Source organism: Halosolutus sp. YCN4 (assembly GCF_059736495.1).
In genome coordinates, this window is sequence record NZ_JCASSM010000001.1 from 1 (window position 1) to 52,852 (window position 52,852).

At 67.8% G+C, this 52,852-nt stretch carries 61 protein-coding genes and 1 pseudogene; 21 read left to right on the forward strand and 41 right to left on the reverse strand.

All coding sequences use genetic code 11. From position 1 onward, the window contains the following. Positions 1 to 277: 277 nt before the first annotated feature. On the reverse strand, positions 278 to 1,057 hold the full coding sequence (locus tag AC6I6X_RS00005; RefSeq protein WP_497928465.1) for a hypothetical protein: 780 nt from the start codon (positions 1,055 to 1,057) through the stop codon (positions 278 to 280). Between the two features lie 174 nt (positions 1,058 to 1,231). Between AC6I6X_RS00005 and AC6I6X_RS00010 the strand changes: the two genes are divergently transcribed. Then, the gene (locus tag AC6I6X_RS00010) at positions 1,232 to 1,534 is read left to right on the forward strand and encodes a DUF7967 family protein (RefSeq protein WP_497928466.1); all 303 of its coding nucleotides are present in this window, start codon (positions 1,232 to 1,234) and stop codon (positions 1,532 to 1,534) included. Positions 1,535 to 1,721: 187 nt separating this feature from the next. On the opposite strand, the gene AC6I6X_RS00015 is transcribed toward AC6I6X_RS00010, so the two are convergent. The 4 genes from AC6I6X_RS00015 to AC6I6X_RS00030 form a co-directional block, all read right to left on the reverse strand. Further along, a complete protein-coding gene (locus tag AC6I6X_RS00015) occupies positions 1,722 to 2,141 on the reverse strand; it encodes a DUF7344 domain-containing protein (RefSeq protein ID WP_497928467.1) in 420 nt (139 codons plus the stop codon). Positions 2,142 to 2,555: 414 nt separating this feature from the next. After that, on the reverse strand, positions 2,556 to 3,749 hold the full coding sequence (locus AC6I6X_RS00020; protein WP_497928468.1) for a redox-regulated ATPase YchF: 1,194 nt from the start codon (positions 3,747 to 3,749) through the stop codon (positions 2,556 to 2,558). 137 nt (positions 3,750 to 3,886) lie between these two features. Then, complete coding sequence (locus tag AC6I6X_RS00025; protein ID WP_497928469.1) at positions 3,887 to 4,861, reverse strand: ArsA family ATPase; 975 nt, start codon at positions 4,859 to 4,861, stop codon at positions 3,887 to 3,889. Continuing rightward, positions 4,861 to 5,157, reverse strand: a complete 297-nt coding sequence (locus AC6I6X_RS00030; RefSeq protein ID WP_497928470.1) for a DUF7990 family protein — start codon at positions 5,155 to 5,157, stop codon at positions 4,861 to 4,863. The genes AC6I6X_RS00025 and AC6I6X_RS00030 overlap by 1 nt, the downstream gene beginning before the upstream one ends. Positions 5,158 to 5,232: 75 nt before the next feature. Here AC6I6X_RS00030 and AC6I6X_RS00035 point away from each other — a divergent pair, with 75 nt between their 5' ends. Beyond that, a complete protein-coding gene (locus AC6I6X_RS00035) occupies positions 5,233 to 6,495 on the forward strand; it encodes a CobW family GTP-binding protein (protein ID WP_497928471.1) in 1,263 nt (420 codons plus the stop codon). 6 nt (positions 6,496 to 6,501) lie between these two features. Here the strand turns inward: AC6I6X_RS00035 and AC6I6X_RS00040 are convergent, their stop codons facing one another. Together AC6I6X_RS00040 and AC6I6X_RS00045 are read right to left on the reverse strand one after the other, a co-directional pair. After that, the gene (locus AC6I6X_RS00040) at positions 6,502 to 6,729 is read right to left on the reverse strand and encodes a hypothetical protein (RefSeq protein WP_497928472.1); all 228 of its coding nucleotides are present in this window, start codon (positions 6,727 to 6,729) and stop codon (positions 6,502 to 6,504) included. 80 nt (positions 6,730 to 6,809) lie between these two features. After that, positions 6,810 to 7,133, reverse strand: coding sequence for a hypothetical protein (locus AC6I6X_RS00045; RefSeq protein WP_497928473.1), 324 nt, complete (start codon positions 7,131 to 7,133; stop codon positions 6,810 to 6,812). 58 nt (positions 7,134 to 7,191) lie between these two features. On the opposite strand from AC6I6X_RS00045, the gene AC6I6X_RS00050 reads away from it, so the two are divergent. After that, entirely contained in the window at positions 7,192 to 7,416 is a 225-nt protein-coding gene (locus AC6I6X_RS00050; RefSeq protein ID WP_497928474.1) for a DUF8107 family protein, read from the forward strand. A 38-nt stretch (positions 7,417 to 7,454) separates the two neighbouring features. Here AC6I6X_RS00050 and AC6I6X_RS00055 read toward each other — a convergent pair whose 3' ends face one another. Next, positions 7,455 to 7,679 (reverse strand): DUF8007 family protein, encoded by a 225-nt coding sequence (locus AC6I6X_RS00055; protein ID WP_497928475.1) that lies wholly within the window; start codon positions 7,677 to 7,679, stop codon positions 7,455 to 7,457. Between the two features lie 128 nt (positions 7,680 to 7,807). On the opposite strand from AC6I6X_RS00055, the gene AC6I6X_RS00060 reads away from it, so the two are divergent. Together AC6I6X_RS00060 and AC6I6X_RS00065 are read left to right on the forward strand one after the other, a co-directional pair. Next, positions 7,808 to 8,188: a cupin domain-containing protein gene (locus AC6I6X_RS00060; protein ID WP_497928476.1), complete on the forward strand. Its 381-nt coding sequence runs from the start codon at positions 7,808 to 7,810 to the stop codon at positions 8,186 to 8,188. Next, on the forward strand, positions 8,185 to 8,799 hold the full coding sequence (locus tag AC6I6X_RS00065) for a DUF8052 family protein (RefSeq protein WP_497928477.1): 615 nt from the start codon (positions 8,185 to 8,187) through the stop codon (positions 8,797 to 8,799). Before AC6I6X_RS00060 ends, AC6I6X_RS00065 begins: the two co-directional genes overlap by 4 nt. A gap of 75 nt (positions 8,800 to 8,874) precedes the next feature. Here the strand turns inward: AC6I6X_RS00065 and AC6I6X_RS00070 are convergent, their stop codons facing one another. The 5 genes from AC6I6X_RS00070 to AC6I6X_RS00090 form a co-directional block, all read right to left on the reverse strand. Continuing rightward, entirely contained in the window at positions 8,875 to 10,710 is a 1,836-nt protein-coding gene (locus AC6I6X_RS00070; protein ID WP_497928478.1) for a carbon starvation CstA family protein, read from the reverse strand. A gap of 162 nt (positions 10,711 to 10,872) precedes the next feature. After that, complete coding sequence (locus AC6I6X_RS00075) at positions 10,873 to 11,151, reverse strand: hypothetical protein (RefSeq protein ID WP_497928479.1); 279 nt, start codon at positions 11,149 to 11,151, stop codon at positions 10,873 to 10,875. Between the two features lie 84 nt (positions 11,152 to 11,235). Then, a complete protein-coding gene (locus AC6I6X_RS00080) occupies positions 11,236 to 12,330 on the reverse strand; it encodes a pyridoxal-phosphate-dependent aminotransferase family protein (RefSeq protein ID WP_497929622.1) in 1,095 nt (364 codons plus the stop codon). Positions 12,331 to 12,356: 26 nt separating this feature from the next. Continuing rightward, positions 12,357 to 13,073, reverse strand: coding sequence for a class I SAM-dependent methyltransferase (locus AC6I6X_RS00085; RefSeq protein WP_497928480.1), 717 nt, complete (start codon positions 13,071 to 13,073; stop codon positions 12,357 to 12,359). A 79-nt stretch (positions 13,074 to 13,152) separates the two neighbouring features. Continuing rightward, entirely contained in the window at positions 13,153 to 13,602 is a 450-nt protein-coding gene (locus AC6I6X_RS00090) for an NAD(P)H-hydrate dehydratase (protein WP_497928482.1), read from the reverse strand. Between the two features lie 109 nt (positions 13,603 to 13,711). Between AC6I6X_RS00090 and AC6I6X_RS00095 the strand changes: the two genes are divergently transcribed. After that, a complete protein-coding gene (locus AC6I6X_RS00095) occupies positions 13,712 to 14,338 on the forward strand; it encodes a phosphoribosyltransferase (RefSeq protein ID WP_497928483.1) in 627 nt (208 codons plus the stop codon). A 15-nt stretch (positions 14,339 to 14,353) separates the two neighbouring features. On the opposite strand, the gene gdhB is transcribed toward AC6I6X_RS00095, so the two are convergent. The 3 genes from gdhB to AC6I6X_RS00110 form a co-directional block, all read right to left on the reverse strand. Continuing rightward, entirely contained in the window at positions 14,354 to 15,655 is a 1,302-nt protein-coding gene (gene gdhB / locus AC6I6X_RS00100; RefSeq protein WP_497928484.1) for a glutamate dehydrogenase GdhB, read from the reverse strand. Positions 15,656 to 15,657: 2 nt separating this feature from the next. Then, entirely contained in the window at positions 15,658 to 15,798 is a 141-nt protein-coding gene (locus AC6I6X_RS00105) for a rubrerythrin-like domain-containing protein (protein ID WP_497928485.1), read from the reverse strand. 110 nt (positions 15,799 to 15,908) lie between these two features. Continuing rightward, the gene (locus AC6I6X_RS00110; protein WP_497928486.1) at positions 15,909 to 18,797 is read right to left on the reverse strand and encodes a bacterio-opsin activator domain-containing protein; all 2,889 of its coding nucleotides are present in this window, start codon (positions 18,795 to 18,797) and stop codon (positions 15,909 to 15,911) included. A gap of 205 nt (positions 18,798 to 19,002) precedes the next feature. On the opposite strand from AC6I6X_RS00110, the gene AC6I6X_RS00115 reads away from it, so the two are divergent. The 3 genes from AC6I6X_RS00115 (at position 19,003) to AC6I6X_RS00125 (ending at position 21,892) form a co-directional block, all read left to right on the forward strand. After that, positions 19,003 to 19,899 carry a winged helix-turn-helix domain-containing protein gene (locus tag AC6I6X_RS00115; protein WP_497928487.1) on the forward strand — a complete coding sequence of 299 codons (897 nt, stop codon included), beginning with the start codon at positions 19,003 to 19,005 and terminating at the stop codon, positions 19,897 to 19,899. Positions 19,900 to 20,105: 206 nt separating this feature from the next. Then, positions 20,106 to 21,026: an ABC transporter ATP-binding protein gene (locus AC6I6X_RS00120; protein WP_497928488.1), complete on the forward strand. Its 921-nt coding sequence runs from the start codon at positions 20,106 to 20,108 to the stop codon at positions 21,024 to 21,026. Next, positions 21,023 to 21,892: an ABC transporter permease gene (locus tag AC6I6X_RS00125; protein ID WP_497928489.1), complete on the forward strand. Its 870-nt coding sequence runs from the start codon at positions 21,023 to 21,025 to the stop codon at positions 21,890 to 21,892. The genes AC6I6X_RS00120 and AC6I6X_RS00125 overlap by 4 nt, the downstream gene beginning before the upstream one ends. A 39-nt stretch (positions 21,893 to 21,931) precedes the next feature. Here AC6I6X_RS00125 and AC6I6X_RS00130 read toward each other — a convergent pair. The 5 genes and pseudogenes from AC6I6X_RS00130 to AC6I6X_RS00150 all read right to left on the reverse strand — a co-directional run. Continuing rightward, positions 21,932 to 22,153, reverse strand: a pseudogene (locus tag AC6I6X_RS00130) (YhjD/YihY/BrkB family envelope integrity protein); the annotation flags it as partial. Positions 22,154 to 22,258: 105 nt separating this feature from the next. Next, complete coding sequence (locus tag AC6I6X_RS00135) at positions 22,259 to 22,477, reverse strand: DUF2196 domain-containing protein (RefSeq protein WP_497928490.1); 219 nt, start codon at positions 22,475 to 22,477, stop codon at positions 22,259 to 22,261. 142 nt (positions 22,478 to 22,619) lie between these two features. Then, the gene (locus AC6I6X_RS00140) at positions 22,620 to 22,781 is read right to left on the reverse strand and encodes a hypothetical protein (RefSeq protein WP_250140169.1); all 162 of its coding nucleotides are present in this window, start codon (positions 22,779 to 22,781) and stop codon (positions 22,620 to 22,622) included. Between the two features lie 196 nt (positions 22,782 to 22,977). Further along, positions 22,978 to 23,556 (reverse strand): HTH domain-containing protein, encoded by a 579-nt coding sequence (locus AC6I6X_RS00145; RefSeq protein ID WP_497928491.1) that lies wholly within the window; start codon positions 23,554 to 23,556, stop codon positions 22,978 to 22,980. Positions 23,557 to 23,782: 226 nt separating this feature from the next. Beyond that, a complete protein-coding gene (locus tag AC6I6X_RS00150) occupies positions 23,783 to 25,003 on the reverse strand; it encodes a PGF-CTERM sorting domain-containing protein (protein WP_497928492.1) in 1,221 nt (406 codons plus the stop codon). Positions 25,004 to 25,136: 133 nt separating this feature from the next. Between AC6I6X_RS00150 and AC6I6X_RS00155 the strand changes: the two genes are divergently transcribed. The 3 genes from AC6I6X_RS00155 (at position 25,137) to AC6I6X_RS00165 (ending at position 29,129) form a co-directional block, all read left to right on the forward strand. After that, on the forward strand, positions 25,137 to 26,366 hold the full coding sequence (locus AC6I6X_RS00155) for an ornithine cyclodeaminase, nickel-pincer nucleotide-dependent (RefSeq protein WP_497928493.1): 1,230 nt from the start codon (positions 25,137 to 25,139) through the stop codon (positions 26,364 to 26,366). 113 nt (positions 26,367 to 26,479) lie between these two features. Beyond that, positions 26,480 to 28,090, forward strand: coding sequence for a bacterio-opsin activator domain-containing protein (locus tag AC6I6X_RS00160; RefSeq protein ID WP_497928494.1), 1,611 nt, complete (start codon positions 26,480 to 26,482; stop codon positions 28,088 to 28,090). Positions 28,091 to 28,178: 88 nt separating this feature from the next. Beyond that, positions 28,179 to 29,129 (forward strand): phytoene/squalene synthase family protein, encoded by a 951-nt coding sequence (locus tag AC6I6X_RS00165; RefSeq protein WP_497928495.1) that lies wholly within the window; start codon positions 28,179 to 28,181, stop codon positions 29,127 to 29,129. Between the two features lie 299 nt (positions 29,130 to 29,428). Here the strand turns inward: AC6I6X_RS00165 and cruF are convergent, their stop codons facing one another. The 3 genes from cruF to crtID are packed head-to-tail and all read right to left on the reverse strand — an operon-like array spanning position 29,429 to position 32,758. Next, complete coding sequence (gene cruF, locus AC6I6X_RS00170; RefSeq protein WP_497928496.1) at positions 29,429 to 30,292, reverse strand: bisanhydrobacterioruberin hydratase; 864 nt, start codon at positions 30,290 to 30,292, stop codon at positions 29,429 to 29,431. Beyond that, a complete protein-coding gene (locus AC6I6X_RS00175) occupies positions 30,285 to 31,244 on the reverse strand; it encodes a prenyltransferase (RefSeq protein WP_497928497.1) in 960 nt (319 codons plus the stop codon). Before AC6I6X_RS00175 ends, cruF begins: the two co-directional genes overlap by 8 nt. 5 nt (positions 31,245 to 31,249) lie before the next feature. Next, entirely contained in the window at positions 31,250 to 32,758 is a 1,509-nt protein-coding gene (gene crtID / locus AC6I6X_RS00180) for a bifunctional phytoene desaturase/3,4-desaturase (RefSeq protein ID WP_497928498.1), read from the reverse strand. A gap of 268 nt (positions 32,759 to 33,026) precedes the next feature. Here crtID and AC6I6X_RS00185 point away from each other — a divergent pair, with 268 nt between their 5' ends. From AC6I6X_RS00185 to AC6I6X_RS00195, 3 genes are all read left to right on the forward strand, one after another. Further along, positions 33,027 to 34,892 carry a formate/nitrite transporter family protein gene (locus AC6I6X_RS00185; RefSeq protein ID WP_497928499.1) on the forward strand — a complete coding sequence of 622 codons (1,866 nt, stop codon included), beginning with the start codon at positions 33,027 to 33,029 and terminating at the stop codon, positions 34,890 to 34,892. Between the two features lie 125 nt (positions 34,893 to 35,017). Next, positions 35,018 to 35,722 (forward strand): SDR family NAD(P)-dependent oxidoreductase, encoded by a 705-nt coding sequence (locus AC6I6X_RS00190; protein WP_497928500.1) that lies wholly within the window; start codon positions 35,018 to 35,020, stop codon positions 35,720 to 35,722. A gap of 59 nt (positions 35,723 to 35,781) precedes the next feature. Continuing rightward, the gene (locus AC6I6X_RS00195) at positions 35,782 to 36,345 is read left to right on the forward strand and encodes a type 1 glutamine amidotransferase domain-containing protein (protein ID WP_497928501.1); all 564 of its coding nucleotides are present in this window, start codon (positions 35,782 to 35,784) and stop codon (positions 36,343 to 36,345) included. Between the two features lie 182 nt (positions 36,346 to 36,527). On the opposite strand, the gene AC6I6X_RS00200 is transcribed toward AC6I6X_RS00195, so the two are convergent. Together AC6I6X_RS00200 and AC6I6X_RS00205 are read right to left on the reverse strand one after the other, a co-directional pair. Next, positions 36,528 to 36,812, reverse strand: coding sequence for a translation initiation factor eIF-1A (locus AC6I6X_RS00200; protein ID WP_074929683.1), 285 nt, complete (start codon positions 36,810 to 36,812; stop codon positions 36,528 to 36,530). Positions 36,813 to 36,925: 113 nt separating this feature from the next. Next, positions 36,926 to 37,438, reverse strand: coding sequence for a YkgJ family cysteine cluster protein (locus tag AC6I6X_RS00205; RefSeq protein ID WP_497928502.1), 513 nt, complete (start codon positions 37,436 to 37,438; stop codon positions 36,926 to 36,928). Positions 37,439 to 37,600: 162 nt separating this feature from the next. Between AC6I6X_RS00205 and AC6I6X_RS00210 the strand changes: the two genes are divergently transcribed. Together AC6I6X_RS00210 and AC6I6X_RS00215 are read left to right on the forward strand one after the other, a co-directional pair. Then, on the forward strand, positions 37,601 to 37,975 hold the full coding sequence (locus tag AC6I6X_RS00210; RefSeq protein ID WP_497928503.1) for a cupin domain-containing protein: 375 nt from the start codon (positions 37,601 to 37,603) through the stop codon (positions 37,973 to 37,975). A 137-nt stretch (positions 37,976 to 38,112) separates the two neighbouring features. After that, positions 38,113 to 38,613: a molybdopterin-dependent oxidoreductase gene (locus tag AC6I6X_RS00215; protein WP_497928504.1), complete on the forward strand. Its 501-nt coding sequence runs from the start codon at positions 38,113 to 38,115 to the stop codon at positions 38,611 to 38,613. Between the two features lie 44 nt (positions 38,614 to 38,657). On the opposite strand, the gene AC6I6X_RS00220 is transcribed toward AC6I6X_RS00215, so the two are convergent. Continuing rightward, complete coding sequence (locus tag AC6I6X_RS00220; RefSeq protein ID WP_497928505.1) at positions 38,658 to 39,380, reverse strand: fumarylacetoacetate hydrolase family protein; 723 nt, start codon at positions 39,378 to 39,380, stop codon at positions 38,658 to 38,660. Between the two features lie 115 nt (positions 39,381 to 39,495). Then, positions 39,496 to 39,744 (reverse strand): amphi-Trp domain-containing protein, encoded by a 249-nt coding sequence (locus AC6I6X_RS00225; protein ID WP_497928506.1) that lies wholly within the window; start codon positions 39,742 to 39,744, stop codon positions 39,496 to 39,498. A 258-nt stretch (positions 39,745 to 40,002) separates the two neighbouring features. Between AC6I6X_RS00225 and dhaK the strand changes: the two genes are divergently transcribed. From dhaK to dhaM, 3 genes are read left to right on the forward strand one after another with little or no spacing between them, the layout of a single operon-like run. Next, the gene (gene dhaK / locus AC6I6X_RS00230; protein WP_497928507.1) at positions 40,003 to 41,001 is read left to right on the forward strand and encodes a dihydroxyacetone kinase subunit DhaK; all 999 of its coding nucleotides are present in this window, start codon (positions 40,003 to 40,005) and stop codon (positions 40,999 to 41,001) included. 17 nt (positions 41,002 to 41,018) lie between these two features. Further along, positions 41,019 to 41,750: a dihydroxyacetone kinase subunit DhaL gene (gene dhaL, locus AC6I6X_RS00235; RefSeq protein ID WP_497928508.1), complete on the forward strand. Its 732-nt coding sequence runs from the start codon at positions 41,019 to 41,021 to the stop codon at positions 41,748 to 41,750. Beyond that, complete coding sequence (gene dhaM, locus AC6I6X_RS00240) at positions 41,750 to 42,127, forward strand: dihydroxyacetone kinase phosphoryl donor subunit DhaM (RefSeq protein WP_497928509.1); 378 nt, start codon at positions 41,750 to 41,752, stop codon at positions 42,125 to 42,127. The genes dhaL and dhaM overlap by 1 nt, the downstream gene beginning before the upstream one ends. 21 nt (positions 42,128 to 42,148) lie before the next feature. Here the strand turns inward: dhaM and ptsP are convergent, their stop codons facing one another. From ptsP to AC6I6X_RS00295, 11 genes are all read right to left on the reverse strand, one after another. Beyond that, on the reverse strand, positions 42,149 to 43,891 hold the full coding sequence (gene ptsP / locus AC6I6X_RS00245) for a phosphoenolpyruvate--protein phosphotransferase (RefSeq protein ID WP_497928510.1): 1,743 nt from the start codon (positions 43,889 to 43,891) through the stop codon (positions 42,149 to 42,151). Then, positions 43,884 to 44,186, reverse strand: a complete 303-nt coding sequence (locus AC6I6X_RS00250) for an HPr family phosphocarrier protein (protein ID WP_497929623.1) — start codon at positions 44,184 to 44,186, stop codon at positions 43,884 to 43,886. The genes ptsP and AC6I6X_RS00250 overlap by 8 nt, the downstream gene beginning before the upstream one ends. A 97-nt stretch (positions 44,187 to 44,283) precedes the next feature. Beyond that, positions 44,284 to 44,499: a hypothetical protein gene (locus AC6I6X_RS00255; protein WP_497928512.1), complete on the reverse strand. Its 216-nt coding sequence runs from the start codon at positions 44,497 to 44,499 to the stop codon at positions 44,284 to 44,286. 120 nt (positions 44,500 to 44,619) lie between these two features. Continuing rightward, the gene (locus AC6I6X_RS00260) at positions 44,620 to 45,027 is read right to left on the reverse strand and encodes a DUF8009 family protein (protein ID WP_497928513.1); all 408 of its coding nucleotides are present in this window, start codon (positions 45,025 to 45,027) and stop codon (positions 44,620 to 44,622) included. 113 nt (positions 45,028 to 45,140) lie between these two features. Then, entirely contained in the window at positions 45,141 to 45,902 is a 762-nt protein-coding gene (locus AC6I6X_RS00265; RefSeq protein WP_497928514.1) for an adenosylcobinamide amidohydrolase, read from the reverse strand. Then, positions 45,895 to 46,923, reverse strand: coding sequence for a threonine-phosphate decarboxylase (locus AC6I6X_RS00270; protein ID WP_497928515.1), 1,029 nt, complete (start codon positions 46,921 to 46,923; stop codon positions 45,895 to 45,897). The genes AC6I6X_RS00265 and AC6I6X_RS00270 overlap by 8 nt, the downstream gene beginning before the upstream one ends. Beyond that, entirely contained in the window at positions 46,913 to 47,974 is a 1,062-nt protein-coding gene (gene cobT, locus AC6I6X_RS00275) for a nicotinate mononucleotide-dependent phosphoribosyltransferase CobT (RefSeq protein ID WP_497928516.1), read from the reverse strand. The genes AC6I6X_RS00270 and cobT overlap by 11 nt, the downstream gene beginning before the upstream one ends. Then, positions 47,965 to 48,561 carry an NTP transferase domain-containing protein gene (locus tag AC6I6X_RS00280; protein ID WP_497929624.1) on the reverse strand — a complete coding sequence of 199 codons (597 nt, stop codon included), beginning with the start codon at positions 48,559 to 48,561 and terminating at the stop codon, positions 47,965 to 47,967. The genes cobT and AC6I6X_RS00280 overlap by 10 nt, the downstream gene beginning before the upstream one ends. Continuing rightward, positions 48,561 to 49,322, reverse strand: coding sequence for an adenosylcobinamide-GDP ribazoletransferase (gene cobS / locus AC6I6X_RS00285; RefSeq protein ID WP_497928517.1), 762 nt, complete (start codon positions 49,320 to 49,322; stop codon positions 48,561 to 48,563). The genes AC6I6X_RS00280 and cobS overlap by 1 nt, the downstream gene beginning before the upstream one ends. Continuing rightward, entirely contained in the window at positions 49,319 to 50,299 is a 981-nt protein-coding gene (gene cbiB / locus AC6I6X_RS00290; RefSeq protein WP_497929625.1) for an adenosylcobinamide-phosphate synthase CbiB, read from the reverse strand. Before cbiB ends, cobS begins: the two co-directional genes overlap by 4 nt. Before the next feature lie 40 nt (positions 50,300 to 50,339). Further along, positions 50,340 to 50,975, reverse strand: coding sequence for an HAD family hydrolase (locus tag AC6I6X_RS00295; protein ID WP_497928518.1), 636 nt, complete (start codon positions 50,973 to 50,975; stop codon positions 50,340 to 50,342). 111 nt (positions 50,976 to 51,086) lie between these two features. On the opposite strand from AC6I6X_RS00295, the gene AC6I6X_RS00300 reads away from it, so the two are divergent. After that, positions 51,087 to 51,572 carry a helix-turn-helix transcriptional regulator gene (locus AC6I6X_RS00300; RefSeq protein WP_497928519.1) on the forward strand — a complete coding sequence of 162 codons (486 nt, stop codon included), beginning with the start codon at positions 51,087 to 51,089 and terminating at the stop codon, positions 51,570 to 51,572. 106 nt (positions 51,573 to 51,678) lie between these two features. On the opposite strand, the gene AC6I6X_RS00305 is transcribed toward AC6I6X_RS00300, so the two are convergent. Both AC6I6X_RS00305 and AC6I6X_RS00310 read right to left on the reverse strand, forming a co-directional pair. Beyond that, the gene (locus AC6I6X_RS00305; protein WP_497928520.1) at positions 51,679 to 52,290 is read right to left on the reverse strand and encodes a translation initiation factor IF-2 subunit beta; all 612 of its coding nucleotides are present in this window, start codon (positions 52,288 to 52,290) and stop codon (positions 51,679 to 51,681) included. Positions 52,291 to 52,434: 144 nt separating this feature from the next. Beyond that, the gene (locus AC6I6X_RS00310) at positions 52,435 to 52,821 is read right to left on the reverse strand and encodes a DUF5789 family protein (RefSeq protein ID WP_497928521.1); all 387 of its coding nucleotides are present in this window, start codon (positions 52,819 to 52,821) and stop codon (positions 52,435 to 52,437) included. Between the last annotated feature and the right edge of the window lie 31 nt (positions 52,822 to 52,852).

Genomic DNA, 52,852 nt, shown 5'->3' on the forward strand with positions numbered 1-52,852 from the left:
TTTTCCAAGAAGTAAAACGGCGAACCTATCAATTTGGAAATTGTTTTAGAAACGCCGATCCAGAAACGGCCGAAACGTGGCTGCAGAGCTTCGCGTATTGCTGGAACAGGCTAATCTGAACAATGCCGACCGGGGATCACGATTCGTCGAGTCGGTTCCGGATCGATCGTACCCGGGGGCAGTATATCCGTCGCCGCGACACGAAATCCCGTCCTCGTCGGGCGAGCGATGCGGGAGTGAATCCGCGACAGCCGACGAAAGCCGCCGTATCGGGGCCTCAGTCGCCGATCGAGACGACCCCTTCGGTCGAGTCGAAGTGAACGCGGTGGTCCGGCGTGACGGTGAGGCTCACGCTGGCGACCGACGGGTCGGCCGCGGGGCGTTCGACTTCGAGGACGGACAGCCGCGGGCTCACGTCGGCGAGCCGTTCGTACGGCTTCCGGTAGTAGCCGTGGAGGTGGACGCCGTCGTCGACGTCCTCGACGCGCGCCCAGCGGTGGACGATCGAACTGGAGCCGTACCCGGATTCGACGACGATCAGCACGGCATCGTCGAAGTCGACCGCCTGGAGCGGATCGCGAGTCTCCTCGTCGACGGTCTCCATCTCGAGGACGTCGTCGCGCTCCGCAGCGGACGCCAGCAGCCTGACCCGGAACTCGCCGTCCGGGTCCGTCTCGGGGTCTGCCTCGTCCGGCACCGTGATCTCGTGTGGCGGTTCGTCGACGCGGTGATCCGTGTCGACGCGGTCGTCGGTTGTGTCGTCGGTCGTCCCGTCCTCGCTTTCCAGTGGAACGTCCGCCAGTTGCGCGCCCGGGATCGGACTGAACTCGAGCGACGGCGTCGTCGCCATGCCTTCGCCGAGGTAGTCGTCGTTCCACTCGTCGCTGTCGCCGTTTCCGCCGTCGTTCTGCCCGACGGTTCCGGAATCGCCGTCTCCCCCATCGTCGCTGGAGTCGTCGTCCGGTCCCGTCCCGGTACCGTTGGAGTCGGTTAGACAGCCCGCAAGCGCGAACGCGAACGTCCCGCACGCCGTCGTGAGTGCCGTTCGTCGGTGCATACGAGCATCACCGATCGAGACCGGCAAAGGCCTTCTCCAAGCTAAAAGAGCGCTTTCGGTGGGGATTCCCGACGGTCGATCGGACGAGCGTCGCCGACCCAGATTGCCCACGCACGGCCTCGAGCCCGATCGACGAGGCTCACATTCTTCCGTTCGGCCACCGGATTCACTCCCATGTCGAACACAGCGGACTCGTCCGACACCCCGGACGACAGCGTGCGCGTGTGGCTGGTCGAGCGGACCTACTCCGACGACGAACAGAACCTGATCATTCTCACCTACGCCACGCCCGACGGCGATCGGTACTTCCGGAAGGAACGCGCGCTCACGTCGTTTACCGACGTCCGCGACACGACCGCCGCCGTCGACGCCGATCCCGACAACCTCGGCGCGACCGACGATCCGGCCCTGCGAGAGCAGTACGCGGCCGAGGCGACGCGGATGGCGGAGACCCACGATCCCGACGACGTCATCTGACCCGGAGGCGTGCGGCGGTGGCCCGAGTCGCGACCCGCTGGCGACGCCGATCGGGTCAGATCGACGCCGTCCCGAGCGCGAACAGCGCCGTGACGATCGCCCCGACCGTCGGCCCAAGAAGCTCGAGGTCCGCTGCGGTCGCGACCGGGAGACACGCGGCCGCGGCGATCGCCGTGAGAAAATACTGTCAGCCGACGTCGTCGTTCGTGCCGCCCCCTCGGTCGGACGCCGACGCCGCCTCGAGGTACGGCCGGAACGTTTCGAGCCGATCGGTCGATCGGACGATCCCGCGGGGCTTGTCGTACTCGATGACGTCCGCCCGATCGAGTTCCGGCAGGTGTAACTGGTACAGCGGAACGTAGACGTACTGGCGCTGTGTCGGCGTCAGTTCGGCTACGGTCGTCTCGTGTTCGCGCGCGGCGACGTGGTCGGCGAGATCGCCCATCTTGACTGCGTCGTCTGCATCCAGCAGGTAGTGAATCGTCTCCCGCCGCCGGAACGGCTGGAGGATGCGGAACGCTTCGTCGGGAGACAGCGAGGGCGCTTCGGTTCCCGATTCCGTGGACGGGGCATCCGGGTCGCGGAAGGGGCGGTCTGTGGTTGTCATCCTCCTCGACCGAGTTCGGGGACCGCCGCTACCTAAACCTTTTTGTATAATTTAGTAGCATTGTATTTAAAGAAGTCACTAACGAACGTACCGTGGCGACGATCGATCCCCCGCCGACGCACCGAGTCGACCGAACCCGGATGCCGCTAGGAGATACCGCTCTTCCACGCGCCGTCTCGCGGCCGGTCGATGTTTCGCAGTCTCGCGGCCCTGTAATCATAGTTTTCCCAAATCACAATGGTATGCCTTCCAATTCCGAACTGCGTCGCGGAATAAATCGTACGGACGGGGCGTGGACTGAAACGATCGCAGTCCCTGTGAGCCGATACGACGCCGGTGACCGATCCGACGGTCCCGAGCGTAACGGGACGAGTCGATAAAAAGAGGGTGCGGTGTTCCGGGGCGATCGTCCCGTCAGTTGGTCGTGATGACTTCGATCACGTCGCGGGCCTCGACCGCGTAGTCCTTGCCGAGCTGGCGGTTCGATCGGCAGTCGATCGCGTGGAGGAACCCGTCGCCGATGTCCGAGTGGAGGCTGTAGGCGAAGTCCTCGGCGGTCGCGTTCGGCGGAATCAGGTAGCAGTCGGGAAGCACCTCGCCGCGTTCGTTCCCGAGGCCGTTCGCGCCGCCGGGGAAGACCGGCGTCACGCCCAGGACGTCGAACAGGGCTGTCTCGAGGGCCGCCTGGACGCCGGTCGCGCCGTATTCGTCGAGGAAGTCGCGGATTTGTTCGAGGCCCTGCTCCTGTTCGCCAGAGACGTCGCCCGTGATCTCGAAGTCGTCGTCGCCGGGACGGTACTCGACGACCCCGGCCTTGTCGGCCGACTTCAGCGCCTTCTCGGCGTGGGCGCTACAGGGGACGATCGTCAGGTGGTCGTACGCCGGATCGGTCGTGATCTCCTCGTAGTTCGCCTGGGCCTCGGGAGTGTCCATCTTGTTCGCCGCGATCACCATCGGCTTGGTCTCTTTGCGGATCTCGCGGGCGAGGGTTAGTTGATCCTCGTCCTCCCACGCCGCGGGTTCGAAGCCGACGTCGACCCGCCGGATGAGGCGCTTGATCTCGTCCTCGTTCGTCTTGAACGCGCTCATCTGCTCGGCGAGTTCCGCCTCGATCGCGTCGTCCTCGGTGGTGTAGCCCGACTCGTAGCGTTCGATCCCCTTCTCCAAGATCCCGAGGTACCACTGGTCGAGTTCCTGCTCGAGGAAGGCGATGTCCTCCCGCGGGTCGTGGCCCTCGGTCGGTTCGCCCTCCGCGTCCGTCTCGCCGGAGAAGTCGACGACGTGGACGAGGACGTCCGTCTCGTTCAGGTCCGTGAGGAACTGGTTGCCGAGGCCGGCCCCCTCGTGTGCGCCGGGAATGAGGCCGGCGACGTCGACGAGTTTCGTCGGGACGAACCGCATCCCGTCGTCGCAGTAGCCCACGTTCGGGGTACACTCCTCGTCGAACTCCGGCGCGGCGCACTCGACGCGGACGTAGGCCTCACCGACGCTGGGATCGATCGTCGTGAACGGGTAGGCCCCCTCGGGCACGTCGTTCATCGTTGCGGCGTTGAAGAAGGAGGACTTGCCGACGGAGGGTTTGCCGACGAGTCCGATGCGGTAACTCATTGGTCGGTCTGGGCGGGCACCGCCTAAACTGGTTTCTCTTCGAGAGTGCCGTGGGACGAACCAACGTGGCACGCGCTTACCGACCCGCAGTACGTCCCCCGCTGGCCGATCGAATCGGACGTCGCGTCGGATCGCCCTCAGACGTGCGTCGGCGCTTCGACGGTCGTCTCGATGTCGAGTTCGCTCGCGACGTCGTCGAGGAGGTCACCCTTGACTTCGGCGACCCGCCACCCGATCTCGGCGACCAGCGGCGGGTCGAACTCGTCGCGGATCGTCTCGAGGTGCGATCGCTCCGTCTCGACGCGTTCGCGGAGGTAGCGTGCGCCGCGGCCGTTCTCGTCGGGGTCGGGCGAGGGAGTGAGTTTGTTCGCGACGAGGCCGCGAACCGCGAACTCCTTCTCGCGGAGGTCGGCGATCGATCGCTCGGTCTCGTTCAGCGAGAGTTCGTCCGGGTTCAGGACGAGGAAGAAGGCGGCGTCGTCGCTCAGCGCGTTGCCGGCGAACTCGAAGAACTCCTTGCGGTCCTGCAGTCGGGCCAGGACGGGGTCGCCCTCCATGACGCGACGCGGTTCGTTGCTCCCGACCGCCGCCTTCTCGAAGAGGTCGATGCTCTGCCGGCGTTTGTACATGAGCCGATCGATCCACCCCTCGAGCAGGTCCGGCAGGCCGAGCAGGCGGAGCGTGCTCCCCGACGGCGCGGTGTCGAAGACGACCCGATCGTAGGCGTCGGCGTTGCGCATCACGTCGACGAACCGATCGAACAGCGCGGACTCGTACGCGCCGGGGGTGCCGTGGGCCATCTCCAGTTGGCGGTTGATCTCGTTGACCATCGCGGCCGAGACCTGTTCGGAGAGGTCCTGGCGGATCTCGTCTAGGTGCCGCGTGACCTCGTCCTCGGGATCGAGTTGCATCGCGTCGAGTCCGTCGATCCCCTCGACGGACTTCGGCGAATCGTCGAACGGCTGGTCGAACACGTCGGTGACGGAGTGGGCCGGGTCGGTCGAGACGACGAGCGTCCGGTGGCCGTCGCGGGCACAGCGAAGCCCGTAGGCGCACGAGACGGTCGTCTTGCCGACGCCGCCCTTGCCGCCGAAGAAGACGAACGGTTCCATCAGAAGTGGTACTGCTGGCCCTTTCGTTCGAGGAGCGTGCCGCGGTCCCAGAGCCGTCGCTCCCAGGACTCGAACTCGTCTTCGAGGAACGGGAGCAGTTCGGCGGTGTAGTACGAGACGGGCGAGGGGATCCCGAACGCGTCGGGGAAACACGCGAGCAGGAACGCGTCCTCGGCGTCTTCGGCCTCCTTTTCGATCTTCTCGTAGGACGGGTGCGAGATCATCCCGTGATAGAGCCCGCGGAGCCACTCCTCGAGCGTCGCCCGGAACGATTCGATCCGATCGGCCAGGTCCATGCCCGTACGTGCGGTTCCGGCGAGTAAAATCTGTCGAGGGACGCTTTCAAGGCGTCCGACTCCCAGTGTCCGGATATGGACGCCGACGAGACGATTCCGGTGACGATTCTCTCTGGAAGTCTGGGCGCTGGCAAGACGACGCTGCTCAACCACCTGCTGTCGACCGCCGGCGATCGGACGCTCGCGGTGCTGGTCAACGACATGGGCGAGGTGAACGTCGACGCGGAACTCGTCGCCGAGGGCTCCGAACTGGAACTCGACGACGGCGTCGCGGAACTCTCGAACGGCTGTATCTGCTGTGAGTTGCAGGACGACCTCGAGACGGCCGTCGTCAGGCTGGCCCGCGATCGATCCTTCGACCACCTCGTCGTCGAGTCGTCGGGCATCTCCGAACCCGCGCCCGTCGCGCGGCTGTTCACGACGGAGTCCCGCGTCGCCGCGCGCTACACGGTCGACACGCTCGTGACCGTCCTCGACACGCCCGCCTTCCTCGACGCCTTCGCCGGCGAGGCGGTTCCCGAACGCCGCGGCGAGGAGGCCGATCGGCCCCTCTCGGACCTGCTCGTCGATCAGGTCGAGGTTTCGAACGTCGTGTTGCTCAACAAGGCCGACCGGTGCAGCGAGGACGACCTCGCGGCGGCAGAGGAACTCGTCCACGCGCTCCAGCCGGACGCCGAGACGATTGGGACGGAGTTCTCGGCGGTCGATCCCGATCGCGTACTCGGTCGCGGGCTGTTCGACCCCGATCGGCTCTCGGAGTTGCCCGGCTGGAAACGCGCGCTCGAGGACGATCACGAGGATCACGTCGACGACCACGAGGACCACGGTGGCGGGGGCGAGCACGCCGACGAACACGACCCCGACGCCGAGCACACACACCACCATCCCGACGAGGTCTACGGCGTCTCCTCGTTCGTCTTCCGGCGTCGGCGGCCGTTCCACCCGGATCGGTTCGCGTCGTTCCTGCGCGATCTCCCGTCCGAAATCGTCCGCGCCAAGGGAACGGCGTGGCTCGCGGGCAACGAGATGCGGGTCGCGATCGCTCAGGCCGGGCCGTCGATCAGGGCCACCGCGCAGGGACCGTGGATCGCGAGCCTCCCCGAGATCGAACGCGACATGTACCGATCGAACCGACCGGACCTCGCGTGGGACGACGAGCACGGCGATCGGCGGACCGAACTCGTCTTCATCGGCACCGACTACGACGAATCGGCGCTCCGCGCGGCGCTCTCGGAGGCGCTCGTGACCGACGACGAGTGGGCGAGCGACGACTCCCTCGCGACCGACGACTCGTTCCCCGACGAGCAGGGCGCGGAGACGGTCGTCCGCGAACCCTGAGTTGCGTCAGCAGGCGCAACTCCGGCCGGTCGAGCGCTCGAAGCGCATCTCGTCGCCGCAGTCGGGACACGTCGGCGTCTCCTCCTGCGAATCGGCTCGCTCGTCCTCGAGATCGACGTCCCTGATCCGCACGCCGCAGTCGTCGCACCAGTAGGCCCCCTTGGAACCGTCCGTGGGGCGGTCCGTGGGTCCGGTCGAGTCGAACACCGCTTTCATCGAGTCGATGAATCCCATAGTCGATCGTTCGGCGCCGACCCTAACAATTCTTTGCAAGTGTGTCTCACACGTGCACGATCGATCGGGCGTGATCGACCCTACCCGCGAACGAGCAACGGGATCGCGAGCGCGACGATGAGCGCCACGAGGACGGGGATGAGGTAGAACAGCCGCTCGGCGCGGATCCCGGCCGGGACGAGATCGACAGCCTCCGGTCGGGCGGTCCACACCTGCCTGTAGTACGCACCGACGGTCACGAGGACGAAGAGCGCGGCGGACGCGGCGATCGATCGGTCGAGCGACGCGCCGAGTGCCTGTCCGTACAGGGGGCCGAACGACAGCAGAATCATGAACGCGAGGCCGGCGACGACGACGAACGGAACGGGATCGACCGGACTTCCCTGACGGTTCCGAGGGCGCATACTCCAGGGACGCCGTCGAACGGCAAAGAGCTAAGTGTTGCAGGCACAGTTGTCCCCTATGAGCGATCGGGATCAGGAAGCGGAGGGATTCAGCGAAGGCGTCGCGACCTCCCGGGGGGATCCCCGCGTCCTGTTTCTCATGAACGCGATCCTGTCGATCCTGTTCGGCTGGACGATCGTCTGGGGGCTCTCCTTCGTGGGAATCGTCGAGTTCGGATTCGTCAACGTCGCGACCGCGGCGATACTGCTGTTCGCGATGACCTACGCCGTGACGATGGCCTGATCCGGTCCCGAGAAACTGGGGCGTATCGAACGAGGTGACTACCGTCCGTAGATCAGTCGCTGTGCGGCGTCGTCGATCCGGGCGGTCACCCGTCCTGCCCATGCAGCGGGCGATACCCGCCTGAGCGTCTCGTCGTCGATCTCGATCGCGCCGTCGGCGAACGGATCGCGATCGGCGGTCTCGGCGTCCTCTTCGGATTCCACGACGTCGACCACCGACGACATCGCACACCGGCCGCAGGATTCGGTTTGCTTTCCTCCCATGGGACTCTCTTGCACGATAGTACGTCTCCAGGGGCTAAAACGTACCGCCCCGACGGCCCGGGCGGGCCAGTTCGCCGCCGCGTTCGGTCACCGACGAATATTTGCGATCCCGGTCGTTACGGGGTGGTATGGGATACCGAATCGTCGATCCGGACGCGATCGACCCGGCGCCCGATCGGCCCAGCGAGTGCCGGAAGCTGTCGGATCCGGCCGGACTCGAGACGATGGCGATCAATCGGTTCCGCGCGAAACCGGGCGAGGAACTTCCGCTTGCCTACCACTACCACGACACGCAACAGGAGGCGTTCTACGTCCTCTCGGGGACACTGGCGATCGAGACGCCCGACGAGACGTACGAGGTGCCGAGCGACCGCCTGTTCGTCGTCGATCCGGAACACCCCCAGCGCGCGTACAACCCGGCCGACGCCGACGATCCGGTGACCGTGCTGGCGATCGGCGCACCGCAAGCCGACGACGACGTACACGCCTACGACCCGGCCGACGCATGAGCGAGGGGGAATCGCCGACGGCCGACGACCTGCCCGCGGAGATCCGTGAGGCCGCACCGGAGTGGGCGGACGAGTACCTCGATCGGGTCGCCCACCGGCTGGTGTACAGTTACGATCTGGAGAAGAATTACCGCTACGGCGGCGAGCGGTGGGACCTCTACGGCGAGATGCGCGTGGTCAACCAGAAGCAGTTCTTCCACCCCGCGCTCTCCTACGCCGACCACGAGGCCGAGGAGTACGTCTTCGCCCGCCGGGAGTCCCGGCCGACCGTCGCGGAACTCGATCGACTCGTCGACCTGGGCCACGAGATCGCCGACGAGCGGATCGTCGCCGACGAGGAGCACTTCGGGACGGACGTGAGCTTCGTGCTCGTGGCCGACGAACTTCCCGACGACGTCCGCGGGTACGTGTCGGGCTTTCGCGATCGAACCCTGCTGAAGTTCGGCTACTACGGGCACTACGACGTGAACCTGGTCGTCGTCGTTCCCGACGACGAGGAGTGCGTCGCCAGCGAGGCCGCCGACGTCGCCGAGGCGTTCACGCTCTGGGACGACGTGAGCGAACCCGAGGTCGGCGTGCTGTCGCGATTCGCGAAGCGGTTCTGGCGATAGCGATCGGTGTCTCTCGGGCGCATCCGCACGCGTAGCTACGGTCGGCAAAAAACGGAAAATCGTGTTTGCTCGTTCTCAGTCGTCGCCCGGTGCGGCGGGCGCTTCCGGTTCGCGACGGACGTCCTGAATGTTCCTGTACCCGAGCCTGACCAGCGCGAGCGCCAGTCCGATCAGGACGAGGCCGATCGCCATCTGCACGATCGCCGAGATCGTCGCCTCGGTGGTTCCCGCCCCGCCCTGAATCAGGTTCAGGTAGAGGTTCTCGTAGAACACCAGGATCGAGAGGCCGAGGACGGTGATCGTCACCATGATCGCCATCGGGACGCCGGTCGAGATGAGCTGCTTGCTGTCGTCCCAGTTGGCCAGCCAGACGGTCGCGGTCAGCAGCGCCAGCGCGGCGAGCAGCTGGTTCGCGCCCCCGAACAGCTGCCAGAGGACGACCCACTGGCCGGAGACGACGAGCAGGTACGCCGGAACGGTCTGGACGATCGGGTTCGTGTACCGTCCGCGAGCGAACGACGCTGGATTGGCGTTCAGTCCGGTGTCGGTCCGGCCCGCAGGCGTGCCGACGATCTCTTCCATCATGTACCGGCCGAGGCGGACGGCCGTGTCGGTCGACGTGAGCAGGAAGCTACACAGCACCAGCGCCATGAACACGGCACCGACGTTCTCGGGAACGCCGAGGCTGGTGAGGATGAGCCCACCACCGGACGCGAAGTTCGGCAGTGCGGCACCGATTCCACCGGCGGGATCCGCGAAGCCCCACACCGCGAGCGTCGAGAGCGCGACCGCGGCGAGCAGCCCCTCGCCGAGCATCCCACCGTAGCCGATCAGGCGGGCGTCGGTCTCCTTGTCGAGTTGCTTCGCGGTCGTCCCCGAGGAGACCAGCGAGTGGAACCCGCTGATCGTCCCGCAGGCGATCGTGATGAACAGCAGCGGGAACAGCGGCGCGTACCCGGCCGCTTCGACGCCCCAGAACCCTTCGAACGCGCCGATCGAGCTGTCGATGACGAGCGGTTCGGACGAGGTTCCGAGGAACGTCCCGACGATGATCGCGACGATCGCCCCGCCGACGCCAGTGTACAGCAGGAACGACGACAGGTAGTCACGCGGCTGGAGCAGGACCCACACCGGGAGCGCGCTCGCGATGGCGGCGTACAGCATCACGATCGGGATCCAGGCTGCGGTGTTCCCGCCGAGATCGGCCGCACCAGGTACCCACTCGCCGGAACCGCCGATCAACACGATCGTTCCGGCCGGGTAGTCACCGGCGAACAGCGCCAACGGGTACTGGATCCCGACCCAGACGGCCGCGAACACGCCCACGACGAACACGATCGTTCCGGGAATGAACGGGCCGTTGAACTGGTACAGGTAGACCCCGAACACGAGCGCCAGAGCGATATAAATGAACGACGCTGTCACGACCTGTGGGAACGCGTTGAACACGATCCCCACGACGAGCGCGAACACGGCCACGACCAGGATGATCGTCAGGAACGCGAACCACAGCAACATGTTCTTGCCGCTCTTGCCGACGTACTCGCCGATCATGTAGCCGATCGACTTCCCCTCGTGGCGCAGACTGCCCGACAGCGAGACGAAGTCGTGAACCGCGCCCATCAGCGGGTTACCGATCGCGATCCACAGCAGGGCGGGAACCCAGCCCCAGATTGCCCCGGCCGTGATCGGGCCGACGATCGGAGCGCCCCCCGCAATACTCGAATAGTGATGCCCCAGTAAGACCGGTTTCTTCGACGGGATGTACTCCTGCCCGTCCTCGTACTTGTGTGCCGGTGTCTCTCGATCCTCGTCGAGTTCGACGAACTGTGTGAGATACCGCGAGTACCCCACGTACCCCACTGTGAACGTTACCAGTACCGCGGCAACGATCCAAATCACCTGTGTCATGCTAGTTCCAAACAAATCCAGTGAGTGCGAGAACCTTAATAGTTGTTTATTTTTCTCGCCGGAGCTCGACGAATATTTTCTAACTGAGGCGTTAGCCTCCGTATAGAAGAATAATTGTCGATTTGACTGGTTGTCTATGTCGATCGCTCGTCGGCCGATCGCTCACCCGGCGATGGCACTCCATCCCCATCCGGCCAGCGCGAGTACGACGAGTGCCAGGACGGCGAACACGCCCCACTGCTGGGCCCCGGTATCCGCGACCGGTGCGAGGAGGTCGACGAGCCCCGTCGCCTGCATCATCCCGAGTGCGAGCAACAGCAAGCCGAAGATCGAGACGACGGCGACGCCGACCCAGTTTCGGAGCATCCACTGGTCCTCTTCTTTCGCCTCACGTTTGGTGTTCGTGGGCTTCTCGGTCGGCTCCCGATCGGGTTCGGACATACGCCGGGCTAGCAGCGAGGCAGGGGAAACGGTTCTACCTGCAGGTTCCGGCCGTACCGTGGGGGGCCGTCCCCACGGTCGGCGTCAGTCGAGGACGGCTTCCAGCGCGTCCATCGTCCGGTCGACCCGATCGACGCGGGCGTTGTGACCCATGTGTCCGATCCGGAGGATGTCGTCCTCGAGGTCGCCGAGACCGGTCGCGAGGACGATGTCGTGGTCCTCGCGCATCGCCCGCTGCAACTCGCCGGCCCGGCCGTCGACCGAGAGCGCGGTCACGGTCGGCGACGAATCGCGTTCCTCGGCCGGGTATCGCTCCAGGCCGAGGTCGGCGGCGCGCTCGCGACACCGCCGCGCCGCCGTCTCGTGGCGATCGAAGACGGCGTCGAGCCCCTCGTCGAGAAGCAAGTCGACCGCCGCGTCGAGGCCGTACAGGTTCGCCGTGAGGTGAGTGTAGGGGAACCACTCGTCCTCGGCCGCCGTCCGCCACGGTTCGAGGTCGGCGTAGTAGGTCTCGTTCTCGACCGTCTCGATGCGCTCCCAGGCCCGATCGCTGATCGCACACGTCGTCAGGCCCGGCGGCGCGCTGAAACACTTCTGGCTCGCCCCGAGACAGACGTCGATCTTCCCCGTCGGAACCGGCGTCCCGCCCAGCGAGGAGACGGCGTCGACGACGCTGATGATGCCCCGATCGGCGAGCAGGTCGAGGATCGGGTCGAGGTCGTTCAGCGTCCCCGTCGGCGTCTCGCAGTGGACCATCGTCGCCACGTCGAACGCCTCGTCGGCGTCGTCGAGACGCGCCTCGATCGTCCCGCGATCGAGCGTCCCCTCCCAGGGCACGTCGCAGACGACGGCCTCCCCGCCGTACTGCTCGACGAAGTCGGCGAACCCCTCGCCGTACAGGCCGTTCGAGAGGCACAGCACTCGATCGCCGCGATCGACCAGCGAGGCGACGGCGGCCTCGAGGCCGAGGATCCCCTCACCCCCGAGGACGACGACGTCCCGTCGTTCGGTCGCTTCCCTCGAAGACCCGCCGCTCCGGTCCGCGTGGTAGATCCTCGCCAGTTTGTCCGTCAACTCGCGGTAAAACGCGACGAACTCGGGTTCGACGTCCGGGTTCGGGGTCGGTTCGGCCATCCGCTGGCGGATCGCCGCCGGGACCTCGGTCGGGCCCGGCGTCATCCGCAACGTCTCCGTCGATCGGTCTGTCACGTCTCGACAGGCACCACCCTGTCAAATAAACCCCTATCGTCTCGCTCGCCGCGCCGGCGTCGCAGCCGCCCGCGGACGATCGGCGTCGCCGGAAATATCCCGATCGAGAGTCGGTCGATCTCCTCGACGTCGAAGGCGCCGTGGCAGACGAACCGGTCGACGGTGTCGCGGTTCAACTGGCAGCCGCCGGCCGCTCGCTCCCAGAGCGGGTTCAGGACGTCTTGCCCGGCGGCGCGCCAGCCGTCGGCCCTGACGTGCTCTATGAAGCGCAACTCGCCGCCGGGTTTCAGCACTCGCGCGACCTCGTCCAGCGCCGCGTCGGGGTCCGCGATCGTACAGAAGACCAGGCCGGCGAGGACGACGTCGAAGGCGTCGTCGGGATAGGGTAACGACTCGGCGCGAGCGTCCCGGAGGTCGACGGGGCAGCCGACCTCGCGCGCTTTCCGCGCCGCCCGCCGGCGCATGTGGGGATCGGGTTCGATCGCGTGGAACTCGACCTCGTGGTCGCTCGCCGCGACGTGCGGGACGTTCGCCCCCGTTCCCGCGCCGACGTCCAGCACTCGCCCGGAGAGGTCGGCCGTCAGGTACCGTCTGTGCGGGGCGAACAGGGCCCGCTCGGGGACGACCCAGTCGTACACCGCGGCCACCAGCGGGTGTGAAACCTCGTCGGTCGACTCGCTACAGGTCGTTCGGGTCCCGTCGTGAGTGGACATCGCGTACGCCGACCGACGGGGGACAGCGGGAAACCGGTTGTGCTCCCGAACTGGTGGCCCGTCGGCCGCGTGCCCGCGCTCACCGAATCGTATCCGGAATCCGATCGATCACGTCGGTCGCGACGACGCCGGGGCCGAACTCGGCCGTCGCCAGTTCGCCGGCCTTGCCGAGCACCCACGTCCCGAGTTCGGCCGCCGCGGCGCGATCCATTCCCCGGCCGAGCAGGGACCCGACGATGCCGGCCAGCGTGTCGCCGGAACCGGCGACGGTGGGCGCCGACGTCTCCGTCTCGTTCCGACTGCGCTCCCCGTCGGCGACGATCTCGTCGACGTCGCCCGTCAGCGCGACGACCTCGTAGATCGGATCGGCGACGAACGCGCGGACGTGGTCGGACCCGGTCCGGAGTGCCGCTCGCCCGACGAGCGCGGGCTGGTTGGGGTACTCGATCGCCCCGCCGCCGACGCCGACGCGACCATTGTCGTTCCCGCCCTCGGAGACGTTCGAGAGCGTTCGTTGCAGGCGTCCCATAACAGGATTCCCGCCGGTCGACTGGTAGGCGTTCGGCAGGCGTGTTCCGGTCGCCCGCCCCGACGTATGCCACGTCAAAACATAGTGGGTGGGCCTCGTAGCGCCACCCATGTTCGACGATCGAACGGACGCCGGCGAACAGCTCGCAGCGGACCTCGAGCGGCGCGGCTTCGAGGCGGACGTCGTCCTCGGCATCCCGCGCGGGGCGTTGCCGGTCGCTCGACCCGTCGCGGACGCGCTCGACGCCGACCTGGACGTCGTCGTGGCCCGAAAGATGGGCGCGCCGGGGAACCCGGAACTGGCGATCGGCGCGGTCGCGAGCGACGGGAGCGCCTGGTACAACGACGACCTCATCGATCGGCTGGGCGTGGACGCCGCGTACCTCGACGAAATTCGCGAAGAAGAAGCCGAGAATGCGGCCGAAAAGGCCGATCGCTACCGGGACGCGCCGGGCCTGCCGGACCTCGCGGGCGAGCGCGTGGTGATCGTCGACGACGGCGTCGCCACGGGCGCGACCGCCATCGCCTGTCTCCGGCAGGTCCATGAGTCCGACGCCGAGTACGTCGCGCTCGCCGTCCCCGTCGGCTCGCCCCGATCGATCGCGGAGCTTGAGGACGAGGCCGACGAGGTGATCGCGCTTCAGACGCCCGAGAACTTCCAGGCGGTCGGCCAGTTCTACCGGACCTTCGGACAGGTAACCGACGAGGAGGCGATCGAGTACCTCGATCGGGAGTAGCGGGCCGGTTAAGGATCAGGGCCAGAGGCCGCGCATCTCGTGAGCCCCGTTGATCCGCGAGAGGGCGACGATGTAGGCGGCGTCGCGCCAGGTCACGTCCCGGGCCTCGACCTCCTCGCGGACGGCGTCCCAGGCCGCGACCATCTCGGCCTCGAGTTCTTCCTGGACCCGATCGAGGCTCCACGTGCGGCGGTTGATGTCCTGGAGCCACTCGAAGTAGCTCACGGTGACGCCGCCGGCGTTTGCGAGGATGTCGGGGAGGACGTGGACCCCGTTCTCGGCGAGGATCGCGTCGCCGGCGAACGTGGTCGGGCCGTTGGCCCCTTCGACGACGTACTCGGCCCGCACGTCGTCGGCGTTGTCCTCGGTGATGACGTTGCCGACGGCCGCCGGCACGAGCACGTCGACGTCGAGCGCGAGCAGTTCGTCGTTCGTGATGCGGGTTCCCGTGGCGTTGTCGGTGACCGCTTCAGGCTCCTCGTCGTGGGAGGGGATCCCGGCCACGTCGATCCCGGCCGGGTCGTATACGGCCCCGTTGACGTCGCTGATCGCGACGACCGTCGCGCCCCACTCGTCGAGCAGGCGGGCGGCGTTCGCGCCGACGCTCCCGAAGCCCTGGACGGCGACGGTCGTCTCCTCGATCGCGTCGTCGTAATAGTCGAGCGTTTCGCGGGTGACGATCGCGACGCTCCGGCCGGGCGCTTCCTCGCGACCGCGACTGCCGCCGACCGCGGGCGGTTTCCCGGTGACGACGCCGGGCGTGGTCTCGCCCTCCTGCATGCTGTAGGCGTCCATCAGCCAGGCCATGGTCGCCGGATCGGTCCCCATGTCGGGGGCGGGGATGTCCGTGTTCGGGCCGATCACGTCGCGGATCTCTTGGGTGAACCGGCGCGTGAGCCGTTCCTTCTCGTCGTCGCTCAGGGACTTGGGGTCGACGACGATCCCGCCTTTCGCGCCTCCGAAAGGGATGTCCATCACGGCGCACTTCCAGGTCATCCACATCGCCAGGCCGACGCACTCGTCGCGGGTCACGTCGGGATGATACCGGAGGCCGCCCTTGTACGGCCCGCGAACGCTGTCGTGCTGGGCACGGTAGCCGGTAAAGACGTCGACGCTCCCGTCGTCGCGCTCGAGCGGGACGGTCACCTCGTGGATCGCACACGGGTATCTGAGCCGCTCGAGGACGGTGTCGTCGATCTCGAGATAGTCAGCCGCGCGGGCGAGTTGCCGACGAGCGGTCTCGAGCGCCGTCTCGGGATTCTCGTCCGGCGATCGCTGTGGCTCCGGGTTCGGTGTCGAACGCTGGTGAGACGCCATCGCTACTCGATCGGTGTCCGTCGATTACGCATGTCGGCCCCACACTCCGGACACGTGCCCGGTGCCGACGCGCTGACGACGGTCCCGCAACTGAAACACTCGTAGGTCGATTCGTCCTCGGGATCGTAAGTGACGTCTTTCATGGTAGTCACGACGAACGGATCGGGGGCGATCGTCGCATTAGTATTCTACTAGGGATATTAGGATGAGTGTGTCCCTCAGATAACTAGCCCTCGTCGGAAATGGGGGTTCACTATTCAACGGCTGGTGCAGTATTTGCCGGGAGCCCCACCTCGTCGAACAGGACCTCGAAGAGTTTTCGCTGGACGGTCCGGGTATGACGGTAGAACGCGGCCGGGGAGATGTCGAGCGTCTCCGCGACCTCTTCGCCGGTTTTCGCCCGCGGCGACTCGAAGTAGCCGCCGTAGTACGCCAGCTGGACGACCTCGAGCTGGCGATCGGTCAGTCGATCGAGCAGCGTCGTCCGGAGGTCGCGGGCGGTGGTCCGGTCGACGGTCCGCTTCGATCGGAGTTCGATGTCGTCGAAGGCGTTCGAGACGACGGCCGCGCCACCCCGCTCGTCGACCGTACTCGGGACGTCGACGACGACGCGTGCCTCCTCCGGCGTCGCCTCGACGCTTCGCAACACGACGCCGTGATCAGCGAGCCGCAGCGCGAGAAACGGCCGCGACAGCTCCAGGAGGACGGCACCGCCGTCTCCGGTCCCGTTTCCATCGCTCGCGGCACCGTCGCCGGTGATCACCTGCGCGTCTTCGACGGCGACGAGCCCGGCGGCTGCGGTCGCGACGACCTCCGGGGACGCCCCCTCGACCGTCACGAAGACGGACGCCCCGTCTTCGTGCTGGCGGACGCCGCCGTCGAACGAAAGCCGGGCGTCGGCCTCCCGCGCGAGCCTGGCGAAGACGAACCCGTCGTCGTGGACGACGAACTCGAAGCGCGTCCGCGAGTCCGTCACCAGCGCGCGTTTGCGCTCGACCGCGGCGATCGCGGCCGCGATCGTCCCCCCGAGTTCCGCGAGGACGGCCCGCGTCGTCTCGTCGAACGCGTCCGGTCGATCGGCGTAGACGGTCAACACGCCGTAGGCGAACTCGTCGTACGCGAGGGGGACGCTCGCGACCGACTGGTAGTCCCGCGCGAGCGCGGCCTCGCGCCACGGGTCGTCGTGGAGCCGATCGACCACGTTCGAGACGACGGTGACCTCGCGTTCGGCGGCGGTCCTGATCGCGGGCTCGGTCCCGTGCCGGAGGTCGAGACGGACGCTGTCGAGGTAGTCTCGCCCCCGCTCCGTCCCGCTGTGGGCGATCGACTCGAGCCGTTCGTCCGCCGGGTCGGTCGTGCCGATCCAGGCGAACGAGAACCGATCGGCCGAGGTGAGCCGTTCGCAGACCGCCTCCTCGATCTCCCCGCGGGTTTCCGCCCCGACCAGCGCCTGGTCGATCTCCCTGATGATCTCGTTCAACCCGTCGAGCCGCGAGAGCGTCCGGTTCTGGCGCTTGAGTTCCCGATCGCGCTCCCGGAGCCGTCGCTCCCGCTCGACGCGATCGAGCGCCGCCTCCGCGGTCGCTGCGAGCAGGTCCGCCAGTTCCCGGGTGACCTCGTCGAAGGCGTCGACGTCGGCCGACCCCGCGACGAAGACGCCGTGATCGCCCAACGGGACGAATCCGGCGCTCCGGACGTCCGTCGTCGGATCCGAGAGGGTGGGTGACTCGTGGACGTCGGCGAAGAATCGCGACTCGCCCTCGACGAAGACCTGCCCGGAGATCGTGTCGGCGTTGGCCCGTCTGGGCGAGAACGGGCCGTGAAGCCGCTCCATCGCCGCCGAGGTGGCGGCCGGCCGCAACACGTTTTCGTCGGTGTCGAACAGGAACGCGGCGCTGGCCTCGAGGTCGAGCACGTCCGCCGCATCCGTGACGATCCGATCGGCGATCTCGCGATCGGTCTCGGCGTAGAGCAGTTCCCGGGCGGTCCCGTGCAGCGCCGTCAGCGCCTCCTCGCGGCGCTTGCGTTTCGTCACGTCACGACAGCTGTAGAGGAGCGTCCCGCCCTGGATCGAGACCTCGCGGACGTTGACCAGCAGGGTGTGTTCTCTCCCTGCCTTGTCGGTTGCCGTACACTCGAGGTTCGTCAGCACCCCTTCCTCGGCGAGGCGGTCGCGATCGAAGAGGTCCGGTTCGAGGAGGTCGTCGATCGTCCCCATCTCGTGGATCTCGTCGTCCGTGTAGCCGAAGATGAAGTGAACGTTCGGGCAGACGTAGGTGAACCCTCCCTCGTCGTTCGTGATGAGGACGGTGTCGGTCATCTCGTTCAGCGTCACGCGGTGGAGTTCCTCGGATTCGCGCAGTTCCGCCTCCAGTCGGACCCGCTCGGTGACGTCCGTCGCCTCGGCCAGCAGCGAGACGACCGTCCCCGACTCGTCCCGGACCGGTCGGATGGTCACCTCGTGGGTTCGCGGCCGCGACCCGCCGCCGTCGTCCGTCCCGGTCCGGGTCAGTTCCCGGTACGCGATCGTCCCGTCCGCGGCGCGCTCGACGGCAGTCCGGATCGTCGATCGCCCGTCCTCGGTTCGGTCCCACCAGGGGAGCGTCCAGAACCGTTCCCCGCGGACGTCCCGTTCGGTCGCGTCGATCGCCCCGAGGGCGGCGTCGCTGGCCCGTCGAACCCGGCCGTCGGGTTCGAGGACCCACGAGTACGCTCCGGGGTCCTCGAAGACCGTCTCGAACTGCCGCGCCCGCGCTCGCCGCTCCCGGCGGTCCCGTCCCCGATCGACGGCCCGGTCGACGGCCGCCGCGAGCGCGTCCGGCCCGTCCTCGCGCGGGACGTACTCGGTGACCCCGGCGGCGATCGCCTCGCTCGCGAGCGCCTCGTCGCCGTCGGCCGGCGCGAGCACGACCGGGAGCGCGGGGTCGCGCTCGCGGATCGACTCGAGCAGGTCGAGGCCGGTCCCGTCCGGGAGCGTCCCCGCGGTCAGGACGCAGTCGATCGTGACCGCGTTCACGGTCTCGACGGCCTCGGTCGCGGTCGATACCTCGCGGACGTCGTCGACGCCGTCGGTCGCGACGGCCGCCGCTTCCGCCTCGAACCCGACGACGAGGAGAGTGGTGTGGATCCCTGCGGTACCCATTCGTCGCCACTATGCACGTCACGGGATAGAAGGTATCGGTTATCGTGTCGATCGTGCACACGTATCTCTCGATCGAAGGGCGACGCTCCGCGACTCCGGTTCCAGCGTCGTGGGCCGATCCCTCCGACCGGGCCGGCCAGCCATCGGTATGCGGACAGCGTGAAGACGATGCGGGCCCTCGGGACGACCAGCGAAGGGCACTACGATGACGCGAGATCACGAGACGCGAATCGACGACGACGTCGTCGACGCGATCGCATCGCTCGGAAATCGACGGCGACTCGAGATACTGGTCGCACTGGCCGATCGGGCCCGAGAAGTGGGCGTCGACGGCCACCCGATGACGTTTACGGACCTGTACGACGCGGTCGACGTCGACAGCACGTCGCAGTTTTCCTACCACCTCGATCGGCTGGTCGGCGAGTTCGTCGTCGAGACGTCCGAAGGCTATCGACTCACCTACGGCGGCGACCGGATCGTTCGCGCGATCCGATCGGACCGCTACGCGAGCGCGACGTCGTTCGAGGATCGGGCCGTCGACGGGGCGTGCGTGCTCTGCGAGGGGGACGAACTGGCCGCGTCCCTCGTCGACGGCCGATTCGTCGTCCGCTGTCGCGCGTGTAACGCGACGCTCGTCACGGACTACTTCCCCCGGAGTCAGGCGCGCCACCGAACGGCCGCGGAGATCGTCGACAGCTTCGGCTACCGGATCTGGAGCACGGTGATCCTGATCCAGGGCGACGTCTGCCCCGAATGTTACGGGGTCGTCGACACGCGCGCCAACGATCCCGTGGGCGGGAGCCGATCGTTCCCCGTCCACGTCAGCACCTGCCGCGAATGCGGCCTCGTGATCACGCTCCCGGTCGAGGTAACGGCCGCGTTTCACCCGGCGGTCGTGGGATACTTCTGGAGCCACGGCATCTCGCTGTTTTCCCTGCCGCTCTGGGAGTTCTTCGAGTGCACCACCACCGGGGCCGTGCGGACCGACGTCGTCTCCGAGGATCCGTTCGCCGCGACGATCGAGTTCGCGTTCGACGACGGGACGCTGGCGATCGACGTCGACGAGCACGGCGTCGTCGACCCGGTCGATCCGGTATCGTAGCGCACCCCCCGGCCGTTCCGTGGCCGGTCGGTGATCGCCGATCGAACGGTGCGACCGCGTCGCCGTGCGCTCAAAGATATTTGAGTAGGGGCGCTGTCAATATGTAATCACAATAACAATACTTTTCCACGGGTACGGTCTTGGTCGTGCCATGAGTCGCGTTCCACCGGCCGCGAACGGCCGGACGGAGTACCGGGGTGGTGAGTATGGCCGCGATTGAACTCGACGGCCTCACGAAGCGGTTCGGCGACGTCGTGGCCGTCGACGACCTCGACCTGACCGTCAGGGAGGGCGAAATCTTCGGCTTTCTCGGCCCGAACGGCGCGGGGAAGTCGACGACGATCGACACCCTGCTCGACTTCATCCGCCCGACCGCGGGGAGCGTGACCGTACTCGGCCACGACGCGCAGAGGGAGGGCGAGGCGGTCCGGCGACGGACGGGCGTCCTACCCGACGGTTACCACGTCTACGATCGGCTCACGGGCCGCCAGCACGTCGAGTTCGCGATCGAGATGAAAGGTGCGGACGAGGACCCGATGGCACTGCTCGAACGGGTCCGGATCGCCGACGCCGCCGATCGGAAGGCGGGCGGCTACTCGAAGGGGATGCGCCAGCGCCTCGTGCTCGCGATGGCGCTGGTCGGTGATCCCGACCTGCTCGTCCTCGACGAACCCTCGACCGGCCTCGATCCGAACGGGGCCCGCGAGATGCGCGAGATCATTCGCGAGGAGAACGCCCGCGGGACGACCGTCTTCTTCTCGAGTCACGTCATGGAGCAGGTCGAGGCGGTCTGCGATCGCGTCGCGATCATCGACGACGGCCACCTCGTCGCCGTCGACACGATCGACGGGCTTCGCGACGCGACCGAAACCGGGGAGACGCTGTACGTCTACGCCTCGTCGCTCGACGAGGAGATCGTCGAGCAGACCGCGGCCCTCGACGGCGTCGGGAGCGCCTCGATCCAGGACGGCCGCCTCAGAGTGACGGTCGACGGCGTCTCGAAGTTCGCCGTCCTGCACGCGATCGACGCCGAGGTGGTCCCCATCCAGGACTTCTCGGTCGCCGAATCGTCGCTCGAGGACCTGTTCGTCCGCTACACGACCGAGGAACGGGAGGTGGAAGTATGACCTGGGGAACGATCGCGAAGAAGGACTTCCGGGACGCCATCCAGTCGCGAGCGCTGTGGGCGCTCGTCGCCATCTTCGTGGTGCTGTCGGTCGTCTCGACCTACGCCTACGTCGAGGCCCCCGCGTTGCTCGGCTCCTCGACGGAGGCCACCTTCGGCGGCCTGATCTTCTTCACGATCGGACTCGTCGGCCTGTTCGTGCCGCTGTCGGCGATCGTGGTCTGCTACAAGTCCCTCGCCGGCGAGCGGGAACTCGGGAGCATCAAACTGTTGCTCTCGCTCCCGACGAACCGGCGGTACGTGTTCGTCGGCAAACTTCTCGGCCGGGCCGGGGTGCTCGCGTTCGGCCTCGCCGTCGGGCTAGTGGTCGGCCTCGGGATCGGGGCCGCGCTCCTCGGTGAGATCGACCTCGCGGCGACCCTGCTCTTCGTACTCGCCACGCTGGCCTTCGCGGCCATCTACGCGGCTATCGTCGTGAGCCTCTCCGCGACGACCGGATCGACGTCGCGGGCGACGACGCTGGCGCTCGGGTTCTTCGTCGTCTTCGAACTGCTCTGGGACGTCGTTCCGATGGGGATCCTCTACGTCGTCGAGGGATTCACGCTCCCGGCACAGCCGCCCGACTGGGTGTTCTTCGTCATGCAGCTCTCGCCCTCGTCGGCGTACCTCTCGTCGGTCGTCGCGCTGTTACCTGCTCTCGCCGACGTCGCCGGGGCCGAACCCGACGCCGGTGTCGGCGTCGAAGCCGGCCCGGAGGCGGCGGAGCCGTTCTACGCCTCCCCCGAGGTCGGACTGCTCGTGCTCGCGCTCTGGCTCGTCGTGCCGTTCGTCGTCGGCTACTCCCGGTTCGACGCCGCCGACCTCTGAATCGAGCAGTCTCTCCTCCCCTGAAAACGGCCGGCAGGCGTATTTCGACCTGACGTCCCGCATGGGAATCCAGCCCGTCTCGGGCTCGACCCGATCGGCGAGGAAGGCGTTCAGGACGGCCCCGAGGAGCAGGCAGAGCCCGCCGAGATACACCCACGTGAGGGTCAGCAGGATCGCGCCGGCGATTCCGAACAACGCGACGCTCTCGGCGGTCGCGACGTAGACGCGAAAGCCGATCGCTAGCGCGGTCCACGAGAGCGCGACTGTCCCGGATTCTGCCATACCCTGACGACGTCGGCCCGACAAAAATCGATTCGACCGGAAATCTCTCGGATGCGGCCAGTGTGTCGACGACTTCGGACGCGATCAGCGCGTCGACGACTCGTCGTGGACGATCGACCGGACGTGACCGACGACGCCGCTTTTCAGTTCGACCTCCGGCCCCTCGGGTTCGTCCCCGTAGATCGTGCCGATTTCGCCGACGATCGGTTCCGTCTCCGTCGACTGGACGTCCCGGTCGCCCTGGACGATTTCGACGGTGAGTCCCTGTCGCAGTTCGTCTGCGGTCGGACGCTCTTCGGACATGGGTAGCGGTGTGGCGGGTCCGGCGAAAAGGGTGCTGCCTGCAATCGCGTCGGTGGCCGGCAATAGGGCGCCGACGATCGGTCGACGTAGGTGTCTCTCCGGGCGTCCCGATCGAGACGCTCCCCGTGCCGGATCGCGATGGTTACCGTTTCGTGATGATATCCGTACTCTCGCAGTCGGGACACTGGGTCATTCGGCCGAGTTTCGGGACGTCGATTCGGAGCCACTCGTCGGCACCGCCGGGTGCCTCGAACCCACAGTTCCGACACCGCGAGTGATCGAGCGTCGCAGATTCACCTGCCATACACCGTCATATGTGATAGAGTAGCATATATGTTGGTCCCCGTTTCACGGGGCCGGTACCGACCGCCGGCGACGCGTGCTCGCGGGGTCGTCACTCGCCGATCGACGCCGGGTGCGGTCCGCGCCGGCCGGGGATCGGCCGGGCGACGGACCGCGAGTGACAGGGTTGGATGGCTTGTGATGCGTGTGACACGGCGTCAGTTCGACCCGATCGGCGACGGCCCGACGAATCGATTCCGTCGGCCCGGACCGGCCCGCGTCCGTGTCTGGTCGGAGATCGACTCGTCGCTCTCGTGCGTCTCCTCGTACGTGACCACCGGATCCGCCGCGTCGCGTTCGAGGGCGTCGAGGCGGTCGAAGACGTCGATCGTTCGATCGCCGTCGCGACACGGGGCGACGTGGACGAGTTCGCCGTCGGCGAACTCCGCGAGGGCGATCGTCGGCAGTCTGCACACTTCGTATCGGGTACCCGTAATCGAGGACTCGACCGTTCGGGTCCGAAAGAACGGGACCAGGGAACGGCCCGTCCGCTTCGCCCACCGTTCGAACGCGTCGAGCCTGGCTTCGATCGTCCGTAGCTGCGGGATTCGTCGTGATCGGCCCGTCCGCTCGACCTGTTTCCCCCAGACGCCGATCTCGATCGCGTCGATCGGTGCGGACGATTCGAGCGCTTCGACCCGTTCGAGCGCCCGCTCCTGGGTCGGTCCGGTCGTCACGGGGGCGAACGAACGGATCCACAGCTCGACCGTCTTCGATGTGGGTTGGTGGTCCGACACGAGTGATCTCCGTGGAGGCTGTCCACGAAGAGGTAAAAAAGCGTTTGGCCCGATGTCAGGGCTTGTGAACGTTTGCCACAAACACGCTCGAGACGGCCCAGATCGGTCGACTTGTCGTGGTCGACCACGGATATGTCGGGCAGTATCACGGTGTTACGATCGGTGACACGTTCGGCCCACGGGTCGGCGTAGTACGTTCAGCACGGAACTCGAACCAGCGCAGGCCTCAGCGTCGAGCGTAGACGAGCATCGTCCCGGCGATCGCGGCGACCGCGACCAGTGCGCCGAACCCGGGGATCGAGTCGTCCGTGTCGCCGGTTTCGGTGTCCGCCTGCTCCTCCGTCTCGTCTCCCTCGACCTCCTCGTCGTCGGCGTTCGGATCGACGCCTTCGACGGTCACCGCCTCGGCGGTCGTTCCCTCGGCGACGGTGGTCAGTTCGCGGTCACCGGCCTCGTCGATCGGTACCGTCGCGGAACCGTCGGCCGCCGTCGTCGCAACCGCCTCGCCGTCGAGGCGGACCTCGGCACCCTCGATCGGTTCGTCGTACTCGTCGGTGACGTCGACGCCGACGGTTTCGCCGACGAGAACGCGTTCGTTCGTCGACTCGATGGTCACTGCAGGTGCCCGCTCGACCTCGTAGCTGACGGTGCGATCGGATTCGCCGACGTCGACGGTCCGTTCGGGTTCGCCGTAGCCGTCTTTCTCGACGACGGCGGTGTACTCCGTGTTGACGTCGAGCGGAATGGTTCGCTGACCGTCTTCGTCGGTCGAGACGGTCGCGTCGTGGTCGCCGTTCTTGCGAAACGCGACGTCCGTCTCGAGGGGTTCGTCGAGGTAACTGTCGACGACCGTGACCGAGACGTCGACGGTCCCCGACTCCAGTTCCACGGACGTCTCGTCGGTCGTGGCGAGGTCGACGACCGCGGACGCGTCGTAGTAGCCCGTCTGTTCGACGACGACGTTGTACTGCCCTTCCTCGATGCCCTCGGCCGTGACCGTCCCGTCACCGCCGGTCGTTCCCGTAGCGGCCGGCCGATCGTCGTCGATCTTGGTGAGCGTGACCGTCGCCCCGTCGATCGTGGCCTCGCCGTCGGTAACCGAAACCGTCGCGGTGGTTTCGGGGAAGAGTTCGACCGTGACGTCGGTGTGGCTCCGTACGGTGCCGATCGCTTTCGGATTGTTCTGGACGAGGTCGTCGTCCTCGACGGTAATCGAGACGTTCGCGTCGCTCGGGACGTCGATGAGCGTCTGGCCGTTCGCGGCGGTCTCTTCCGTCTTCTCGCCGCCGTCCCACGACACGATCACCGTCGCGTCGGCGACGTCGTTACCGTCGTCGTCGACGACGTGTGTGCTTACCGTCACTTCCTCGCTCGCCCCGACGGCGCCCGCGGTGAGCGTCGACGTCGAGAGGAGACATATCGTGACAAACAGGACGGATCGATACATACGAGCGGATGGATACCGCAATTACTTAAATTTCTCTCAGCTGAACTGTCGCTTTCGGAGGAACCTCCGGGCGATCGTCAGTGTCGAACTGGGACGCACACATTGACGGTCCCGGACCGCCAACCCTTCCCCGATGACAGTTTCGCGCACCGTCGAACTCGAGGGTCACATCATCGACTCGGGGACGATGGGCAATTGTTTCGGGGTCGTGATGGACATGGGCGGCGAGTTCGAGGTCGAGGAGTTCGAAGTCGGCCGCCACAAACACGAAGAGACGTTCTGCCGGATGCGGGTGCTGGCCGATACCGAGGAGGATCTACAGGCGATCCTCCACGAACTCAACCAGCAGGGTGCGACCGTCGCCGATCCTCGCGACGCCACGCTGGAGGCCGCACCCGACGATCAGGTCGTCCCCGTCGACTTCTACTCGACGACGAACCACCCGACCTACGTCCGTGTCGACGGCGAGTGGGTCGCAGTCGAGGACGTCGAGATGGACTGTGCGCTGGTGGTCGAACGGCCCGACGACGACGGCCCCCGCGTCACCACGAAAGTGCTCAACGCCGTCGAGGAGGGCGACCTCGTCGTCACCGGCGACACCGGGATTCGCGTCGAACCGCCGGAACGACCGCGCAACGGGGGCGGTTCCTTCGGCTTCATGCAGGGCGGGGTCTCCAGCGAGCGCCCGTCCGCGTCGCTGATCGAGGAGATCGCCGACGAGATGCGCGAGGTCCGCGAGAACGACGGCAACGTGCTCGTCGTCTGCGGCCCGGCGATCGTTCACTCCGGCGGCCGGAACGCCCTGGCCGACCTCGTCCGCGCGGGCTACATCGACGCGCTGTCAGCCGGCAACGGCTTCGCCGTTCACGACCTCGAACGCGACCTGTACGGCACCTCGCTCGGGGTCGACACGGAGTCGCTCGAACACCCCCGAAAGGGCCACAAACACCACATCTACACGATCAGCGAGATCGTCCGCGTCGGCGGCATCCCCGAGGCCGTCGAGGAGGGCATCGTCGACGAAGGCGTGATGTACGAGTGCGTCACGAACGACGTTCCCTACGTGCTCGCCGGATCGATCCGTGACGACGGCCCGCTCCCGGACACGATCACCGACGCGATCGAGGCCCAGGACGCGATCCGCGACCAGGCCCACGAGGCCGATCTCGTGCTCATGCTCTCGACGCTGTTGCACTCCGTCGCCGTCGGGAACTGCCTCCCCTCCACGACGAAGACCGTCTGCGTCGACATCAACCCCGCCACGGTCACCCAACTGCTCGATCGCGGCAGCGCCCAGGCGATCGGGATGGTCACCGACATCGGGACGTTCATTCCGATGTTGCGTGACGAACTGCTCGAGTAACCCGGCCCGATCGGGAGCGGGCGCCGGGCGGCCGCTCTCGGACCGCGTGCCAGCGATCGACGGCTGACCGCGGGGCATGCGTGTTAAGCCGATTCGCGACGAAGTATCCCCCGATGGTCCAACGGCACTCGCTCGCCGCAGCGGCCCTCGATACGCTCCCCATCACGGTCGCTGTTCTCGACGAAAGCGGAGACATTCTCCTGACGAATCGATCGTGGCGGGAATTCGGCACCGACCAGCGATCGGACGCCGACGACGTCGGCGTCAACTACGTCGCCACTGCCGCCGACGCCGACGACGAGCACGCCGCCCGGGCGGTCGCCGGCCTCGAGGCGGTCCTCGACGGCGAACGGGAGACGTTCGCGATGGAGTACCCCTGCCACTCCCCCGAGCAAAAGCAGTGGTTCCTGATGCGAGCCAGCCGGTTCACGGTCGACGGTGCCTCCCGGGTCGCCGTGGCCCACCTCGACATCACCGATCGGAAACTGGCCGAACTCGAGACCGAGGCGACGTCGGATCGACTCCGCGACGAGCGGGCGGCGCTCGAACACGTGCTCGAGCGGATCGACGGTCTCGTTCAGGACGTGACCGACGCCGCAGTCGGTGCCGGAACCCGGCCCGAGATCGAACGGCGGGTCTGTAAGCGCCTGATCGAGTCCGACTCGTACGTCCTCGCGTGGATCGGCCGCGTCGACGTCACGAACCAGCGCATCACGCCCCGCGAGTGGGCCAGCACCGGCGATCTGCCGCTGGAGGACGGCGAACTCGCCCTCGAACCGGGCCGATCACATCCGGCCGTCCGGGCGCTGGAAACGGGCGAGCCAGCGGTCGTCCAGGACGTCGACGAGTTCGAGGACGCCGAGCGGTGGTGGCCGACCGCGGCCGGGTCGGGATTCCAGTCGGTCGCCGCGCTCCCGCTCGAATACGGCGACGTCACGTACGGCGTGCTCGTGCTGTTCGCCGACGAACCGGCCGTCTTCGAGGAGCGAGAACTGCTGGTCCTCGAGTCGCTCGCCGGGACGATCGCGACCGCAATGAACGCGATCGAGGCCCGCCGCATGCTCACGATCGAGACCGTCGTGGAACTCGAACTGGCGATCGAGGATTCGTCGCTGTTCGTCACGGCGCTCGCCGACGAACTCGACGCGGTCGTCTCCTATCGGGGCCTCACGTACGATCGGGATGGTACTCCGCTGGTGTTCTTCCACGTCGATCGGGACGACGACGTCGCGCCGATCGTGGCCGAATTCAACGCGGTTTCGTCGGTGACGGAACTGTCGGATCACGACGGCGGAACCTTGCTCGAGGTCGCCGTCGACGTGGACGTCGTGACCGCGCTGAGCGAACACGGCGCGGTGATCCGCCGGTTCGACGCCCGCGACGGGGTCGCCGACCTGACCGTCGAACTCCCGACCGGACAGTCGGCCCGGTCGGTGTACGACCTGCTCGCGGACCGATACGATCGCGTCGAGTTGATCAGTTACCACGAGAGCGAAGAGCCGACGCGGACACCCCAGGATCTGGCGGCCCGACTCGAAGAGAAGCTGACCGAACGCCAGTTGACGGCGCTCCGGAAGGCCTACTACGCGGACTACTTCGCGTGGCCGCGAAACGTCTCGGGCGAGGATCTCGCCCGGACGATGGACATCTCCCGATCGACGTTCCACCAGCACCTGCGCACGGCCCAGCGAAAGTTGCTGGAGGAACTGTTCGGCGGAGAGTAATTTCACCCCACTAGTGAGGGATAGACCTTTTATATGCATCTGTTGTATTATAGACACCGGCTGAAGTCACGTTGACACGAGGACGAGAATGCAACAGGAACACATCGACGCTGGCAAAGCGATTCAGAAACGGACCGGCAAGACGTTCTACCTCGCGACCCGGTTTCTCCCCGAGCGCGTTCGCAACGCGACGCACGTCCTCTACGCGTTCTTTCGCATCGCGGACGAAGTCGTCGACGACGCGGCCGGTGTCCCCCCCGAAGAACAGCGGGCGGAACTCGACCGACTCCGGGCCCAGGCGCTGGGCGAGGCCGACCCGGACGACCCCGTCCTCTACGCCTTCCAGGAACTGCGCAAGCGGTACGGCATCGCCGACGAGGAGGTCGAGGAGTTCGTCGACGCGATGGCGACCGACATCGAAAAAAGCCGGTACGAGACCTACGACGAACTCGAATCGTACATGCGCGGATCCGCCGCGGCGGTCGGCGTGATGATGACCGCGATCATGGAACCCGACGACCCGGAAACCGCCCTCCCGCACGCGATCAAGCTGGGTGAAGCCTTCCAGATGACGAACTTCCTGCGGGACGTCCGCGAGGACGTCGTCGATCGCGATCGGATCTACCTACCCCAGGAGACCCTTCGTGCACACGGCGTCCCGGAGGAACAGATCGAACGGCTCGAGTACTCGGACTCGTTCGGCGCGGCGATGGCCGAGGAACTCAGACGGACGGAAGACCTCTACCGTGAGGGCGTCGCCGGGATCCGGTATCTCCCCGAGGACTGCCAGCTTCCGGTCCTGCTCGCGGCCGTGCTCTACGCCGAACACCACACCATCATCCGCGAGCAGGGGTACGACGTGCTCTCGACCGAGCCGTCGCTGTCGACGGCGCGAAAGCTGTGGTGTCTCGCGAAAACCCGCTGGCACTGGCACTGGAACCGCGACCCCGAGGCGGTGTTCCAGCGCGTCTCGGCGATTCCGACCGTCGGGCAGGACCGCCACCGTCCGGATCCGGGCGATCGCGTGCCGACGCGGTGACGTCGAGTCCCTCTCTTTCGTGGGTCGAAATTCGTCTGATCGCCGATCCTGATCGTCTCGTCTGCGTATTAATTCGGGGCACGACCCGCTCGCGATCGATCGGTACGGCGTTCGGACGACCGCGATCACCCTCGCCGTCTGGTTGACGATCACGCTCGCGGCCGTCGTGCTACTGCTCCAGTTCGGGGACCCGCTCAGTGACCTGTTCGTGTGAACCGGGGCTGGGCGGTCACGAGGGATTCTCTCGACACGGCTCCCGCGTCGAGCCGGTATCGTCCTCGAACCCGAGGCGGCCGTCGCTACCCGCCCATCGGCAGTGCCGTCCACACCAGTTCGCGATCGTAGCGGTCCGTACTGAACAGGCCGAGACAGAAGATGCCGGCCACGCCGGCCGCGAGCCAGTTCCCGTAGAGGACGTTGATCGACCCCCACAGCAGGACGAAGCTCACCAGGTCGTCGAGGACGAACTCGCAGGTTCGAACCCGCTCTCGGAGCGTCGCCCGATCGAACGCGAGATCCACCAGCACGACGGCGACGGTGCCCGAGAGGAGCCAGCCGCCGTAGTTCGAGGCGGGAACGCCGTAGTAGCCTCCCGGCGGGAGGTAGGCCCAGAAGCCGATCGCGACGGCGGCGGGGTCCAACACGAGATCGATCCCGACGATGGCGGCGATCGCCGTCCCCAGCCGAACGACGGGGTTCTCGGCCCACCCGCGGAGGACCAGCAGAGTGAGCAGGTACGCGTTCAGCACCAGCGGGACGAAAAACAGGGGCAAGGCGAGCGGGATCTCCCCGAACAGCATCGGCCCGAGTCGAATCCCGTACTCGAAGGCCCCGTAGGGCCAGTCGGTTCGTACCCCGACGATCTCGATCGCGTACGTAAACGCCGTCAGGACGCCGAGCGCGCCGACCGCCCGACGGTCGATCCGCGGGAGGAGGCCGACGACGAGCGGCGATCGCATGACAATCGTCCCGAACAGGATCAGGAACGGGTTGTACGAGAGCGGATCGGGGAGCAGTCCCTCGGCGCTGGCCACGAGCGTCACCGCCCCGACGACCGGGAAGACGACCGCGATCGTAAAGCGATTCTCGCGGACGATCGTCTCGAGTCGCCGCTGGACCGTCGCGCGCGACCAGTCGTGTGACCGCGTCGAGAGACTATCCATAGAGCCTCCAGAGGCCGCCCATCGTCAGCGCCGCGCCGACGACCGTGTTGATCGCCGGGAACCACCAGTAGGCCCGATCGACGGCGACGCTCGCGGTGGCGATGGCCGCGACGAGCAGGGGGTAGACGGCCATGAGCGCGCCCAACCGGACGTCGAGCGCCCCGAAGGCGACGGCGCTCGCGAGCCAGCACGCGCCGACGTAGGCGTAGGTTCGTCGTTTCCCGAGGACCGTCGCCGTCGTCCGGATCCCGGTCGCTCGATCGGGGTCGATGTCCGGAATCGCCGAGAACGTGTGCATGCCCATCGCCCACAGCCACCCGCCCGCGATCGCCGGCAACGGCGGCTGCGTGCCCGCGACGGCGGCGTAGGCGGCGATCCCCGGCGTGACGTATAGCCCGTTCGAGACCGAGTCGAGCAGGGGCGTCGTCTTGAACCGCGCCGGCGGCGCGCTGTAGGCGGCCCCGAGAACGAGGAAGGCCGCGAGCCACGGCCACGCCGCAGTCGGGACGAACGGGAGAAACAGGATCGGCAGGACGGCACAGCCGGTGACGACGGTCGGAACCCACCGCTGGCCCCGGTACCGCGCCTCCCGGTCTTCCTTCTTCGGGTTCGCCGCGTCGATCTCCCGGTCGTAGACGTCGTTGATCCCGTAGAGGAAGACGTTCGCCGGCAGGAGGAAGTAGGCGAACAGGACGGCGGCCGCGGGCGAGGTGAGTTCATCGACGCCGTCGGCCGCGTAGGCGACCCCGACGAGGACGGGACCGGCGAGGTAGAGCCAGAACCGCGGCCGAGAGAGCGTCAGCAGGTACGAGAGCCGATCGCGCAGACCTCGTCCGTCCCCGTCGGCGATCGGCGACTTCGGTCCTGGCTCGGCCTTCGGGTCCTGTTCCGAGTCCGGACCCGGATCCGATCTCGACCCCGAACTCGCGATCGACGACGAGTTCCCGGACATGACCGTCACTGGATACTGTCCGTCGGTTTCGGTCGTCCGTGATCCTCGATCACCTTCTCCGCGGTCAACTCGCCGCTGATCAGGCACATGGGGACGCCGATCCCGGGCGTCGTGTACGAACCGGTGAAGTATAGCCCCTCGACTTCCTTCGATCGGTGGGGCGGCCGGAAGAGCGAGGTCTGGCGGAGCGTGTGGGCCATCCCCAGTGCGGTCCCCTTGAAGCTGTTGTACCGATCGGCGAAGTCCTCGACGCAGAAGGATTCCTCGACGACGATCCGATCGCGCAGGTCGGTGCCGGTGTTGGCGGCGATGTCCTCGAGGATCAGGTCGCGGTACTGCCGGCGCTGTTCGGGCGTGTCCTCGAGGCCCGGCGCGATGGGGACGAGGACGAACAGGTTGCTGTGGCCCTCGGGGGCGACGGAGTCGTCCGTCTTCGAGGGGACGCAGAGGTAGTAGGCTGGGTCGTCGGGCCACTGCGGGTCCTCGAAAATCTTGTCGAAGTGCTCCTCCCAGTCGGTCGGGAGCACGAGCGTGTGGTGTTCGAGTTCGGGGACGTCGCCCTCGACGCCGAGGTACAGCAGGAACGCGGAGGGCGCGTACGTCCGCGACTCCCAGTAGTCGGCGTCGTAGCCCCGCCGTTCGGGCGGGAGCAGTTCCTGTTCCGTGTGGGCGTAGTCGGCGTTGCTGACCACGAGATCCGGCCGCAGCGGGCCCTCGGGCGTCTCGACCAGGAACGCGCCCTCGCGACCCTTGATCGCGGTCGCCGGCCGATCGGTGTCGTACTCGACGCCGAGTTCCCGGCCGAGGTCGACGATCCCGTCGATAACGCCGCCGAGACCGTTCTCGGGGTACCAGACGCCGAGGTTGAAGTCGACGTGGCTCATCAGGTTGTACAGCGCCGGGGTGTTCTTCGGCGAGCCACCGAGAAACACCAGCGTGTACTGCATGATCTGCTGGAGTTTCGGATGGTCGAAGTACTTCTCGACGTGACCCTGCATCGACCCGAGCAGGGAGAGGCCGCGGGCCTGCCTGGCCACGTCGAGGTCCAGGTAGTCCCGCAGTCGCGATCGGTCCTCGTAGACGAAGTGTTCCATCCCGACCTCGTAGTTCTCCGTCGACTTCGCGAGGTAGCGGTCCAGAGCCTCCCCCGCGCCGTCTTCGTACTCCTCGAAGAGTGCTTTCGTCCGGTCGATGTCGGGCGTGATATCGACCCGGTCCCCGTCCTTGAAGAAGATGCGGTAGTGGGGATCGAGGTGGGTGAGGCCGTAGTAGTCGGTCGGCGTCCGATCGAACTCTGCGAAAAAGCGCTCGAAGACGTCGGGCATCAGGTACCACGACGGCCCCATGTCGAACCGGAACCCGTCACGTTCGAGGCGACTCGCGCGGCCGCCTAGCTGCTCGTTCTTCTCGATGACTCGCACGTCGGCACCCGCGTCGGCGAGGTAACAGGCCGTCGACAGCCCGCCGACGCCGGCCCCGATCACGACGACCGACTCTCCGGCCAGCGACTCCATGTGTTATTGCAGTGTCGGTTCCGAGTTAAATGTACGTCATACGTACGTAGGGTTCCGCTAGTACCGCGTCGGGTTCGCCGTCGCCAATCGCCACTCGGTGAGCGCCGCTGACGGCCGCGAATCACGGTCGCGGCCGATCGAACGCGACGGTCGACGAGTTCCGAACGGCGTCGAGATCGATCGACGAACGCCGTCACGGTCGGCGGACGGCCCCGTTCGATCGATTCGAAAGCCAAACGCTTAGTTAGTGAACCGACTGGTGCCACCAATGAGTGATTCCGAACGCCCTCGCCACATCGATGCCGGGCCGCCCGAGGAATCGACCGTGGAGGCCCCCGAGCAGTCCGGGGAAGATTCCGTTCGAGAGGCGGTCGAGCGATCCAGACACGGTGCGCCCGCGGTGGGATCGGTCGTTCGCGATCGGTTCTCCTCCGACGAGGTGTTCCAGCGGGTCGTCGCGGCGGCGGACGAAGAGGTCACCTCCGGCAACCGCGAACTCTTCTTCAGCGGCCTCGCGGCCGGATTCGCGATCACGATCACGTTCCTGCTGTACGCGTCGCTGTACGGTGCGACGGACGGCCACCCGATACTCAGTTCGCTGCTGTACCCGCTCGGATTCATCTACATCATCATCGGCGGCTACCAGCTGTACACGGAGAACACGCTCCCGCCGGTCGCCCTGACGATCGAGCGACTGGCCAGTCTGCCGGCGCTGTTGCGACACTGGATCATCGTCCTCGCCGGAAACTTCGCCGGCGGTGCCCTGGGTGCGGCCGCGCTCACCTGGGGGGGCGTCTTCGACGAACCGGCGGAGGAGGCGGCATTGAGTATCGCACAGCACGGGATCGAGACGGCGTGGTGGGACCTGTTCTTCAAGGCCGCGTTCGCCGGGCTGATCGTCGCCGGCGTCGTCTGGGTCACCTTCGCCTCGCGGGACACGATCTCGCGGCTCGTGGTCGTCTACCTCGCGTTCCTCGCGATCCCGCTGGGGAACCTGTTCCACGTCGTCGTCTCGTTCACCGAGATGCTCTATCTCGTCTTCGCCGGCCGGCTCGGGCTCTTCGTCGGCGCGACCGAGTTCGTGCTCCCGGTGTTGCTCGGCAACACGCTCGGCGGGATCCTGCTCGTGACCGTCGTCAACTACTACCAGACGAGCGAGAAACGGCTCGAATCGGCCCGCTTTGCGGGTAGCGAGCGCCGCCTCTCCCCCCGCGAGTGGCTGTTCGGCGGGTTCGTCGGCCGATCGTACGTCCCGCTGATCGACACCGGCGAGCGGACGGCCGGGGACGACGAATCGTACCGGATCATGGTGCCGATCGCGAACCCGCGGACCGAGTCGTCGATCGTCGAACTCGCCGCGATGCTCGCGAACGGCCACGAGTCGGGTACCGTCCACATCGCCCACATCGTCCAGGTTCCCGAGCGGCCGTCGGCGAACTACGGAAGCCGCCAGCACCGGCGCATCGTCTCGGAGTCGGACAACCAACTGCAGGACGTTCGCGACCTCGCCGACGAGTACGACGTCGACTGCGAGACCTCGACGATCGTCTCTCACCGGTCGTTCGAGGAAATCTTCACCACGGCCGAACGATCCGGGACGGACCTCGTCGTGATGGGGTGGGGTGCGAACCAGTTGTGGGACGCGGCCCGCGCCGAGCGCCCGCTCAGCGAACTCACCAGCGACCTCCCGTGTGACTTCCTCGTGTTCAAGGACCGCGGGCTGGACCCCTCGCGGATCCTCCTGCCGACCGCCGGCGGGCCGGACTCGGACCTGAGCGCCGAGGTGGCCCGGACACTCCGCCGGACCGTCGGTGCCGAAGTGACGCTGCTGTACGTCGCCGACGAACCGGCGGCGCACGATCAGGCGGAGCAGTTCCTCGGCGAGTGGGCCGTCGATCACGACCTCGCGGACGCGAACCTCATCGTCGACGACAGCGGGGACGTCGAGGGGGCGATCTGTCGGGCGGCCGGCGATCACACGATGATGCTCATCGGGGCGACCGAACGCGGCCTCCTCTCACGGCTCGTGACTGGATCGCTGCACATGGACGTGATCGACGACGTCGGGTGTTCGGTCCTGCTCGCCGAACGTCCGTCCGAGCGCAGCCTGTACCAGCGGCTGTTCGGACGGTAGCACCGCTTCGGCGTTCACCGGTTCGATACGAGCGACTCTCTCGCTGTCGGCACTGACACCAGTTCGAGACGTCCGTTTTGCCGGAAGTCAGTGGGTTTCTGAGGGTCCCCCTCGTAACAGGGGGTATGGACGACACGACCGCCGTCGTGACCGGCGGCACGCGCGGCATCGGACGGGCAGTCGCCGAAGCGTTCGCGGCCGAGGGTGCGACCATCGTCGTCGGCGCGCGGGACGGGGACGCGATCGACGACGCCGTCGACGCGCTCGCGGCGATCGACGGAAGCGGGGCCGTCGACGGGGTCCGAACCGACGTCCGCGACGAGTACGACGTCGAACGACTCGTGGAGACGGCCTCCCGAACCGGTGAGGGCGGCGGGATCGACGTCGTCGTCGTGGCGGCGGGCGTCTACCACGGCGACCCGGGCGAGACGCCCACCGATCGGGAGTCCTACGCGGCGTTCGACGACCACTGGCGCACGAACGGCCGCGGCGTCTTCGCGACGATCCGCGAGGCGCTTCCGCACCTGAACGAGGGGGCGCGCGTCCTCGTCCCGACCGGCGCGATCGCTCGGACGGCCAAACCCGGCTACGGCTCCTACGCGATCTCGAAGGCGACGGCCGAAGCGATCGTCCGCGCGTTCGCCGCCGACACCGAGTGCGCCGTCGGCTGTCTGGAACCCGGACAGATCGCGACCGACCTCACCGGCGGGCAGGGACGCGACCCCGAGTCGATCGCCGGCATGTTCGTCTGGGCGGCGACCGAGGCCGATCGGGACGCACTCGACGGCGAGATTCTCGGACTGAAAGAGTGGAAGCGAGCGACGCGGTGACGGCGGCGTTGCAACGGAAAGTCGAACCGTTTTCTCGCTCCCCGCCCCAGGATTGCCCGATGAGTCATTCCGATCGACAGCCGCTCGAGGACACGACGGTAGGGATCTTCCTCGCCCCGGAGGGGAGCGAGGAGATCGAATTCACGGAACCGAGGGACGCGGTGTCCGACGCCGGTGCGACGGTCGAGGTGCTCGGGAGCGAGCCCCGAGAGGGCCAGACCGTCAACAACGATCTCGAATGGAGCGACTCCTACACGATCGATACGACGTTCGACGAGGTCTCGGCCGCCGACTACGACGCCCTGCTCGTCCCGGGCGGAACCGTCGGCGCGGACACGCTTCGGTCCGACGAGGACGCGATCGATCTCCTCCGGCAGCACCTGACGGACGGCAAACCTGCCGGCGTCATCTGTCACGGGCCGTGGACGCTGATCGAGGCGGACGTCGTCGAGGGTCGGACGCTGACGTCCTATCCCAGCTTGCAGACCGACGTTCGAAACGCGGGCGGGGAGTGGGTCGACGAGGAGGTCGTCGTCGACGACGGACTGGTCACGAGCCGCGATCCGGACGATCTCGACGCCTTCTGCGACACCATCGTCGAGGAGTTCGCAGCCGCCGAGTGACCGGGAGTCGCCATCCCGATCGATCCTCCACTACGAGCGCCGCACGTTTGCACGATCGGTTCCGGTGTCCCGCCGACGGGGCCGGTTCGTGATCCGGTGTCGTCACTCGCGAGTGGCTTTAGTGCCGTCCGTGATCGTCGATACGAGCAGTCTCGGCTCGACCCGCTAGACAAGAGTGAGTATCAGTCGATGTGGCCTTCGCGGCGCAGCTGGTCGGCATCCTGGCTGGTGTAGCGCCACTCGATCGTGGCCTTCTCGTCCTGCCAGTCCCAGGGCTCGGCGACGACGATGTCGTCTTGCTCGATCCAGGTGCGGTATTTCATCCGGCCGGGAATGCGGCCGAGACGTTCCTCGCCGTCCTCACAGCGGAGTTGGACGTGGTTCCCACCGAGGTGTTCGGTTACGACGGCGAATACTTCGTCGCTGTTGGGCATACGGAGGTTCCGTCGCCCGGAGTTTTCTGTCACACCTCCACTACGAGCGCCGCACGTTTAAATGGTTGGAGAGTCGTGATAGCACGGCACTCGATGGCTGCCCCCTCGATCGAGCAGTACCGCGACGACGATCGATCGGCCCGGTCCTACAATTCGCGGTCCGAATCCGGATTCTCGAGGTCCCACAGCAGTTCGGGCAGGAAGGCGTCGAGGTGTTCGATCACCCGCCGATCGCTGACGTTCAGTCCCTCGCAGTGCTCGTGTGCCGAGTCCCGGATATCGACGTGGAGGTCGCCGTCCTCGCGCCAGACGCCGAGCGGGAAGACCGAACACCGGGTCGGCTTCCAGTCCTCCTCCAGGTGCAGGGTACAGAGGCCGTCCTCGCGGAGGAACGCGCAGGCGCGGCCGTCGTCGGCGACGTGCCCGTCGCGCCCTTTCTCCTCGCGGGCGACGAACTTCTCGCCGCGAAAGTCGGTCGTCGTCTCCGCCAGGTTCGCCCGCTGGGCCAGTTCGAGGAGGTCCCGATCGTAGAGCAAGACCCCGTGGTGGCAACACCAAGTGCAGTCGTCGACGCACTCGAAGGTCAGGTCGGGATCGAACTCGACGACGACCTCTCGATCGGGGTGGACTTCGACGCGGCGCGGGGCGTCAGCGCTCACGGCGGTGGGGAGGGGACGCGGGCGGAAGTGCCTTTCTTCCTGGGTCGCCACGCGAGTGCGTTCACGCGGGCCGGTTCGAGGTCTCGACAGGGGAACCGATCCGATCGAGAGCCGAATATATTCCGGTCAAGTCTCTTCCCCGTGTCGCGCCGACGCTCGGGTATGGTCGCGACCGACTTCGACGCCGAGCGGACCTACGACGACGAGAAATTCTCGACGCGAGAGATCTACCGGAGCGATCGGCTGAAAGCCGTCCTCGGGTACTTCGAACCGGGACAGTTCATTCCCGTCCACGCGCCCGACAGCGACGTCGTCATCGACGTCGAATCGGGACGCGGACTCGTCCGGGACGGGGACGACGATCGGGAGGTTGGACCGGGTGACGTGGTCGTCGTCCCCGCCGGCGAATCCCGGGGTGTCCACGCGAACGGGGATGAACGGCTGGAGGCTCTGCTCGTCACGTCCCCGCCGCCGACCGACGCCGAGCACGAACCGGTCCGGGTCGGCCTCCGGCGCGGCGAGTTCGATCCCGACTGAGACGGATCGCTGCTCCGAGTTCCCCGGCCCAGCCGGCACCGTCTGTGGGTGCGCCGGCACTGACGGACAGCGGTCCGTACGACCCTTCCGAAGCGGTTCGGCGCAATCGTTTTCCTCCGGCCGTCGTAGTACCGGGCGTGAGCGACCTCAGAACGCACGACGTGCCAGCCGCGGTCGACCCCGAGGAGTGGTCCCTGTCGGTCACCGGGACGGTCGATCGATCGCTCCGACTCAGTCCCGAGGACCTCGCGTCGTTCCCGCAGGAGACGGCGGCCGACGACTTCGCGTGCGTCGAGGGGTGGGTCGCGGAGGGGCTCTCGTGGCGCGGCGTCCGCGTCGGGACCGTCCTGGACCGCGCCGGACCGACCGAAGACAGCGGGCACGCGCTCGTCCGGGCGATGGACGGCGACTACGCCTGCTCGTTCCCCCTCGATCGGCTCCGGGCGTCGATCCTCGCGCTCGAACTCGACGGTGAGGCGCTTCCGGTCGAACACGGCGGCCCGGCACGGCTCGTGCCGATCGATTCCGAGCGGGACTGCTGGGAGAGCATCAAGTGGGTGTCGGCGATCGAGGTCGGTGAGACGCCGTTTTCGGACGCTGACACCGCAAAGGACCTGGCGCTGTCCCGGATCGAGTAATCGAGGGGTGTCGAACGGATCGAGCGTCGGGGAGTGGCCGCGCCCTACTCGAGCGATTCGACCACGGTATTCCGCAGCGTCCCCACTCCCTCGTAGGTGATCTCGACGGTGTCGCCGGGTTCGACCAGCCCGGGGTTCGCGGGGCTGCCGAACGCGACGACGTCCCCAGGGCGGAAGGTGAACCGCTTCGAGAGGTACGAGACGATCTCGTACGGATCGAACAGCATCAGTTCCGTGTTCGCCTCCTGTCGGCGTTCGCCCGCGACGTCGGTCCACATGTCGATCGCCGTCGGGTCGAGATCGGTTTCGATCCAGGGGCCGAGGGGGCCGGAGCCGTCGAACGCTTTCCGGGCGGTCCGACCCTGCTGGTCGAGCGCGTCCACGTCGTTCATGATCGTGTAGCCCCGCACGACGTCGGGAACCTCCGCTTCCGGGACGTCGTGACACGGCTCGTCGATGACGGCCGCCAGTTCGCCGGCGTAGGTCAGTTCTTCGGTGAACTCGGGGTAGGGGATCGGCTCGCCGTGGCCGAGCACCGAGGCGGGCGGCTTGATGAAGAAATCGGGTTCCGCGGGTCGCTCGTACGCCATCTGGTCGAGCGTTTCCGCGTAGTTGCGCCCGACGCAGTACAGCGCCGAGGGATCGCAGGGCGGCAAGAAGTCGGTCTCGTCCTCGACCGCGTACGTCTCGCCGTCGTCGTGGACGACGCCGTCCTCGTACCGTCCGGTGACCGGTCCGTCGGGAGTCGAAATCCTCGCGAGTCGCATCGGCGGGGGATGGGCCGCCCGCCGATTAGTCCTACCGGTTCGACGTCGGACCGCAGGCCGTTCCACCCGCGTGCGACCGAACGCTCGCCCCGGGTCGATCGGGACGACTGGCCGCTCACTCGTCGGCGTCGGTCTTCCAGGCGAGCGAGACGGAAATCTTCTCGCGGTCGCCGCCGAGCATCGGCGATCGTTCCTCGACCTCGACGTCGTACTCGAGGACGGACGTGGGCGTCAGCGTCAGGGTCTTGTTGCCAATGTGAACGTCCGCCGGGCCGTCGCCCCGGAGTTCGCGGGCGATCTCCTGGAGGCGATCGGCCGCTTCGTCGCGCGTGACCTCGTCCGTAGTACTGGTGGTTTCGCCCATAGGCGAACTGTCATCCACGGGAGGGAAATATGTTGGCCGGGAACAGGCAGGCCCGCGTCCGACGGGCGGTTCCGCCGACGCCGTGCGCTCTCGCTGGCGTAGCCGCTCGAAGGGACGGATCGAACGGTCGCTCGGGCCGATCCGTCGAGAGCGCACGGGTTCGGCCGATCCCGCGTCCGGCGCGACTCCCGGTCCTTCTCGGTCGATGGAGCGACGAGCAAGCGTTATCTTGCTATGTGTCCACAACCAACGTGTGACATGAAGAAACTCATTAACGAACCGGCAGACGTCGTCGACGAGATGCTCGAGGGGATGGTCGCAGCTCACGACCTCCGCCGGATCGACGGGACGGAGACCGTCGTTCGAAGCGACGCCCCGGTCGAGGGGAAAGTCGGGCTCGTCTCCGGCGGCGGCAGCGGTCACGAACCCACGCACGCGGGGTATATCGGCGACGGCATGCTCGACGGTGCGGCCGCAGGGGAGGTGTTCACGTCGCCGACGGCCGATCAGTTGAGCGAACTGATCCAGGCCTGTGACGGCGGTGACGGGGTCTTCTGCGTCGTCAAGAACTACGAGGGCGACGTGATGAACTTCGAGACGGCGATCGAGATGGCCGAGATGGAGGCCGGCACGGCGGTCGAGCACGTCGTGGTAAACGACGACGTCGCGGTCGAAGACTCGCTGTACACTTCCGGTCGTCGCGGCGTCTGCGGGACGATATTCGTCCACAAGGTCGCCGGCGCGATGGCCCAGCGGGGCGGCGATCTGGCCGAAGTCAAACGCGTCGCCGAGAAGGCCACCGAGAACGTCGGGACGATGGGCATGGCGCTCACCTCCTGTGTCACGCCCGAGAAGGGCGAGCCGACGTTCGATCTCGGCGAGGACGAGATCGAACTCGGGATCGGCATCCACGGCGAACCCGGAACCGAGCGGACGGAGATCATGTCGGCCGACGAGATCACCGACCACCTCGCCGAGGCCGTGCTCGAGGACCTCGATCTCGATGCAGGTACCGAGGTCGCGACGATCGTCAACGGGATGGGCGGGACGCCGCTGATGGAACTGTACGTCGTCAACCGCCGACTCCAGGAGATCCTCGGCGATCACGATATCGACACCTGGGACGCCTGGGTCGGGGACTACATGACCTCGCTCGACATGATGGGGTGTTCGATCACGGTGCTCGAACTCGACGACGAACTGAAAGAACTGCTCGCCGCCCCGGCCGAGACGCCCGGACTGACCGTGACGGAGTAACCGGTGGTGACGACAGGATGGATCAGGAGACCCAGACCGAGGCGGTTCGGGCGGCAGTCGAAGCGATCGCCGACCGGCTGGCGGATGAAAAGGAACACCTGACGGACCTCGACTCTGCGATCGGCGACGCCGACCACGGCGCGAACATGGATCGCGGCTTCCGGGCCGCACTCGAACGCGTCGAGGAGGCCGACGGAGACCCGGCCGAACTCGTAAAGACGGTGGGCGTCGCGCTCGTCTCGGAGGTCGGCGGCGCGTCGGGCCCGCTGTACGGCGGATCGCTGATGAAGGCGAGCCAGGAACTCGAGGACGGGATCACCGCCGACGCGACGGTCGCGTTCAGCGAGCGGTACCTCGAGACGGTCGAAGAGCGGGGAAAAGCGTCCGTCGGCGACAAGACGATGGTCGACGCGCTCACGCCGGCAGTCCACACCTACAGGAAATCGATCGACGTCGACGACCGCGACCCGATCGAGGCCCTGGGGAAGGCCGTCGACGCCGCCCGTCGCGGCGTCGAGTTCACGACGCCGATCCGCGCGAAGAAGGGGCGGGCGTCGTACCTCGGCTGGCGATCGGTCGGTCACCAGGACCCGGGCGCGACGAGTACGCTGTACCTGCTCGAAGAACTGCTCGACGTGGCGATCGAGTACGGCGACGGCGAGGTCGCGATCGACGCGGAGGCGGATGTGGAACCCGACGAGATGCCCGAAGCCGACACCGAAGACGTGCCCGCGGACGGGGATGAGTGATGGTCGGCATCGTCGTCGTCTCCCACAGCGAACGAGCGGCCGCGGGCATTCGGGAGATCGCCCGCGAGATGGGCGGTGACGCCCGTATCGAGGCCGTCGGTGGAACCGAAGACGGCCGGATCGGAACGACACCGGGGCCGATCCGAGAGGCGATCGAGGCCGCCGACGACGACGGCGTCGTCGTCCTCGCCGATCTCGGCAGCGCCGTGATGAACGCCGAACTCGCGATCGAGGAGGCGGCCGCCGACGCCGTCGTCGCCGACGCGCCGATCCTCGAGGGGGCGCTCAACGCGGCCGTGGCGGCGACCGCGCCGTCGGCGACCGTCGAGTCGGTTCGCGAGGCCGCCGAGGACGCACGCGACGTCTCGAAAGTGTGAGCGGTCGGCGGCTTCTCGGAATCAACGCGACTCGTCCACGTAGCGCGCTCGAACCGCCTCCCGCGTCGCCGCGTCGAGGACCCGATCGGCGAGCGCGGTCGCGGCGCTCGCGTCGAGGTCTTGCACCCGACGCTTGACCGCTGGAACGGCGATCGGACTCGCACTGAGTTCGTCGAGGCCGAGGCCGACGAGGAGTTCGGTGACCCCTGGATCGCCGGCCAGTTCGCCGCACATCCCCACCCACGCGTCCCCCGCGTGGCCCGCCCGGACCGTCCGGGCGATCGCCCGTAGCACCGGCGGGGAGAGCGGATCCTGCAGGTCCGCGACCCGCTCGTTCTCCCGATCGGCGGCCATCACGTACTGGGTGAGATCGTTCGTACCGAGACTGAGGAAGTCCACGCGCGACGCCAGTTCGTCGGCGACGAACGCCGCAGCGGGCGTCTCGATCATCACGCCGAGGTCCGGGACGGCGTTGTCGACGCCTGCCGCGGTCAGCTCCGACGCGATCGCGTGGAGTCGCTCTCGGGCCGCGTCGAGTTCTTCTACGGTCGTGATCATCGGGAACATGATCGCGAGATCGTCCCCGTTCGGCGTCGCGGCCGCCCGCAGGAGCGCCCGCAGTTGTGTCTCGAAGAGGTCCGACTGCTCCCCCAGCGAGAGCCGGATGCCCCGCGCACCGAGGAACGGGTTCCGCTCGGTGCCCGCCTGGCGGTAGGGCAGCGGCTTGTCCCCGCCGACGTCGAGCGTCCGGACGATCACGCGTCCGGAAACGGTCTCGAGCGCCGATCGGTACGTCCGAAACTGCTCGTCCGCTCCGGGTGGTGCGTCGCGATCGAAGAAGAGAAACTCCGTCCGGAACAGGCCGACGCCGTCGGCACCCATCGCGTCCGCCTGCTCGATGTCCGCGGCTCCGGCGACGTTCGCGGCCACCTCGATCGATCGACCGTCGCTCGTCGACACCGGTTCCGGGATCGGGTCGACGGATCGATCGGCGGCGGCCCGCGCACGCGTTTCGTCGTCCGGATCGGGGACGACGACCCCGCGGTCGCCGTCGACGACGACCGGCGTGCCGTCCGAGATCGTTCGTAGCACGTCACCGACGCCGACGACGGCGGGAATGCCGAGTGCCCGCGTGATGATCGCCGCGTGGGAGGTCTCGCCCCCGGTACTCGTCGCGATCCCCGCGATCCGGTCGGGGTCGAACCCCGCCGTCTCGCTGGGGGTGAGTCGATCCGCGAGGACCACGGCACTCTCGGGAATCGACGCCGCCAGTTCTTCGGCCGCGGCCGTCCCGCCCGTCGCAGCGTCTCCGGCGTCGGCCTCGTCGGCGAGCAGTCGACGGAGCAGCCGATCCCGAACGTCGCGCAGATCGTCCGCTCGCTCCGCCATCGGCCCCTCCAGTTCCTCGAACCGGTCGACGTGCTCGTCGAACGTTTCCCGGACCGCGTGCGTCGCGGGGAGTCCGTCCTCGATCGCCGCCGTGACGCCGTCCTCGATCTGGGGATCCGTCAGGAAGGCCGCGTGCGCATCGAAGATGTCGGCCTCCTCGTCGCCGATCCGGTCCGCGATCGCGTCCCGTTCCCGATCGAGCGCTTCGCGAACTGCCTCACGAGTGCGCTCGAACCGATCGCGTTCGACGTCGGCGTCGACGTCGTCCGGATCCGGCGGTGGCCCGAGTTCGACGCTCGTCTCGAGCCAGTAGGCGTGTCCGACGCCGACGAGCGGCGTGACGCCAGTTCCCGCGAATTCGCGCTCATCAGTCATCGTCGTTCGAGTCGGCGTTCGTTTCGTCCGTGTCGTCGACCGGGGTCGTGAGGATCTCTTCGAGGGTATCGATCGCCGACGCCTCGTCCGGGCCCTCGACCCGTAGCGTTACGTCCTCGCCGTGTCGGACGTTCAGCCCGGTGACTGCGAGCATACTATTCGCCGGTACGAACTCCCCGTCGTCGGCGCGTGCGATCGTCACGTCTGCCTCGTACCCGCTCGCCGTCGAGGTGAGCGTTGCGGCCGGTCGGGCGTGTAATCCGTCCGACGGCACGACGGTGACCGTCCGTTCGATCATACGGGTCCGCCTCCCCGGCAGAGGGTGCGTGTGACTCCCATGCAGGACTAGTCGCGGGAACGACCAAAACAGTTGCCCGGATCGGCCGCGGCGGTCACTCCTCGATGACGAGGTAGGTCCGCGCGCCGCGGTGTTCGAGCGAGACCCGGTCTGTCTCGACGTTCGATCGGACGAAGGAGTCGATTCCGGCCGCGTGCAGGTCGGTGACGTCGATCCGGCGCCGCCGATCGGGTTCGTGGCGGTCGCGGTCGCGCGTCACCAGTTCCTCGTACGTTCCCCGGTCGTCGGTCCCGTCCGTGATCAGTGCCATACCCATCAGTTGGACTGACAGTACGTCAAACCGATCCGTCCGCGGTGAAAGTGAAAGTGCGGGACGGAGCGGCGCTCGCGGCGAGTTCGGGTCTCGCACCGTCGCCGATCGCGACCGGGATTACCCGAGACGCTTCACGTCGACACGGTGCGGGCCGTCGTCCGTTTCGATCGCGACCGATTCGACGATCGCCTCGCGAGCGCGCTCTTGCCACGCCGCGACCGCTTCGGCGTGCCGTTCGCGGATCCGGTCCGCGTCGTCCGCGTCCTCTAGCGTCTCCTCGAGCCGGGGATACGCCGCGATGACGTCGTCCGCGATGAGGTTCGCGGGGGAGAGGTGAACCGCGCCGGTCAGTTCGGTGTCGTCGACGTGGTAGACGTGGATCCGCGCCCGCATTCGGCCGTGAAACGGCGGCGTCACCCGGAGCACGGCCTCGCCAGGGTTCTCCTGGCTGTAGGCGTAGGCGTCGACCACGTCGTCCGGCGACACGGCGAGCGATCGGATCGCCGATGGATCGTCCTCGGGCATGCGTTGATCGTACGACTCGCGACGGTTTATCGTCCGGGTTCGACGCGCGGCCGCGTCACGGGTGCCGACCGTGACTCTGGATTTCGGTTTCGATCCCGATCGGCCCGGGCCGGTCAGTCGCGCTCCGCGATCGGCGGCCGAAACACGTCGGCCCGGACGTCCGTCGAGACGCCGTAGGCCGCGTCGTCGACCGACGCGGGGAGTGTCGGGTCGGCACCGTCGTAGTGCCCCTCCAGCGACGCCCGGACGGCCTCGCGGACGCAGGCCCGGGTCGCCGCGCCGACCTCGGTGGCGCTCCCCGAGAACGAGGCGGGGGTCCCCGACGGATCGTGGCCGACGACGATCGCGTCCGTCGTCGTCCCGGGAAAGCCTGTCTCGGCGAGCAGCGTCGCCGTCTTCGCCTCCGCGGCGACCGCGATCAGGTTGGCGAGCGCGCCGTCGGCCAGCGCCCGGGTCGTGCCGACGACGAGGTTGACCGTCCCCCGCGTCGCGTCGGCGTTCGTTTCGACGGCCTCCGCAGGCCCGGTCGTCCCCATCGGTTCCATCGGCAGCGCCGCCGGGTTCGAGACGCCGGCGGTCGCGTAGGCGGTGACCGGCCCGCAGTGCGCGCCGCGGGCGTCCTCGATCGCCACGCCGGTGAACAGCACCGGGCCGTCGGTCGCCCCGTCGAACCCCGCCCGCTCGAGTCGATCGGTCGCGTAGGCGTCGAGCGGCGTCTCCGCCCACTCGGCGGGGACCGAGACGTTGTACGCGGCGTCGGCCGTGACGCGACCGCCGTTCGGACCGGTCGAGAGCCACTCGGTACCGGGACGGCCCACGCGAAGGACGCCGTCGGAGCGGCACGCCTCGTAGGCGGGATCGACCGGGTCAGCCATCGCAATCGAGGGCGGCGAGCAGTCGATCGTTCGAGCGCCGATCCTTGATCGCGACGCGCACGTGCGAGTCGAGCGTCCGGAACGTTCGCGCGTCGCGGATCGCGACCCCTTCCGATCGGGCCGATCGGATCACGCCGTCGACGTCCCGATCGCCGACGTCACACAGGAGGTATGGGGCGTCGGACGGGTGGACGTCGAACCTGGACGCGAGCGCGGTTCGAACCCGCTCGCGCTCGCTCGCGACCCGATCGCGGGTCTCCCTGACGAACGCGTCCTGCCGGAGACAGTGGGTGCCGACCCGCGCCGCGGGCGTTCCGAGCGACCACGCCCGCCGCGCGGTCTCCAGTGCGTCCCGCCGATCGCCCGTCGCGACGGCGAACCCGGCGCGCAGTCCGGGGAGGCCGAACAGTTTCGTGAGCGATCGGGCGACGACGACGCCCGCCGCGTCGAGACGGGCCGCCGACGGCAGGTCGGTGAAGCCGAGGAACGCCTCGTCGACCAGCAGCGTCGTTCCCGCAGACTCGCAGCGATCGGCGAAGGCCGCCAGCGCGTCGGAATCGGCGGCCTCACCGGTCGGGTTGTTCGGCGTGCAGACGACCGCCAGCGCACAGCCGTCGAGGACGTCGCGCTCGATCGCGAGCAGGTTCTCGCGGTGGACGAACTGCGGCGTCGCACCCTGCAGGCGGACTTCGCGGGCGTACTCGCCGAAACTGGGATAGGGGACCAGCGCCCGATCGCCGGGCGAGAGCGCGCTCTCCATCGCCAGCCTGATCGCGGCCAGTCCGCCGGGCGTCGGGATCATCCGATCGGCATCACAGCCGACGAACGCGCCCGCGGCGGTCCGAAACTCGGCGTAGTCGTCGTCGGGATACCGGCGCGACTCCTCGAGTGCCGCCTCGTAGACGCTCTCCACGCCCTCGGGCGTCGCGGGGTTCGTGTTGGCCGAGAAGTCGAGCAGGTCCCGATCGGACTCCCCGCCGTGGGGGACCCGCTCTCCGCGGCGCATCGCGTCAGGATCCACGATCGTCCTCCGCGGCAGCGTCTGCTGGATCGCCAGTCGTCGCTACAGACTCTTCTGCCGGCCCGTCCGCTTCGATCCCGAGTCGCGCACAGACGGTCTCGAGTCGGTCCCGAACGGCCGGCATCCGTCCGTCGGGAACGAGCGAGAGCGCGCCGCCCATCGCGACGCCCTCCTTGGCCTCGCCGGCGCAGTACCGGGCCATCGCGACGTGGTCGCGCTCGTCGAAGCCGGGATCGGTCACGACGAGGTCGCAGTCGAGTCGGGCGCAGGCTGTCTCGAGCCGATCGCCCTGTTCGGCCGCGACGAACGAGGTCGTCGCGATCGACAGCGGGGCGTCGATCCCGGCGTGGCGCAACAGGGCGGCGACGGCGACCATCTGCGTCCCGCCGGCCAGCGTCACCTCGGTGTCCGACTCCAGCGCGCCGGCCGCGATGCCCATCACGGTCGGCTGGACGGGATCGCCGACCGCCTCGATCGCCGCGAGCGGGTCGCCGTCGCACGCGCCCGCCTCGAGGTCGCTCGCCGCGAGTCCCTCGTCGACGACGCGACGCTTGCGCTCGATCGGGTTCTCCGGGAGCGACGACGAGACGCCGGCGGGTTCGCCGAGCGCGGTGAGCACCCCGAGCGCGGTCGTCGTCCCGCCGGGGACGGTCTCGCCGATCAGGAGTTCCTCGTCCGGGAGTTCCGAGCCGTAGCCGTGGGCGCGATCGAATATCGCGGCCGCGTCGGGGACGGCAGTCTCCTCGCGAACGTCGGCCCCCGGGCTGACGTCGAGGTCCACCGTCGGCGCGGCGGTCGATCTGGTGAGACCCGCGTCGACGACCGCGACGTCGAAGCCGACCACCTCGCGGACGGCCCGGGTCACGGCGGCGGGCGTCGGACACCCGTTCGGGCTCACGGGGGTGACGGGCGCGGCGGTCGGCTCCCCGTACGCGAGGATCTCGACGTCAGCCGAGGGCGTGTGTTCCATCAGCTCCGGGGCCGCCCCGGCCGCGCTGATCCCGTCGATCAGCGCCGTCTCGGTCGTTCCGGCGGGGAGGATCACGCGCACGGGTCGTCCCTCCCGGTCAGGCGATCGGCCGCGACGTCGGCGTCTGCACGTCGGTTCACGTTCACTGCGAGTCGTGGATCGTAGGAGACGTCCGTCATGGTTCGGTCGGTGGTGCCGACGACGTTGACCCCCGTCGGCGCGAGGTGTGGGTTCGGTTCGAGACGCGAGTCGATACTCGCGCCGAGTCGTCGCTTCAGGGCGACGGGGACGGCCACGGTAAGCGACGGCGCGCCGGTCCCCTCCGCAGCCCCGTCGTGGCGATCGAGGGCGCGATCGATCGCTGGGCCGGAGAGCAGCGGCAGATCGGCCGCGACCGTGAGGATCGGCGGCTCGATCGCGGGCCGATCGAGCAGGGTCGTCAGGTCGGCGACGTAGCCGTCCCCGGCCGTCTCGATCGTCCGCACGCCGTCGCGGTCCGCGAGGTGCTCGCGCGTCTCCGGCGCGTTGGGCGAGACGGCCGCGTGCGTCGTCTCGACGTCGCTTTCGTCGAGCGCCGCCAGCACGCGATCGACCATCGGGCTGCCAGCGATCGGGTGCAGCGGCTTCTCGTGGCGGCTCTCGAGGCGGGTTCCGCGCCCGCCGCACATCACAACAGCGTCCACGCGATCACCCCCGCGTGCACGCCGGCGACGCGGCCGATTTCGTTCGCCGCCCCGAAGATATCGCCGCTTATGCCCCCGAGGTGGCGACGCGCCCAGTACCAGGGGAGGGCGATTCCCCCGATCGCACCGCAGAGCGCGACCGCGGCGGCCGGACGTGGCCACGTAAGCGCGACGGCTGGAAGGGCGACGATCGCGGGCGCGACGAACGACCGCGGCGCGACTCCCGCGGTGAACTGTCGCCCCATCCCCTCGTAGCTCGCCGCTCCGAAGCAGGCCATCGCCGCCATGCCGAGTTTCGTCCCCACCTCGGCCGCGATCGCGATCGCGACGGCGGCGAGGACGGGGAGCCCGGCGAGGCCGAGTCCCCCGAGTGCGAGTCCGACGACGGTGATCGACACCGCGAGAATCGCCCCGACGCCGGTCGTCGTGTCCGTGAGCACTTCACGGCGACGAGCCGCGTCGCCGTGGACGACGAGCGCGTCGCCGAGATCGGCGACGCCGTCCAGGTGATGGATCCCGGTCACCGCGTAGACCGCGAGCAGGTAGCCGAGCGCGACGGTCGGTGCGGAAAGCGTCGCGGCGGCCGAGAGCGGCAGGGCGGCGATCGCGCCCGCCACGTACCCGGCGATCGGGAAGGCCGCTGGCGTCGTCCGGAACGCTTCCCAGTCGCCCTCGCGGTGGGCCGCGGGGAGGCGGGTCAGGAAGCCGATCGCGCCGCGGACGGCGCCGAGCCAGCGGCGGCTCACGGCGTCACCTCCAGCGCCGTCACCACGGCGTACCGGAGTAGCGAGAAGCGTTCCCAGCCGATCGAGGCGACGATCGCGAGCAGGACGGCGATGGCGATCGCGACGACCCCCGCCAGACCGACGAGACGCACCGCTCGCTCGCCGTCGGCGACCGTCGGCAGATCCCGATCGGGTGAGAGGTCGTAGACGCCCGGTTTCGTAAGACGCACGTCGAGCGCGCAGGCGAGCGTCGCCATCGGCCACCCGGAGTTCGGTGACGGCGGGTCGCGGGCCCACTCGCGGGCGCGACCCAGCGCCAGCGGATCGGCCGCGGCGGTGGCGATCGCCACCGCCGCGAGTCGGGCGGGGAGCCACATCACGGCGTCGTCGAGGCGGGCGCTCGCCGTCCCGATCGGCTTCGAGGGGTAGCCGAGCATCGAGTCCAGCGTGTTGACGCCTTTCACCCACGCGGCGGCGGCCGCGGCGGCCGGGAGCGAGAGCGGCGCGAGGACGACGAACGGCAGCAGGGTCGCGACCAGCCCGTCGGCGAGGTTCTCGCCGGCGCTCTCGATCGCCGCGCTCCGAATTTCGGCCGGCGAGAGCGTCGCCGCGTCCCGGCCGACGAGGCCGCGAACCGCTTTCCGGGCCGTCTCGACGTTCGTCTCGGTCGCCGCGACGACCGTCTCGGTGAGATCGAGCAGCGATCGCAGGCTGATCGTCAGGAAGAGGACGACCCCGGCGGCGACCGCACCCCCTGTCTGGTGCCCGGCAGCCGCGACGAGAACGACTCCGGCCGCGGCACCCGCCGGGACGAGCGGCGCGACGAGCGCGATCCCGACGCCGACCAGTCGCTGGACGCGGTCGTCCTCGTGCCAGTCCCGATCGAGGGCGGCGACGAGGCGGCCGAACCACGCCACGGGGTGGGCCACGGTCGGCGGTTCGCCGACCAGCAGGTCGAGACTGAACGCCAGGCCGAGCACGGCGAGCGTCACGACGATCACGGGGTCCTCCGGGCGATCGGCCACGGTTCGATTGCTGTCATCGCGATTCGTCCTCCAGCGTTGCCAGGCGATCCGGAATCTCGTCGAGCGGGGTCTCTTCGAGCAACAGTGCGGTCCCGCCGACAGATTCGATTCCGCCGTCCGTCGCCGGGTCGTCGCCGACGTGGACGAGATCGCCGGGATCGATGCCGAGTTTCGACGCCGTCAGTTCGAAGATCTCTGGTGCGGGTTTCCGCCAGCCGCAGCCGACGCTCGTCACGACGGCGTCGAAGTCGTCGCGTTCGAAGTCCGACCTGACCAGCGTCCGCCCGACCAGTTCCGGGACGCTACAGTTCGAACAGAGCGCGATCGGGCCCCGTTCGCGTGCGGCCGCGATCGCCTCGCGAGCGCCCGATCTCGTCTCGACGGCGGGATCGAACGCGGCGACGACGGCGCGCCTGGCCGCGTTGTGGTCGTAGTCGACGCCGCGACTCGCGAGTGCGTGCGAGACGTGCGCCGGAAGCGGGACTTCCGCCCCTTCGGGCGCGTCGACGTGTGGCTCGGCGTACGCGTCGGCCCAGTCGTCGGGGACTGTCACGTTTCGGTTCGCGAGTTCGGTCGCGATCGCGGCGGCTGGATCGGCCGGTCGATCGACGGTCACGAGGGTTCCGAAGAGGTCGAACGAGACGCCCACGTTCGTGTGACTAGCACAAATTGACTTTAGCTTCGCGGTCCGATCGCTCCCCGTGAACGTTTGGACGGGTTTGTGAATATCCCTTTCCCGGGCTGGATCCGACCACCGTGTATGACGCGGCTACAGGCACCGTTCGTGTCCCGACTCTCCGGCGCCGTCAGACGAACCGTCCGGCGCTGTCGAACCGCCGCCGGGTCGGGTGCGGACGTCACTACCGATCGAGCAGGGACCGATCGCGGTAACGCGGCAGTCGACACTGCGACGCGGGTCGAGTCGACGGATCGATCGCCGTCGATAGCCACGTCTGGACCGGAGTCGGAGCCGTCCAGCCAGTACCTCGACCCGGACCGAGGGCCGACCAGCCGGAGCGAGGTCCTCGATTACGGGATTTCGCCCGAATCGTACGTCCGGGCCGTCCTGGAGAAACACGACGGGCGGCTGAAACAGCGCCGGTTCGCCGACGAGTACGGCTGGTCGGCCTCGACCGTGAGCCGCCTCCTCTCGGACCTCGAATCACGCGGCGCGATCGAACGGTACCAGCTCGGGCGCGAGAAGATCGTCTGCTTGCCGGACGAGGTACCGGCTGCACTCTCCTGACCGGGATCGTCGATCGTGGCCGGTCCTGAGAGGGGGAGTGCTCGGTATCGACGAACCCGCGAGCGCGAACGGCGAGAAGAGGCCCCGTGAATCGAGCGCCGATCGATTAGGCGAGCCGGGCGAACGCGAGGTTCCCGGAGATGTTCTTGATGTAGATCTCGACCACGTCGCCTTCCTCGGCGCCGGGGACGAAGATGGTGTACTCGCCCTTCTCGGCGACGCCGTCGCCCTTGCGGCCGGTGCCGGTGATCTCGACCGTGTACGTCTTGCCCTCCTCGACGGCCTCCTGCTGTTGCTGTTGCTGGCTGCTGGTCGAGCGCTTGGTGACGGGACGGAACGCACCACAGGCGTCACAGCGAAGCATCGGCGTGCGGTCCTCGCGAACGAGGCGGGTGTCCGGCAGGCCACACTCCGAACAGAGGACGTACTCGTCGACGTAGGCGTCGATCGCCGCGTCGAAGTCCTTCTGGGAGAACGAGCCGTTGTAGCGGGCGCGCCCGTCCTCGAGTTTGCCGCTGGTCCCGAGTTCGCGCTGGATGAACCGGTGGAGGTGCTCGTCCTCCCGGGAGAGGGTGTCGGCGACGTCGCCGAGGTTCGTAAACCGCGTGAAGGCACCGTCTTTCTGTGCCTGCGGATCGGGAATCTGCAATCGCTCCTGGTCGCCCCCGATGTCGGGGACTTCGTCCATCGCTCGGTCGAGACTCGATTCGTAATCCATACGCGAACGCAGTGCCCCGCGACGTAAATCCGTTCTGCTATCGTCGTTCGGTCGCCGTCGACGGGTTCCGATCGGAGCGCGACGCGCCGCTCGGATCGAAATCCGGACCCGATTCCACGGCCGATCGCCGGGCCTGGTTCGGCCCTAGAACTGGTCGTTTCCGCTGTCGGCCATCGAGCCCTGTTTCTCCTCGTCCAGCCGTTCCAGGTCGCGTTCGGGGTTCGCCTCGTCCGGACTGCCGGCTTCCCCGGTGATCTCGCCGTAGACGGCTTCCCGGACCTCTTCGGCCGACTCGAACTGTTCGTCCGTCAGTCGATCGAAGACGCTCCCCAGCGACTCCGTCTCGTTCGGCATGTCGATCGGCTCGCTGCCGTACTCCGTGGCGAGTTCCTCGCCCGTGACCGGGTACTCCACGTCGCCGAGGTGGCGCTCGACGTCGTCGAGGATCGACTCCGTCGTCTCGGCCCGCCGGGACTTGCGTTGCTCGGCCCGATCCTGCGCGCGATCACGGCTCGGGGTGTCGCCACTCATACCCGGTGCTATCACGAGCGCGTGGAAAAGC

What these genes read in the sequence shown, in the direction of transcription:
- AC6I6X_RS00005 (WP_497928465.1), bottom strand. Translation starts at nt 1,057, where the DNA reads ATGCACCGACGAACGGCACTCACGACGGCGTGCGGGACGTTCGCGTTC.
- AC6I6X_RS00010 (WP_497928466.1), top strand. Translation starts at nt 1,232, where the DNA reads ATGTCGAACACAGCGGACTCGTCCGACACCCCGGACGACAGCGTGCGC.
- AC6I6X_RS00015 (WP_497928467.1), bottom strand. Translation starts at nt 2,141, where the DNA reads ATGACAACCACAGACCGCCCCTTCCGCGACCCGGATGCCCCGTCCACG.
- AC6I6X_RS00020 (WP_497928468.1), bottom strand. Translation starts at nt 3,749, where the DNA reads ATGAGTTACCGCATCGGACTCGTCGGCAAACCCTCCGTCGGCAAGTCC.
- AC6I6X_RS00025 (WP_497928469.1), bottom strand. Translation starts at nt 4,861, where the DNA reads ATGGAACCGTTCGTCTTCTTCGGCGGCAAGGGCGGCGTCGGCAAGACG.
- AC6I6X_RS00030 (WP_497928470.1), bottom strand. Translation starts at nt 5,157, where the DNA reads ATGGACCTGGCCGATCGGATCGAATCGTTCCGGGCGACGCTCGAGGAG.
- AC6I6X_RS00035 (WP_497928471.1), top strand. Translation starts at nt 5,233, where the DNA reads ATGGACGCCGACGAGACGATTCCGGTGACGATTCTCTCTGGAAGTCTG.
- AC6I6X_RS00040 (WP_497928472.1), bottom strand. Translation starts at nt 6,729, where the DNA reads ATGGGATTCATCGACTCGATGAAAGCGGTGTTCGACTCGACCGGACCC.
- AC6I6X_RS00045 (WP_497928473.1), bottom strand. Translation starts at nt 7,133, where the DNA reads ATGCGCCCTCGGAACCGTCAGGGAAGTCCGGTCGATCCCGTTCCGTTC.
- AC6I6X_RS00050 (WP_497928474.1), top strand. Translation starts at nt 7,192, where the DNA reads ATGAGCGATCGGGATCAGGAAGCGGAGGGATTCAGCGAAGGCGTCGCG.
- AC6I6X_RS00055 (WP_497928475.1), bottom strand. Translation starts at nt 7,679, where the DNA reads ATGGGAGGAAAGCAAACCGAATCCTGCGGCCGGTGTGCGATGTCGTCG.
- AC6I6X_RS00060 (WP_497928476.1), top strand. Translation starts at nt 7,808, where the DNA reads ATGGGATACCGAATCGTCGATCCGGACGCGATCGACCCGGCGCCCGAT.
- AC6I6X_RS00065 (WP_497928477.1), top strand. Translation starts at nt 8,185, where the DNA reads ATGAGCGAGGGGGAATCGCCGACGGCCGACGACCTGCCCGCGGAGATC.
- AC6I6X_RS00070 (WP_497928478.1), bottom strand. Translation starts at nt 10,710, where the DNA reads ATGACACAGGTGATTTGGATCGTTGCCGCGGTACTGGTAACGTTCACA.
- AC6I6X_RS00075 (WP_497928479.1), bottom strand. Translation starts at nt 11,151, where the DNA reads ATGTCCGAACCCGATCGGGAGCCGACCGAGAAGCCCACGAACACCAAA.
- AC6I6X_RS00080 (WP_497929622.1), bottom strand. Translation starts at nt 12,330, where the DNA reads ATGACGCCGGGCCCGACCGAGGTCCCGGCGGCGATCCGCCAGCGGATG.
- AC6I6X_RS00085 (WP_497928480.1), bottom strand. Translation starts at nt 13,073, where the DNA reads ATGTCCACTCACGACGGGACCCGAACGACCTGTAGCGAGTCGACCGAC.
- AC6I6X_RS00090 (WP_497928482.1), bottom strand. Translation starts at nt 13,602, where the DNA reads ATGGGACGCCTGCAACGAACGCTCTCGAACGTCTCCGAGGGCGGGAAC.
- AC6I6X_RS00095 (WP_497928483.1), top strand. Translation starts at nt 13,712, where the DNA reads ATGTTCGACGATCGAACGGACGCCGGCGAACAGCTCGCAGCGGACCTC.
- gdhB (WP_497928484.1), bottom strand. Translation starts at nt 15,655, where the DNA reads ATGGCGTCTCACCAGCGTTCGACACCGAACCCGGAGCCACAGCGATCG.
- AC6I6X_RS00105 (WP_497928485.1), bottom strand. Translation starts at nt 15,798, where the DNA reads ATGAAAGACGTCACTTACGATCCCGAGGACGAATCGACCTACGAGTGT.
- AC6I6X_RS00110 (WP_497928486.1), bottom strand. Translation starts at nt 18,797, where the DNA reads ATGGGTACCGCAGGGATCCACACCACTCTCCTCGTCGTCGGGTTCGAG.
- AC6I6X_RS00115 (WP_497928487.1), top strand. Translation starts at nt 19,003, where the DNA reads ATGACGCGAGATCACGAGACGCGAATCGACGACGACGTCGTCGACGCG.
- AC6I6X_RS00120 (WP_497928488.1), top strand. Translation starts at nt 20,106, where the DNA reads ATGGCCGCGATTGAACTCGACGGCCTCACGAAGCGGTTCGGCGACGTC.
- AC6I6X_RS00125 (WP_497928489.1), top strand. Translation starts at nt 21,023, where the DNA reads ATGACCTGGGGAACGATCGCGAAGAAGGACTTCCGGGACGCCATCCAG.
- AC6I6X_RS00135 (WP_497928490.1), bottom strand. Translation starts at nt 22,477, where the DNA reads ATGTCCGAAGAGCGTCCGACCGCAGACGAACTGCGACAGGGACTCACC.
- AC6I6X_RS00140 (WP_250140169.1), bottom strand. Translation starts at nt 22,781, where the DNA reads ATGGCAGGTGAATCTGCGACGCTCGATCACTCGCGGTGTCGGAACTGT.
- AC6I6X_RS00150 (WP_497928492.1), bottom strand. Translation starts at nt 25,003, where the DNA reads ATGTATCGATCCGTCCTGTTTGTCACGATATGTCTCCTCTCGACGTCG.
- AC6I6X_RS00155 (WP_497928493.1), top strand. Translation starts at nt 25,137, where the DNA reads ATGACAGTTTCGCGCACCGTCGAACTCGAGGGTCACATCATCGACTCG.
- AC6I6X_RS00160 (WP_497928494.1), top strand. Translation starts at nt 26,480, where the DNA reads ATGGTCCAACGGCACTCGCTCGCCGCAGCGGCCCTCGATACGCTCCCC.
- AC6I6X_RS00165 (WP_497928495.1), top strand. Translation starts at nt 28,179, where the DNA reads ATGCAACAGGAACACATCGACGCTGGCAAAGCGATTCAGAAACGGACC.
- cruF (WP_497928496.1), bottom strand. Translation starts at nt 30,292, where the DNA reads ATGGATAGTCTCTCGACGCGGTCACACGACTGGTCGCGCGCGACGGTC.
- AC6I6X_RS00175 (WP_497928497.1), bottom strand. Translation starts at nt 31,244, where the DNA reads ATGTCCGGGAACTCGTCGTCGATCGCGAGTTCGGGGTCGAGATCGGAT.
- crtID (WP_497928498.1), bottom strand. Translation starts at nt 32,758, where the DNA reads ATGGAGTCGCTGGCCGGAGAGTCGGTCGTCGTGATCGGGGCCGGCGTC.
- AC6I6X_RS00185 (WP_497928499.1), top strand. Translation starts at nt 33,027, where the DNA reads ATGAGTGATTCCGAACGCCCTCGCCACATCGATGCCGGGCCGCCCGAG.
- AC6I6X_RS00190 (WP_497928500.1), top strand. Translation starts at nt 35,018, where the DNA reads ATGGACGACACGACCGCCGTCGTGACCGGCGGCACGCGCGGCATCGGA.
- AC6I6X_RS00195 (WP_497928501.1), top strand. Translation starts at nt 35,782, where the DNA reads ATGAGTCATTCCGATCGACAGCCGCTCGAGGACACGACGGTAGGGATC.
- AC6I6X_RS00210 (WP_497928503.1), top strand. Translation starts at nt 37,601, where the DNA reads ATGGTCGCGACCGACTTCGACGCCGAGCGGACCTACGACGACGAGAAA.
- AC6I6X_RS00220 (WP_497928505.1), bottom strand. Translation starts at nt 39,380, where the DNA reads ATGCGACTCGCGAGGATTTCGACTCCCGACGGACCGGTCACCGGACGG.
- AC6I6X_RS00225 (WP_497928506.1), bottom strand. Translation starts at nt 39,744, where the DNA reads ATGGGCGAAACCACCAGTACTACGGACGAGGTCACGCGCGACGAAGCG.
- dhaK (WP_497928507.1), top strand. Translation starts at nt 40,003, where the DNA reads ATGAAGAAACTCATTAACGAACCGGCAGACGTCGTCGACGAGATGCTC.
- dhaL (WP_497928508.1), top strand. Translation starts at nt 41,019, where the DNA reads ATGGATCAGGAGACCCAGACCGAGGCGGTTCGGGCGGCAGTCGAAGCG.
- dhaM (WP_497928509.1), top strand. Translation starts at nt 41,750, where the DNA reads ATGGTCGGCATCGTCGTCGTCTCCCACAGCGAACGAGCGGCCGCGGGC.
- ptsP (WP_497928510.1), bottom strand. Translation starts at nt 43,891, where the DNA reads ATGACTGATGAGCGCGAATTCGCGGGAACTGGCGTCACGCCGCTCGTC.
- AC6I6X_RS00255 (WP_497928512.1), bottom strand. Translation starts at nt 44,499, where the DNA reads ATGGCACTGATCACGGACGGGACCGACGACCGGGGAACGTACGAGGAA.
- AC6I6X_RS00260 (WP_497928513.1), bottom strand. Translation starts at nt 45,027, where the DNA reads ATGCCCGAGGACGATCCATCGGCGATCCGATCGCTCGCCGTGTCGCCG.
- AC6I6X_RS00265 (WP_497928514.1), bottom strand. Translation starts at nt 45,902, where the DNA reads ATGGCTGACCCGGTCGATCCCGCCTACGAGGCGTGCCGCTCCGACGGC.
- AC6I6X_RS00280 (WP_497929624.1), bottom strand. Translation starts at nt 48,561, where the DNA reads ATGTGCGGCGGGCGCGGAACCCGCCTCGAGAGCCGCCACGAGAAGCCG.
- AC6I6X_RS00300 (WP_497928519.1), top strand. Translation starts at nt 51,087, where the DNA reads ATGACGCGGCTACAGGCACCGTTCGTGTCCCGACTCTCCGGCGCCGTC.
- AC6I6X_RS00305 (WP_497928520.1), bottom strand. Translation starts at nt 52,290, where the DNA reads ATGGATTACGAATCGAGTCTCGACCGAGCGATGGACGAAGTCCCCGAC.
- AC6I6X_RS00310 (WP_497928521.1), bottom strand. Translation starts at nt 52,821, where the DNA reads ATGAGTGGCGACACCCCGAGCCGTGATCGCGCGCAGGATCGGGCCGAG.